This is a genomic window from Pseudomonas sp. AD21, from assembly GCF_002878485.1.
GTDB lineage: Bacteria > Pseudomonadota > Gammaproteobacteria > Pseudomonadales > Pseudomonadaceae > Aquipseudomonas.
The window spans coordinates 1-56937 of the sequence record NZ_NQYG01000022.1; the positions used below are offsets into that span (position 1 = coordinate 1).

Here is a 56937-nt window from a genome sequence, read left to right on the forward strand (position 1 = left end):
TCAGCCTGCCGATGGGGCCTGCAGATCAAGAGCTGCAGCCGAGCTTGCGCTCATCCTGTTGAGTGGTTAAGAGCGGACGTTGGGGGCTTGGCTTATGACTGGAAAGCTTTTTGATTGAATAATTTATTGCGAATAGTTCTTTGCAACTGTCAGTTCTGACAGGTGTGGGTGAGTAGTAATGCTGGCAGTCTTTTGTTTCGTAATTTTGCGGAAGTTGATTTTTGATAAAGAGGCTTAATATGGAAAGTAATTTTTTTATATCTTCAGTAAATCAAAAGGCCGTGACAGGTACAGCAAATGTACTTATTGAAGGTCTTCCACCATTCAAAGGAGTGGTTGATTCCTTTATAACGGATGGTAAGTCGGTGAGAGTTAGTGCAAAACAGAGGATTGACTCCAGGCGAACAGGGGTGCTGAGTTTCTGGTTTATGGCTGATATCACTAATGGGGAGCATGATTATAAAGAGGATTTGGGGGTGAGTGTTATGTATATGTTCCTCGAAGAAGTAGAGGATGGAACAATAATCACACCGTATCCGGCCGTTTATGATAGTGGAACTGTAAATGTGACTTTCGACTATGCTAAAGGTACGTTGGCGGTTACGTTTAAGTTGGATGTGCAAAACAATCCAACAGAACCACTGCGAGAAGCGCATGGCGCATTCAATGATGTTTCAGGTCTTGAGCATGTGAAGAAATAACACGGCTCTATTTTTATGCACTCAATATTTTTTCTGATCAAACGTTGTCCAGCGGAACTTTCACGTTGATCAATAGACGTGGAAGTCCCGTGCTGGACTCAGGGTGCTTCTACGGATTAGCTGTGAGAGGCGGGCCTTGTCACTTCCACATTATCCAGCACCCGATTAACCGCCAGTTCAGCGAGCATGATGATCTGCTGAATCGCCAGAATCGTCCTCCGCTGCGGAAGGTCGATGTAGGCGGCGATGTCGCTGGTCATGAGGCTGGCTTGTGCCAGTGATTCGCAGGCATGAACCAGCAGGCTCTCGTTATCCATTTCAGGGACAACCTGAAACATCGTGCTGGGTTTGTGGAATTTGAGGGTAGTGGCGCAGGGTTTGAGGTAGTGATCCAGCGCACGCTCGGCGGCGTCGTGGAGTTTTTTCGAGTCGAGGGATTCGTAGGGGGAGATGCAGTCCGCTTCGGGCGGATTGGGTGAAGGCTTAATCATGGCAAAGATCCTTTTGACGAAATGGAACTGCCACTTTTCGTTTTCCAGGCGAAGGGGGTGGCAGCTGTACGCGGGCTGGAAAAACCGGCAAAGGATCAAACCCGGCAGACCCGAGGGTCTCCCACGTACAGCCGCCATAACTGAAACACCGACGCTGAAAAAGCGCGGCATTATGTCATGTGCATTGATCCTTCGGGTTTTCCAGACCCGGTCGCTGATGTGTCAGCGACCGAACCAGCCTATCCACCCCACTTCCGACCCACAACCGTCAAAACCTGTCGGAAAACTCCCGTCAAATCCCGCTTCTGTAGGAGCTGCCGTAGGCTGCGATTTTTGATTTTTAAACAGCCTGAGCAAAAGACCACAGCCTCGCCGCACTCCACAGCCCTTGCAGGGGCGCGGTCAGTGTTTAAGGTCAGTTGGCGACTCGCACCCCAGCCAGACTCCCACTCAACTCATACGCCGCCAGTTCCGCCTGATGCGCCGCCAATATCTCCGGCAGCGAGCCACGCAAGTACTCAACCCAGGTTTTGATTTTTGCATCCAGGTATTGCCGCGACGGGTAGATCGCGTACAGGTTGAGTTCCTGCGAGCGGTAGTTCGGCATCATCCGCACCAGCGTGCCGTTGCGCAGGCCTTCGATGGCGGCGTAGACCGGCAGTACGCCGACGCCCATGCCGCTGATGATCGCGGCTTTCATCGCGTCGGCGGAGTTCACCAGGAACGGCGAGCTGTTGATGGTGACCATTTCCTGGCCGTCCGGGCCGTTGAAGGCCCATTTCTCCAGGGGGATCACCGGGCTGACGAGGCGCAGGCAGGCGTGGTTCAGCAGGTCGCTGGGCTTTTGCGCGCAGCCGTTGGCTTTCACGTAGGCCGGTGAGGCGCAGACGATGCTGTAGGTGATGCCCAGGCGTTGCGAGACGAAGCCCGAGTCCGGCAGTTCGCTGGCCAGCACGATGGACACGTCGTAGCCCTCGTCGAGCAGGTCCGGCACGCGGTTGGCCATGGTCAGGTCGAAGGTCACGTCCGGGTGGGTCTTGCGGTAGCGGGCGATGGCGTCGATCACGAAGTGCTGGCCGATGCCGGTCATGGTGTGCACTTTCAGCTGGCCGGCGGGGCGGGCGTGGGCTTCGCTGGCCTCGGCTTCGGCTTCTTCGACATAGGCCAGGATCTGTTCGCAGCGCAGCAGGTAGCGCTTGCCGGCCTCGGTCAGGGCGATGCGCCGGGTCGTGCGATTGAGCAGGCGGGTTTGCAGGTGGGCTTCCAGGTTGGAGACCGCGCGCGAGACGTTGGCCGTGGTGGTGTCGAGTTGCACGGCGGCGGCGGTGAAGCTGCCGGCTTCGGCCACACAACTGAAGGCGCGCATGTTTTGCAATGTGTCCATGGGGTGCTCTCAAGGGAGATGGCAAATTGTGACACGAAGTTTCAGGGGCTGAGACCCCCGACCAAGGGATTATCTCGTTAACGGTAACAAAGATTCACAGGAATCCCAGCTTATCGCCGTTCAGGGCGCCCCATAGAATTGCGCCGTTGTGGGAGCGGGCTTGCTCGCGAAAGCGATTTCATCTTCAACGCGGCGTCTTCTGACAGAGCGCTTTCGCGAGCAAGCCCGCTCCCACAGGGCCTCGGTTCTTCCCCTTTTTCAGGAATTCGCAGCTGTGCCGCGTCGCATCAACAGAGCGCTTTTGCCGCTCAGTGTTCTGGCTTTCACCCTGGGTCTCAGCGGCTGCATCGGTACCGGAGGCATTGCCCCGCAGGGCAAGGCATTGGAGGCCAATACCCTGGCTACCGACGACGCCATTGCCCACGCCGCCAAAGACGCCAATTGGCCCACCGCGCAATGGTGGCAAGCCTACGGTGACCCGCAACTCAATCGCTGGATCGACCTCGCCGTAAAAGGCAGCCCGAGCATGGCCATGGCCGCTGCGCGGGTGCGTCAGGCCAAAGCCATGGCCGGTGTTGCCGAAGCCGCCGAGTCGTTGCAGATCAATGGCGAGTCGACGCTCAAACGCCACAACTGGCCGACCGACCAGTTCTACGGCCCCGGTGAGTTGGCCAACACCACCACCTGGGACAACAACGCCGCGCTGGGTTTCAGCTATGCCCTCGACCTCTGGGGCCGCGAAAGCAATGCCAGCGAGCGGGCGGTGGATCTGGCGCACATGAGCGCCGCCGAGGCGCGGCTGGCGCAGCTGCAATTGCAGAACAACATTGTGCGTGCCTACATCGAGCTGTCGCTGCATTACGCCCAGCGCGACATCGTTGCAGCGACGCTCAAGCAGCAACAGCAGATTCTCGATCTGGCGCAGAAGCGTCTGGACGGCGGCATCGGTACGCATTTCGAAGTCAGCCAGGCAGAAACGCCGTTGCCGGAAACCCATCGGCAACTGGACGCGCTGGACGAAGAAATCGCCCTCAGCCGTAACCAGATCGCTGCCCTGGCGGGCAAAGGCCCGGGCGCGGGTGCGCAGTTGCAGCGGCCGACCCTGGCGCTGGGGGCTGCGTTGAAACTGCCGTCGGCATTGCCCGCCGAGTTGCTCGGTCAGCGGCCGGACGTGGTTGCCAGTCGCTGGCAGGTGGCGGCGCAGGCGCGCGGCATCGATGTCGCGCACGCCGGGTTTTATCCCAACGTCGATCTGGTTGGCAGCCTCGGCTACATGGCCACCGGCGGCGGAGCGCTGGAGTTTTTGACTGGCAAGAAGCTCAACTACAACGTTGGCCCGGCGATCTCCTTGCCGATCTTCGACGGTGGGCGTTTGCGCAGCGAGTTGGGTGAAGCGTCCGCCGGGTATGACATCGCTGTGGCGCATTACAACCAGACGCTGATCAATGCGCTGAAGAACATCTCCGACCAGTTGATTCGCCGCGAGTCGATGGACAAGCAGCAAGCCTTCGCCGCCGAGTCGGTGGCCACCGCGCAGAAGACCTACGACATCGCGATGATCGCTTATCAGCGTGGCCTCACCGATTACCTCAACGTGCTCAATGCGCAGACCTTGCTGTTCAAGCAGCAGCAGGTGCAACAGCAGGTTCAGGCCGCGCGCCTGAGTGCGCATGCCGAATTGGTGACCGCGCTGGGTGGCGGCCTCGGTGCCGGCAATGACGTGCCCTCTGTCGAGCAAACCCAAGCCCCGAAAACCCCGGCTCTCCTGCGTTGAACACACAACCCCTGGCAATTGAATACCGGTGGCGAGGGGATTTATCCCCGATGGGCTGCGAAGCTGCCCCAAAACCATCAACCGCATTTTTTCAGGCTTACCGCATTCACCTGTTTTACGGCGGCTGCGCCGCCGGTCGGGGATAAATCTCCTCACCACAGAGTTTGTGTTCGCCACAGAAATTATTAAGTCCTCAATCATTGAGCAAGACCAAATGACTCCCTTGCCCGCACCTTTACGCTGGCTCTACTCCCTGGAATGGCGTCGGGGCTTCTTTGACTGGGCGCGCAGCGATGGCGTGACCTGGGTTTATATTTTCAAGGTATTGCTCGCCGCGTTCCTCACGCTGTGGCTGGCGATGCGCCTGGAACTGCCGCAGCCGCGCACGGCGATGATCACCGTGTTCATCGTCATGCAGCCGCAGAGCGGTCATGTATTCGCCAAGAGTTTCTATCGCTTCCTCGGCACCCTGGCCGGGTCGGCAATGATGGTCACGCTGATCGCATTGTTCGCGCAGAACACCGAACTGTTCCTTGGCTCGCTGGCGATCTGGGTCGGCATCTGCTCGGCCGGTGCGGCGCGTTGCCGTAACTTTCGCGCCTACGGTTTTGTCCTCGCCGGCTACACCGCGGCGATGGTCGGGCTGCCGGCGCTGGCGCATCCTGACGGCGCGTTCATGGCCGCCGTGTGGCGGGGGCTGGAGATCTCGCTGGGGATTCTTTGTTCGACCGTGGTCAGCGCCGCGATCCTGCCGCAAACCGCCAGTGCGGCGATGCGCAACGCCCTGTATCAGCGCTTCGGTGTATTTGCCCTGTTTGTCACCGATGGCCTGCGCGGACGCAGCAAGACCGACGCCTTCGAGACCAACAACGTACGCTTCATCGCCGAAGCGGTGGGCCTGGAAGGGCTGCGCAGCGTGACCGTGTTCGAAGACCCGCACATGCGTCGGCGCAACGGTCGTCTCAGTCGCTTGAACAGCGAATTCATGGGCATCACCACCCGCTTCAACGCCTTGCATCAGTTGCTTGAACGCTTGCGCGGCAACGGCGAAGAACACGTGGTCGCTGCGATCCGGCCGGGGCTGCAGGACCTGGCCGAAGTGCTCGACGGCTTCAGCGGTCGCGCCCTGACCAGCCCGGATGCGGCGCGTCTGGCCACGGCGTTGGCCGCTTACAAGGAAGGCTTGCCGGCGCGGGTGCGCAGCCTGCGCGCGACCTTCCAGGAGACCGGTCCGAGTGAAGCCGAGCAACTGGATTTTCACACCGCGTATGAACTGCTCTATCGCTTCGTCGATGACCTGCACAGTTATGCCCAGACTCACGCGTCGCTGGCCGATCACAGTCACGAACGCGAGCGCTGGGACGAGCCGTTCACCCCGCAAACCAACTGGTGGGCCGCTGCGGCTTCGGGCATTCGCGCCTCGTTCATCCTGATTGTGCTCGGTAGTTACTGGGTTGCCACCGCATGGCCAAGTGGCGCGACGATGACCTTGATTGCCGCCGCCACCGTGGGCCTTTCGGCGGCCACGCCGAACCCGAAACGCATGGCGTTCCAGATGGCCTGCGGTACCTTCCTCGGCGCACTGATCGGCTTCGTCGAAATGTTTTTCATCTTCCCGTGGATCGACGGTTTCCCGCTGCTGTGCGTGATGCTCGCGCCGGTGATCGTGCTCGGCTCGTTCCTCGCTTCGCGGCCGCAATACGCCGGGGTCGGCCTGGGGCTGCTGATTTTCTTCAGCACAGGTTCCGTGCCGGATAACCTGACCATCTACAACCCCTACACCTTCATCAACGACTACATCGCCATGGTCATGGGCATGCTGGTCTGCGCGGCGGCGGGGGCAATCATTCTGCCGCCGAACAGCCGCTGGTTGTGGCAGCGTCTGGAGCAGGATCTGCGCGGCCAGGTGGTGTACGCGATCAGCGGCAAACTCAAAGGCCTGGCCTCGAGTTTCGAGAGCCGCACCCGCGACCTGCTGCATCAGGCTTATGGCCTCGCCGCCGGTCAGCCGACCGTGCAAAAGAACCTGTTGCGCTGGATGTTCGTGGTGCTCGAAGTCGGCCACGCAATCATCGAGTTGCGCAAGGAACAGGCGATTCTCCCGGTGCACCCGGCGTATGCCGAATCACAGCCGTGGCGTCAGGCGATCCGCGTGATGGGCCGGGCGCTGGTGCGGCTGTTCCTGCAACCGAACACCAGCAATCTCGAGCGCGCACTGGTCGCCGTCGATCACGCAATCAGTCGTGTCGCGGCCACCGACGAGCCGTTCGCGCCGCACTTCGATACCTCGGCCCTGCGCCGGGTGAAGAGCTACCTGCACTTCATCCGCACCTCACTGCTTGACCCGCAATCACCGCTCGCTGCCTACGCAATCGCCAAGCCCGAAGGACTTGCCCATGCCTCGTGAAATCGCTTTCCACGGCGTGTACATGCCGACCATGACCCTGATGTTTTTCGTCGCTGCGGCACTGGCCTGGGCGGTGGACCGGTTCTTGTCCGGCTTCGATTTGTACCGTTTTTTCTGGCACCCGGCGCTGCTGCGTCTGAGTCTGTTTACCTGTCTGTTCGGCGCGATGGCGCTGACTGTTTACCGTTGACTCTCTATCTCTGAAGAAGGCCCTGATGAAAAAGTTTTTCAGCCTGCTCGCGACCCTGCTGGTGCTGGCCCTGGCGCTGTGGATCGGCCGCACGTTGTGGGAGCACTACATGAACACCCCATGGACTCGCGATGGCCGCGTGCGCGCCGATATCATCAACGTCGCCGCCGACGTCACCGGCGAAGTCATCGACGTGCCGGTGCGCGACAACCAGTTGGTGAAGAAGGGCGATCTGCTGATGCTGATCGACCCGGAGCACTACCGCATCGCCGTCAAACAGGCGCAGTCGCTGGTCGCTTCGCGCAAGTCGACCTGGGAGATGCGCAGGGTCAACGCGCACCGCCGCGCCGATCTGGACAACCTGGTGATCTCCAAGGAAAACCGCGACGACGCCAGCAACATCGCCGATGCCGCGCTGGCCGATTACCAACACGCGCAAGCGCAACTGGAAGCCGCCGAACTCAACCTCAAACGCACCGAAGTGCGCGCGGCGGTCGATGGCTACGTGACCAACCTCAACGTGCATCGCGGCGACTACGCGCGCATCGGTGAAGCGAAAATGGCCGTGGTCGACATGAATTCGTTCTGGGTTTATGGCTTCTTCGAAGAGACCAAGCTGCCGCACGTGCGCGTGGGCGACAAGGCCGACATGCAGTTGATGAGCGGCGAAGTGTTGAAGGGCCACGTGGAGAGCATTTCGCGCGGCATCTACGACCGCGACAACCCGGAAAGCCGCGAGCTGATCGCCGACGTGAACCCGACGTTCAACTGGGTTCGCCTGGCGCAGCGGGTGCCGGTGCGCATTCACATCGATGAAGTGCCGCAGGGTGTGTTGTTGGCGGCGGGAATTACCTGCACCGTGGTGGTGAAGCAGGACGTTGTGGATAACTGACCGGCCGCGTCGCTGCCATTCGCGAGCAGGCTCACTCCTACAGGAGATCTCTGCCACACCGAAGATCCCCTGTAGGAGTGAGCCTGCTCGCGATAAGGACGACTCGGTATTTCAGGCGAATATCGAGTAATCACTCAGCGCAAAACGTCTCCTGCAAATGCCGCCATAGCACCCGCCCGGACGGGTCTTTTTCAAACACCACCGTCGAGCGCCGATCCGTATGCAACCCGCTCGCATCCGTCTGCTGTTCGCGATAACTCAGCGTCGCGCCGTGCGCATGCAGCGCAATCCCGCGCAGCTCACTGAGCTCGATCCTGAAGCCTTTTTTTTTCCCGCCCGCCGCGTGAAACAGCGCACGTAAGGCTTCGACATCCAGCGCCCGGCCCAGCGGCGTGACCATGGAAAAGTCCGCCGAGAACCGGCTTAGCAGTCGCTCCAGTTCGGCCGAATCCTGCTCCACGGCAAACCAGCGTTCGATGACCAGGTGGGCCTGGATCGCTTCATCAAAATATTCGTTGTAGTCAGTCATATGGATTTTTCCTGAAGGGGAGGTGTGCTCAGCAGGGCGAGCACTTTGGAGGCATCGAAACGCAGCACGGCGACCATTGGCAGCAATGTGAGCAAGGCAGCCGCGAGAAAGCAGCATTTAAATCCGTTACCGCCCAGTGCGCCCAACAGCGAACTGAGCAACGCCGCGCCGAGGCAGAAACCGAGCTGGCGATTGATGTTCCACAGCGCACTGGAGTGGCCCATTTTTTCCGGCGTCATGCCGACAAACGCCAGGGTCTGCGCGGTGACGCTGCACAGGCTGCCGCCCAGCCCCATCAGGGCGTAGGCGATGATCAGCGGCGCGGCGGCGGGGTGTTCGATGCGCATCAGCAGGACAATGCCCAGGCATTGCACAAGCATGCCGACGATCAGCAACGGCTTGGGCCCGATGCGGTTGAAACTGCGTTTGCCGAGCATGATCGCCACACCCGATGCGGCGGCCCAGGCCAGCATCAGCGCACCGGTCTGCGCCGCGCCGACCCCGAGCTCGTGCAGGTACAGCACGGCAATCATGTTGGTGCCGGTAAAGACCCCGGGCACGAACAGGTAGATCAGCATCGCCAGACGCAACGACGGGCTCTTGAGCAGTTGCAGGTCGAGGACTGCGTCGGGTTTTCGCCAGCCATCGCGCAGGTACAGCCATAAGGTCAAGGCGCCGAGCAGCAGGACTCCGCCGGCGAGGTGACGGGTCGCGGAGGCGCTGGCGAGGCTCACGGCAATCAACAGCAGACTCAGGGCTGAGACCGCCAGCAGCAGGCCGCGTACGTCCAGCGTCGGGCGTTGCGTGGTGGGCTGATCCGCTTTCAGCCAGAGCAGGCCCAAGGCGAACGCCAACAGCGCCAATGGCAGGTTCAGGTAGAAAATCCAGCGCCACGACAAGGCCTCGACGATCAAGCCGCCCGCCGCCGGCGACAGGGCCGGCACCATCAGCGCGACCATCAACACCACGCCAGTAAGGTGCGCACGTTGCGCCACCGGGAATTGCCGATACGCCAGGGCCTGACCGATCGGCAGCAACAAACCGCCACCGAGCCCTTGCAGCAGGCGCCAGCCGATCAGGCTTTCGATCGAGCCGGCCTGGGCCACCAGCGCCGAGGCGATCCCGAACAGCAGCAGCGAACCGAGGATCAGCCGGCGCTCGCCCAGCCGTGCGGCCAGCCACACGCTCAGCGGAATAATCAGTGTCAGCCCGAGCATGTAGGCGTTGGTGATCCACGCCAGTTGCGTCACTGATGCCTGTAATTCCCGGGCGATGTCCGGGTAGGCAATGCTCGCGGCGAACATGTTCAGCAGGTCGAGGGCAAACCCGAACAGATACACCAGCGCGACTTTCGAGCGATAGACCATGGCAGCTTCCCTGTGATGAGACGTGCAGGGTAGGGGGCTTCAGGCGTTAGGAAAACGCTGGTTTGCCTGCTAGTTTGTCAAAATTATTTTGACAAGGAGCGCTTGGGACATGGTCAGCCTGGACCGTTTTGACACCTTCAAAGCCGTGGTCGAGGCCGGCTCGTTGACCGCGGCCGCCGATACTCTGGGCCAGACCCGGGCGGTGGTGAGCTTCAATCTCAAGCGATTGGAAGAAGAACTGGGCGTTACCTTGCTCACGCGTAACACGCGGCAACTGGCCCTGACCGATGCCGGCGAGCGTTTTTATCGACGCTGTCTGCGCACTCTTGACGAAGCGCGACTGGCGATCGAGGACGCCCGCTCCGAGCATTCGCAACTCAAGGGCACGTTGCGCATCACCACCACCGTGGAGTTCGCCCTGGCTCAGGTGGTGCCGGCGCTGGAGGTGTTTCGTCAGCAGCAACCGCAATTGAACATTCACCTGTCGACGTCCTCGACCCATGCCGATCTGATCTCCGAACGTTTTGACCTGGCGATCCGCCTGGGGCGCATGCACGATTCCAATCTGCGTGCGGTGCAGTTGTCGACGTTCGAGGTGTTTGCCGTGGCCGCGCCTGCGTTGATCGAGCGTTTTGCGCCGGTTGCCACGCTGGCGACGCTGGAGTCGATGCCGACGCTCGGCCATGGCCGCGTCCCGGAAATGACCGTGACCGACCCGGTCGGCACCGAGCATGTCTACCAGCCAAAACCGGGGACCACCGCCATCGTCGCCGACAACTCGGCAACGCTCAGGGCGTTTGCGTTGACCGGCCAGGGCGTGGCGATTTTGCCGCAATGGCTGATTCAGGACGATCTGGAGGCGGGGCGGTTGGTGCGGTTGCTGGCCGGTTACCGCTTTGCTCAGCAGGGGGTGTATGCGTTGTATCCGGATACGCGGCATTTGCCGCTGAAGGTGCGGGCGTTCATTGATTTCATGAAAGGCTGGGGATGAGTGTTGGCTGGCCGGGCCTCTTCGCGAGCAAGCCCGCTCCCACATTTGGAATGCATTCCCCTGTTGGAGCAGGCTCGGCCCACATCTGGAATGCATTCCCCTGTGGGAGCGAGCCTGCTCGCGAAAGCGTCAACTCGGTCTCAAAGCTGGCCACGCAACCCGAACCGCTTCATCAACGTCGACTCCAGCAACCCCTTGGGCAACAACGTCGCCAGCAACGGCAACGCCCGGCTGCCATTACCAATGCGAACCAAGCGCGGCGGCGTGCTCTGCTGCACCGCTTTGAGCAATTCAGCAGCAAACTCACTGGCCGGCGTCGGCTTGTCCTGCGAAGCCTTGGCCCGCGCCCTGATCCCCTCACGCAACGGAAACCACGGTGACTGCTCGTTGATCAGTTGCTCGGCTTCGTGCCCGGCATTCTTGGCGAAACTCGATTGAATTGCCCCCGGTTGCACTTCCATCACGCGAATGCCGAACGGCGCCAGCTCCATGCGCAACGCGTCGCTCAAGGCATGCACCGCGGCTTTCGAGGCGCAATAGGCGCCAGCGAACGGAGTCACCAGCACGCCCGAAACACTGCCGATGTTCACCACCAGCCCCTTGGTCCGGCGCAGCACTGGAAATAGCGCGCGGGTGACGCCGACAATCGAGAACACGTTGGTTTCGAACTGACGCTGCATCGCAGGCACGCCGCCGTCGAGCAGCGGGCCCATGGCGCCGTAACCGGCGTTATTGATCAGCACGTCGAGGCCGCCGTGTTGCTGGTTGATGCGCTCAGCGAGTTGTTCCAGCGCCACGCTGTCATTGACGTCCAGCGCGATCGCGGTGAACCCTGCAGCGGCGAGGGCCGCGACATCATCAGGCTTGCGCGCACTGGCCCAGACCTCGTAACCGGCGGCTTTGAACGCATCCGCGAGGGCGCGGCCAATACCGCTGGAGCAACCGGTAATCAACGCTACGGGCATGGCGCATTCCTTGTGCAAAAAGTGGGGATGGGGGGATCAGTCGGAGAAACTGCCTTGCAAACGCTCGGCGCGAAATTCCAGGGTTTGCGGACGATAACCGGCACGCAGCGGTGGCATCGGCAGGCAGTCTTCCCAGTCGCCGCCAGCCTGCAACTCACCCGGGCCACGATAGCGTGGGGCGGTGTATTGGTTGTCGGCCAGATTGACCGTATCACCCGGTGCGTAGGCTGCGATGCGCCAGCGCAGTTCGGTCAGCGGCACGTCGTTGCCGTTTTTCATTTTCAGTTGCAGCGGCCGGTCCGCCGGGCACTGTTCAGGCGCATAGACAATGCGCATCTCCAGACGCGCCAGTTGCTTGAGCTCGCGGTTGTCCAGCCACACCACCCAGACCGCGACCAATCCCAGACCAACGGCGGCCGCGACGGACACCGGTACAGCCTTGGCCGGATAGCGCAGCAACAGGATCAGCCAGGTGATGACCAGCAAAACGCCGATGAACATGTTTGAACGCTCCTTGAACTCATGAGCACCATCCTACCGAAGGGGCGCAGGAATGGATATTCGCCGAGCAAAGCGTGACGCCATTGGTCGGGACTGTAATTTCTGACAGTGGTCGGCCGCTTGCGCCGGGTATTGGATAGAGGGCATTCGGCAGACATTGGCCACAACGGATTTGACCCGTCCTGTCACGGAGAGTCGGGAGGTCGTCATGCGTATCTGGTTCAGCTGTGTGATTTGCCTGTTGCTGGTGGCCTGCACGCAGCCCGCCATGGATGGCTTGTCCAGTCATGCGCCGCAGCAGACGCGGTTCGAGCAGGAAGGTCATGCCACAGTGGCTGCTTTGGCCGCCCGCTATGCCGATACGCGGCGCAATTGCGGCAGTGCCTCGACGCCGGCTTTTCCTTGTTCAGGGATTCTGTTCCGTGGGACCATCCACTCGCCGCTTTATCACTTCTGGAACCCCAGCCCGATTGCCGTGCAAAAGGGCGGCGTGTCATTTTCCTTCCTGAGGCGGGATTCGCAGTTTCGCCAGATCGACTCGACTTACGATCATGGGTTTGTTTTTTATCCGATCCTGAGCATGCCGTCGGACAAGCGACGTATCGAAATCCTCTGCGTGTTCCCCATCGATGGCGCCACGTTCGACCGCGACAATCCCGGTTGCGGCGCCCACCAGGCTTATCCACAGCAGAGCCGGCGTTGTCAGTCACAAGGCATTACCACGGCTGAGCAATGGCTGGCACATGTCGTCCGCCCGGGCGTCGCGCAGAGTTATTACCAGTGCAGTTTCGATGTCCGTGACCAGATGAACGAGGCGGCGGCAGACGCGTTTTATCAGGTCATCCGGGTCATGACGTTACATCGTGACGTCGCCTTCCACAGCCGCAATGAAATGATGCTCGCAACATGGCCGCAGGATATTCCCGCGCAGTTGCCCATCCAGGCCCTGTACTACGTGGGCAATGGTTTAGCGGCTGCTCAATATGACCAACAGGACTTTTATGACCGGAGTGGGGTGATGCTGCCGATCATTCGCATCAGGCTGCCGGCGACTCCGGCAGCTACGTAACGGCAACGATCACTCTGGGGTCTGCGTATTATCGGCCGGCAGGATGGAAGCTCTGCTCGGTCGCCGTATTGCGTCAATAAAAAAGCCCCCGCCCAACCCACTGCGGATAGGGGACGCAGCGGGCTGGACGGGGGCTTCTTGCTCTGCAGATCGTTACTGCGCGATGGTTTTCACCGACACGCCGCGTTCGATCGGGGTGGAGCGGCCGTAGATATCTTCGAAACGCTCGATATCGTCTTCGCCCAGGTAGCTGCCCGATTGCACTTCGATGATTTCCAGCGGGATCTTGCCCGGGTTGCGCAAGCGGTGCACCGAGGCGATCGGGATGTAGGTCGACTGGTTTTCGCAGAGCAGGAACACGTTTTCATCGCAGGTCACTTCGGCAGTGCCGCTGACCACGATCCAGTGTTCGGCGCGGTGATGGTGCATCTGCAGCGACAGGCACGCGCCCGGTTTGACCGAGATGTGCTTGACCTGGAAACGCCCGCCCATGTCCACCGAGTCATAGGAGCCCCACGGACGGTAGACCTCGCAGTGGTTCTGGGTTTCGCTGCGACCCTGTTCGTTGAGCGTGTTGACCATCTGTTTGACGCCCTGAACCTTGTCCTTGTGGGCGATCATCATCGCGTCCTTGGTTTCGACCACGACGATGTTTTCCAGGCCGATCACCGACACCAGTTTGCCGTTGCCGTGGATCATGCAGTTCTTGCTGTCCTGAATCACCACGTCGCCTTTGCTGACGTTGCCGTTGGCGTCTTTCTCGTTGACTTCCCACAGCGATGACCAGCAACCGACATCGCTCCAGCCGGCGCTCAGCGGCACCACGCAGGCACGCTGGGTTTTTTCCATCACCGAGTAGTCGATGGAGTTGTCCGGGCAGCAGGCGAAGGTGGCTTCGTCCAGTGTGACGGTGTCGGCGTCCTGCTGGCTGCGCTCCAGAGTCAGCAGACAGGTGTCGTAGATGTCCGGATCATGCTTTTTCAGCTCTTCGAGGAAGCGGCTGGCGCGGAACAGGAACATGCCGCTGTTCCAGTAGTAGCCGCCGGATTCGACGTACTCGGTAGCACGTTTGACGTCGGGTTTTTCGACGAAGTGCGAAACGCGGCTGACGCCTTCCGGCAGCAGCGAATCAGCGGTGGACTTGATGTAGCCGTAACCGGTTTCCGGTTTGGTCGCCGGTACGCCGAACAGCACCATTTCGCCGTTTTCGGCGGCCACGGTGGCCAGGGCGAGGGCGCGTTGCAGGGCTTTCTGGTCTTCCAGCACGTGGTCGGCCGGCAGCACCAGCATCAGTTCGTCACGACCTTCGTTGACCAGCATCATCGCAGTCAGCGCCACCGCCGGCGCGGTGTTGCGGCCGAACGGTTCCATCAGGATGCGCTGGCATTCGAGGTTACGGTTGGCCAACTGCTCGTTGACGATGAAGCGGTGATCCTTGTTGCAGACCACGATCGGCGTGTCCATGCCTTCGAACACCAGGCGCTCCAGGGTCTGCTGGAACAGTGTGTGTTCACCGGTCAGGGCGAGGAATTGTTTAGGGAATTGCTTACGCGAAAGCGGCCAAAGACGTGAACCGCTACCACCTGACAAGATCACCGGAATCATATTGTTTACTCCATAAAATCGATTGGTTAGAGGCACGAACGCTGTGTCGTTTCACTCTTGTTTTTGTCTCGTATCCCGATGGCGCCGCGATCCCTTGTAGGAGTGAGCCTGCTCGCGATGAGTGAGAGTCAGTCGACATCAGTGTTGAATGTCAGACCGCAATCGCGAGCAGGCTCACTCCTACAGGGGGAGCCGCGTCAGTCAGGAAAAATGATTAGCGAGTCGACACCGGGCGTTTCACCCAGACTGGCGACAGGCTGCTGCCGGAACCCGTGACGTACAGCACTGCGGCCTCACCGCGCTCCAGGGCGACCGGTTTCACGTCGCCGACTTTCTTGTCGCCTTCGTACAGCGCGAGGCTGACTTTCACCGGGTTGATTTCACGTTCGCCACGGCCCTTGGCGGCCACGTTCGGCACCACGTCGGTCTTGCCGTCGGCGGTCTTCAGGGTCAGCGGCTTGTCGCTGAGGTTCTGCACGCGCACCAGGGATTTCTGCTTGTTCTTGAACGGCGGCTCTTCGATCAGTTGCGGCGCGCCGGAAGCGTTGTTGACCAGGGTGTAGTAGTGGTCACCGGCGAGTTTCACCGGCAAGGTCTGGCTGCCGATCCTGGCGCTGTAATCACCGCCCGGCATGAAGCTGAAGTCGCTGCTGGCCAGTGGCGCAACGTCGCTCAGATTAGTGCTGCCGACGGTGGCGCTGACTTCGGCGTTGCTGGCGTTGTAGACCCGCACGAAGGTCGAACCTTTCGGTGCGGTCGGGCTGTACAGTGCGGCGTCACCACCGGCGAAAGCCTGGACCGACAGCACGCTGAGGCCAGCAACCAGTGCGAAGCTTTTAGCGAGACGACGAGGAGTAGTCGTGAAAGTCATGGTGTACCTCTCTTTCAGTTTTGCGCCCGATCGGGCGTCTCGGATTTAGTGTTGATTGCTACGTTTTGTTGGCGCGCGCCGGCTTGTTTAAGCTCTGCGACCCACTGCGGGTCGGCGTCGCCGATTTCGTTGTTCACTGGCAGATAACGTTCAGGAAACTCCCAGATCAGCACCTGTGGCGGGCTGTTCTTGAAGTCATCGCTTTTCAGGTAGCTGAGCATCGGCAGGATCGGGCCGTGGCCGTCTTCGGCGTAGTTCACGACGTCGCTGTGCAGCGCTTGTTTCAGCGCACCGACGAAGTTCCAGTTGGGGTTGGCGCTGTAGCTGGTGCCGATCAGTGCGACCGGTACTTCGCTGTTGGCGAACAGTGCGTCGTCACCGGCAGGCTGCTCGGCGGCGGCCACGGTGTTGCGCTTTTGCAGCGGCTCTTGCGCCGGCATCAGGTTTTCGAACAGCGGATCGAGCGGCAGGAACAGACGCAGGTCGCCCTTGTGCGTGACCTTCTCCGCCGGCGTGGTGACGAAGCGCTGCGGCTCGCCGCTGAGCGGGAACTTGTCAGCGATGGTTCTGGCCAGGGTGTTGGCGGCGATTTCCGCGCCTTCCGGGGTCCAGTGAGTGTCGGTGCGCAAGAACACTTGCTGACCGTTCTGCTTGGCTTTTTGCAGCGGGCCGAGCAGATCCGGGGCGAGGATCTTGTCGGCCGCGACACGGGCGTGGAAGTCCTGATAGAGGTTGGCGTGGATGCTCGCCGGTTTCACTTCACCCAGGTGTTCCGGGTACAGGCGAACCTTGGCCGGAACGATCGCCATCACCAGTTTCACGCCTTTGGCCTTGAGGGTCTGGCGCACGCCTTCGACCAGCGCGTAGTTGCCTTGCAGGTTCAGCTCTTCGTTGACGATCGGGTTGAATTCCTCGTCGCTGTACAGCCACTGATCGCGACCGAGCACCACGCCCGGACGACCTTCGTTGAACAGTTTGAAATCCAGCGCAGCCCAGAGGTTGGTGCCCAGGCGCTTGATCGGAAACTGGTCGTCGTAGTGGGTTTCCACGGCTTTGGTCCAGCGACCGTTGAGCACCGTCGCGTCGGCGTTGGTGCTGAAGCCGAAGAAGCTGCGCACCGACCACAGACCGAGCACCAGCAAGGTCACCAGAAACAGCGCGATGTAGAAGATACGTAATGAGCGGGTCATGTCAGATCCCTCAGAACTGGAAGTAAAGGAACGGCGAGAAGCTTTGCGCCGAGAGCTTGAGAATCGAGGCGATGAACAGCAGCAGGATCAGCCCGCGCATCACGTAGCGTGACCAGTCCGCCGTCCAGTACGCCGGTTGCACCTGGGCGTCGACGCCGACGGTGTAGCCGGGTTCGTGGATGCTGGCCGGGTTTTCGCCGGGGGCAGCTTTGATCATCCCCGGGGTCGCCGTGGCAGGGCCGTTGGCCTCGACATTGACTTCAGGTTTGCTCTTGGCCGGCGGCTGGTTGGTGTACAGATCTCGCAGACCGAAGAACGCCAACGTCATGTACGCAACGACAAGGGTCGCCACTTGCAGACCGGTGAGGCTGGCGCGATTGAGTTCCGACAGCGACCAGTCGCCGAAGCTGAACATTGCGCCGTACATGCGTCCGGCAACGTGCAGGTTCTCGGCACGGAAGATCACCCAGCCCATGACCACGAGCAGGAAGGTCAGCGCCCAGCGGATCGGGTTGAGACTGCGCGGCGAGGTGTTCAGGCCCAGCGCTTTTTCAATCGCCAGCCACATACCGTGCCAGGCGCCCCAGACGATGTAGGTGATGTTCGCGCCGTGCCACAGACCACCCAGGAGCATGGTCAGGAACAGGTTGCGATAGGTCATCAGCGTGCCTTTGCGGTTACCGCCGAGGGTGATGTACAGGTAGTCACGCAGCCAGGTCGACAGGCTGATGTGCCAGCGGCGCCAGAACTCGGTGATCGACTGGCTGATGTATGGCTGCTTGAAGTTTTCCATGAAACGGAAACCCATCATCAAGCCCAGACCGATGGCCATGTCGCTGTAACCGGAGAAGTCGAAATACAGCTGCGCGGTGTAGGCCAGCGCGCCGAGCCAGGCATCACCGGTGGTTGGGTTTTGCAGGGCGAAGCAATGGTCGGCCACCACCGCGAGGGTGTCAGCAATGAACACCTTCTTGATGAAGCCCTGCATGAACCGCGTGCAGCCCTCGGAGAACTTGTCGAGGGTGTGCGTGCGGTTGTTGAACTGGTCGGCGAGGTCGCGGAAACGCAGGACCGGGCCGGCAATCAGGTGTGGGAAGATCGCCACGAACGCCGCGAAGTCGATCAGGTTGCGCGTGGCCGGGGTGTCGCCGCGATACACGTCGATGATGTAGCTGATCGACTCGAAGATGTAGAACGAAATACCGATCGGCAACAGCACGTGGGTCAGGATGAACGGCTCCAGACCGAACGAGGTCATGATCGCGTTGATGCTGTCGACACCGAAGTTGGCGTACTTGAAGTAGCCGAGGATGCACAGGTCGACCGCTACGCCGAGCAGCAGCCAACGCTGTGCCGGTTTGGTTCTGACGCCGGCGGCACCGACTTTGAGGCCGATCCAGTAGTTCCACAATGTGACGGCGGCGAACAGTGCGAGGAAGTCCACCCGCCACCACGCGTAAAACACGTAGCTGGCGATCAGCAGCAGCAGGTTGCGATAGCGTTGCCCGCTCAAGTAGTACAAGCCGAGAAAGATCGGCAAGAACAGAAACAGGAACACGTTGGATGAAAATACCATCCCGATCTCTCCATGTTTGAACCAACAGTCAAGGGCCAAAGCCCCCCCCAACCCCCCCGTGAAAAACCGGAGGGATGTGATCGTTCCCACGCTCTGCGTGGGAATGCCTCTTGTGACGCTCTGCGTCACGCTTTGGGACGCAGAGCATCCCGTGCTGCATTCCCACGCAGAGCGTGGGAACGATCAGCGACTAACTGCCCTTGTTGCCCTTTTCATGGGACGGGTCGTAGACCTTGGTCAGGTCGCCGCCCAGGCGGAAGGTCTTGAACGGTTGCATGCCGTGTTTCTTCTCGATCACATCCGGCGCACAGGTGTAGAGGCTGCAGAACGGTTCGAGCCAGGCGAATTTCATGTCCTCTTTCAGGTCGGTCATGTCCTGCTCTTTGCCGTTCTTCTTCTCGAACGCATCCGGGTCTTTCACCCCGGCCAGTACCCGGTCACCCAGACGCTTCAGCGCGCTGTTGTTTTCCTGACGCAGATCGACACCGTTGACCTGGGCGAAACTGGCGATCATCGCCAGCGGCGGCAGGGCGTAGTTGTGATAGGCGAGGGCGCGTTGCTGGCGCTTGAGTTCGTTCGGCAGGTAGCCGTCGGCGTCGACTTGATTGACCCCGACCTTGTATTCCTTCACCGCCCAGTCGAACAGGTCGCGGCGGTTGGTCGCAACCGAGGTCGCCATCACCGACCATGCGGCCCAGTACGAGTGGTTGTTGGTTTTATCCAGCGGCAGGTTGTCCCAGTCGCTGACCACCTGGTCGGCCATTTTGCTGAACCACGCCTCGATCAACTGCGCCTCTTGCTGATGCTCGGCCAGTGGATGCGAGTCGGAGAACTTCAGGCGAATGTAGGACGAGGCCATGCTGCCCAGCGCCCATTTGCGCATCGACTTGCCGGTGTGGTTGAAGTCCTTGGACATCAACGCATCCGCCTTGGCCCACGCGGTCAACCAGTTCAGCGTGCAATCGAGCTGCTCCGGGCGACCGTCGCGCATGAACTGCATCACCCGTTTGGCGGTGCCGCGTTCCAGCGTGGTGATGTCTTTGGTGGTGTCGCGGAAGGCTTTTTCCGACTGCACGTTCAGCGTCGCGCGGGCCTTGTCCGAGCCTTCGTATTTGCTGCGAAATTGCAGCGGTCCGGTGTACGGCGCCGGCATCGCGTCGCAGCCTTCGCTTTTGTCGCCGGTCTTGAATTTATCCACCGGTGCGAAGTAGCCCTGCGGTGGGCGCAGTGGCGCAGCGGCCTGTGTGGCGCCGGCGAACATCGCCAGGCTCAGCAGGGTGGGGGCCAATAAAGATTTCAATTTCGGATTTCGCATAGCAGACCTCATTGCCCGACCTGAGCGGTTTGTTGCCCAGCGCCCGGGAATACGTTGCGTTTGCAGATTTTCGCTTCGACTTTTTGTGGCGCAGTGCCCGCTTCCGGACCCTGGACTTCGACCGCCAGCAGGTTTTGCGAGGCCCAGTCTTCGTCGGTGCGCAACTCAAAGGCGAAACGACCGTCGGTGTCGGAGGTTTCCGGTTTCTCGATCTTGATGTCCTCGTGGCGACCGTTCATGTACCAGAGGGTGGCGTGCAGGGTTTTCACCGAGGTGTCGGCGAAGCGGATGTCGACCTGGTGGCTGCTGTTCTGCAGGTTCAGGTTTTTGCTGTTGACCAGCAGTTCTTGCCTGGTGCCCGGTTTCAGCGTGGTGCTGCCGGTCATCTGGGCGTCTTTGCCTTCGCAGCCGTTGTCGAGAAGGGACATCATCTGGCGATAGATGGTTTCCTGGTCGAGGCGGTACAGCGGCGAGAATTCCCAGATGAGAATCTTCGGCGGAGTCTTCTGGAATTCGTCGCTGCCCAGGTACTGCAGCATCGAACCTTCCAGGCCACCGCCAGGAAACGCGACGTTGAGAATATCGGCGCCGATGGCCTCTTCGAGGAAGCCGGCGAAGTTGTAGTTCTTGCCACTGTGCGAAGTACCGACGAGGGTGATTTGCGGGTTGCCGGAATCACCGAACAGGTCGCCGTCACCGGCCTCGCCTTTTGGCTCGGTGGTGAATTGATCCATGTACTGGATCGCGTAACTGGTGCCGCACAGTTGCCCGGCCATGTTGTGCAGGGTGCCGGTCTTGCCCATGCGCCCGGAGCGCTTGGTTTCGAATTCACGCTTGGGAATGTCGGCAAAGGCCGGGATCTGCTTGACCTTTTCGGCGACGATTTTCGCCGTGCGCTGGGCGCCGTAAGGGGTCCAGTGCTGGTCGCCACGGAAGTAGAAATCGTGAGCGGGCAGAGTGTCCGGCAGCGATTCGTTGGTCAGCGGCGACAGGTCCGGCACCACGTAACCCATCTTGGCGAAACGGCCGAGCATGGTCTTGTAATTGCCCAGCGCTTTCTCGTAATCGAACGCGGCTTTTTCCTGCGGGTTGAGCTTGTTGCGGTTCACCAGGCCACGGGTCGGCTGGTAGACGATCACCAGTTCGACGCCTTTGCTCTTGAACGCATCATGCAGCTGTTGCAGGCGTTTGTAGCCGGCCGGGGTGGTGTTGAACTCGGTGCGCAAATCTTCCTGCGTGCGGAACAGCCAGTCGCCCTGCGCCTGCACCAGGGTGGTGAAGTTCTGCTGATAACGCGTGGTGTAGTTCTTCGCGTCGTGGGCGGCCGGGCACAGGTTGCAGCACGGTTCGGCGCTGAACTTCGGCGGTGTGGCGCCCGCCGCTTCATCGGCGCGAGCAGCATTGCTGGCCGCCAGAATGCCCACGGTCAGGGCCGACAGGCTGAGTAATTTGATCAAGTGTGAGTGCATAAAATTATCCTCAGTCCCGCATTTCGGTCTGGCGTTCGACAGGGTCGATCAGCACGGCTTTCTGCTGGCGCACCAGCAGGTCGAGAATTTCATCCTGGCGCTCGCCGAGGATGCCGTTGAAACTGATGCCGCTGGATTTGGTCGGCGCCAGCATCGATACGCGGTACAGCTCGACGCTCAAGGGCGAATCGATCGACAGCGGGCCGCTGCCGTTGGCCGCCAGTTCACCGCCAACCACGATCAGCGACACCTGGGCGTCGAACGGGTCGAGCTTGATGTCACGGTCGGTGTCGGTCAGGTCCTTGATGTGGCCGTAGACGCCGGTCAGGCCGTTGGCCATGGCGACGTTTTCGTAGAGGCGGATGTTCACGCTGTTACGAATGCGGATGCCGTGGCGCTTGTTGCTGATGACCTTGTTGCCCCACAGCAGGTTGTCGGCGGACTCGTAGAGGGTGATGCCGTCGGTGTGGTTCTTGTAGATCTCGTTGTAGGCAATGATGTTGTTGACGCTGTTACGGTCGATCACCAGGCCCGAGAGATGGTTGTCGAAGCTCTTGTTGTTGAAGATGAAGCTATCGTTGACCTCACGGGAAATAATGATCCCGTGCTTCTTCTTCGTACCGTGGACGGTGTTCTCGGCAATGATCAGCCCGTGGGAGCGGTCGTGCGGGTCGATGCCGTAGACGATGTTGTCCTTGTAGGTGTTGCCCTTGACCACGAAGTCGCGAGTCTCGTAGCAGTAGAAGCCGTACCACATGTCGGAGAACTCGGAACCGACGATCCAGCCAGTCGGCTCGGGACGCTTGAGCACCTTGGCCATGTTCGGCGTGTACTGGGAAATACTCACCCCGTACGACTTACTGTTGGCGTAGCCGAAGCTGGCCATCTTGCTGTTGACGATGTAGGTCTCGGTGCCGCCCCAGGCCAGCAGGAACGGACGGAACTCCTTCGGTGAACGGAAGGTGGCCGGGCCGTTGTCCTTCTCGCGCCAGCCGGTGACCTTGGTGTCACGCACGAACAACTGACCGTCGTTGACCAGGAACGAACCGCCCTCTTGCGACAGGCGCAATTCCTGGGTCTGGCCATCGATTTCGAGGATGCCTTTACGGCCGACGACGATCGGCAACTTCGCCAGGTACACGCCCGGCGAGGTTTCGCTGAAGTACTGCTTGGGCAGTTTCTTCGCCAGGTCCTTGAGGTTCAGGTAGCCGTCGTCGACGAAGATCGCCTGCGGGATGCCGTGCTGACGCACCACCCATTCAGCCATCTTGTTGTCGCCGCCGATAAAGTCCTTCAGGGCGTCTTCCTGCATCATCCGGCGCACGCTGATCTTGCCCGGTTTGCTGCGCACGATTTTCGCGGCGGCAGCCTCGGCGGTGAAGCCGGACAAGTCGGGCAGTTTCGGCTTGGCCAGTTCCAGCGCCTCGGTCGGTGCACTGCTGACGGTGTAGGTCTTGGCTTGTTGCAGCTCTTTGGCGGTGGTCACAGGCTTGGCCGGTTCCACCGTGGCGAAGGCGCCAGCGGAGGCCAGCAGCATGGCGCCGGCCAACAGGCTGAGCGAGCCTTTCCTTGCATGGTGCATGTCGGGCACTCCCTTGGCGGTTTGCATCAGAAGCGCCAGATCACGTCGATGAACGCGCGGTGCATGTACGAATCAACCTGCTTGCCATAGGCATCGCCCGGTTTGAACACGCCGCCACGCAAGCGCACCAGCGCCGACGGTTCATCGATCGACTGGCTCAGCGCCGCCGGCAGCAGGCCTTGCTTGAAGTACTTGGTGACCACCAGGTCCATCTCCTGACCCAGGTCCTTGTTGCCATCCTGCAGCGGCAGCGAGGTGCTGGAGAGGATCGCGCCGGTGACGTCGTCGGTGTTGTTTTCCACGGCGTTGATGCCGTTGCTGCCCACCGGCTTGTTGCCGTCCACGCGCCAGAACTTGTGGTAGATCAGGCTGGCGTCGTACTGGTCGTTGAGCATCCACGAACCGAACAGGGTGGCGGTCTGCATGTTGCTCATTTCGCCACGGAACGCTTCGCCGAAGCGGTGAACGCGTGAGCGCGTACCGGTGTAGTTGGAGCGGTTGCTCTCCAGACCGTTCTGTTGGTAGTCGGCGCTGGCACGGGCATACGCCGCGCCGACCTGCCACTGCGGATCGAGGCGCAGACGCACGCCGAGGTCGGTGGCCCAGCCGTTGATGTCGTCGCTGCGCTTGGCTTGTGCCGGGCGCGTACCGTCGGCGTTCAGCGCGTTGACCGTGTCGCGGTCGCCGCTCATGCCGGTGATGCTGCCCCAGTAGTTGACGGTGTTGGTGTTGCGCCAGTTGTAGGCGTCGCTGTCGGCGGTCAGGCCGAGCCAGCTGATGTCGCCGTTCTGGGTTTTATCGAGGGTGTCGCGGGGCACACCCGGTTCGGCGTAATCGAGTTTGCCGTCATCGTGGGTGTGGTGGCCGCGAATGCCGACCCAGTTACCCGGTGTCCACTGGTAGGCGGCATCGGCGTAGGCGTGCAGGCGATCCTTGTCTTTGGGGGCCAGTTCTTTCAGGTCGGTGCGGTATTCGCTGAAGCGTTCGGCGACGCCGACGTTGGCGCGCAGCAGGGTGGTGTCGAACGTCCAGTTCAGCGCTTCGATGTTGGTGTCGCGCCATTGGCCGTCGTCATTGCGCAGGCGCTGGCGACCGAACTTGAGCATTTCGCCCGGGTACGGCGTGAAGCCGCTGTAGCCGACCCAGAACTCGCGCATCGCCAAGTAGTTTTTCTTGGTCTGGCGGTCACCGCTGTCGGTGGTTGCGGCGCCATCGGATTGCTGCAGGGTGTCGGTCTCGATGATGTCGGTGGAGGTCACGGCCTGGCCCATGGCGTAGGCGCTCCACGCGCCGCTTTCGCCGTAGATCCACGGACGCAGGTCCAGGCCCACACCGTTGACGTCGCCACCGGGTGCGGTACCGAGGTCGCGGTCGTCTTCGGACTGGCCGGTGATTTTCACTTCCAGGCCGAAGTTCTTGGTTTCGGTCATCGCGGCCAGAGTCGGGCAAGACCAGATCAGCGCGAACGTGAGGCCAATACCGGCCTTCACAAAGGGATTCAACTTCATAGGGATTCCTCGCCGTCTTCTTGCAGGGCGTGCAGTTGCAGCGTGTTCTGGTTCAGGGCGCCACGGCTGGCCTGTTCCTGTTGCAGCAGGCGCTGGGCTTCGGCCAGACGCTCGGGCGGCAATTGCGCTGCGAGGGTGGTCGCCAGTTCATCGGCTTGCGGTGTGTTCTGTGCCTTGGCCAACTGGCTGAACACGTAGGCGTTGAGCGGGTCGGGCTTGGTGCCCTTGCCTTGGGAAAACAGTTGGGCGATGGCGAAATCGGCGCTGTTCTGGCCGTTGCGCGCAGCGGTCAGCAGATGGTCGAGAGCCTTCTGCGGATAGACCTTGCCCAGATATCCACGGCGATAGATCTGGCCGAGGTAGTAGTCGGCGGCGACTTCACGGCCGACGGCTTTCTGGAAGTGTGCTTCGGCGACTTTCGCATCGGCCGGAACCATTTTGCCTTCGTAGTAGAGCTTGCCCAGCAACAGCTCGGCGCGCGGCTGGTCGGCGGCGCGGCCGTTGTCGAGGTACTTCATCATCTGATCCACGTCGCCCAGTTCCGGGAAATCGTAAAGCAGTTGCGCGAGGGTCACCCACGACGCCGGGTAGCCCGGGGCGATCGGTTCGAGCAGCGCTTGCGCGGTCTTTTCGTCGGTCTTGCCCAGGGTCGAATCAGCCAGTACACGAGCCACGGAATCGACCCGCTGCGCGGTGACGCTGCCACGGCTGTAACCAGCCTGCAGCTGCTTGATCAGCTCGGCCTGTTGCTCCGGCTGGGCACGTTTCTGATAGACCGTGGCCAGTTCGACGTAGCAGATGTCGGTGGTGTTGAGTGCGGCTTTGCAGATCTTTTCCACGTCATCCAGATGCTGGTCGTAAGTGCCCTGGGTGCGATACAGCAGCACCTGGGCCAGACCCGCTTCCGGATAGCCGGATTTGCGCCACTGATCGATCTGCTGCTGAGCGTTGATGTTGGGGAAGCTGTGCGGGTATTGCAGGTACAGCATCGCCAGTGGGATCAACGTGTTGCCTTCGCCATGGGCGGCGGCTTTTTTCAGCAGGCTTTCGGCCTCGTGGTGCTCGGCTTCGGTGGAACCTGGTTTGGCCACCAGCAGGCGACCGAGACGGGCCTGGGCCCGTGGCGACACGTCGGCGGCGGCGCGGTAGGTCGCTTCGGCCTGTTTGATCTGCTCGGGATCACGGCTGTCGACCTGAATATCGGCGAGGCCGACTTGCGCCTCGCTGTAACCCAGGTCCGCCAGCGCACGGTAGTTCTGCGCGGCGGTGGCGGTGTCACCACGCTTGAGTGCTTCGTTGGCCAGACGTTGGTCAGGCAGGCCGGCGCAACCGGCCAGAGAGACTGCTAATGCAACTGCACACAGAGGACCCATGTGGGAGCGGGCTTGCTCGCGAAAGCGGTGTGTCAGCCCACACTGATTCTGAATGTTCAATCGCATTCGCGAGCAAGCCCGCTCCCACAAGGGCTGCGGCGTATTCAAGAGAGTTGGAGTAGTCACAGGCATGTCCTCGACTTAAAGACCGGCAGCCATGGCTTTGTCGATCAGCCAGTTCAGGTTCGGACCACGGTCGCTGTTCACTTCCACCGGGCGACCGGCGAAGGTGCTGTCCAGCGGCTCGTCCGGCTGGATCTGCACGCGGATGTCGGAGGACAGGTCGGCGCTCTTCAGGCTGGTGCTGCTGATGATCTTGCCGGTGCGGGTCTGGTCTTCGCCGGCGATCTGGAAGCTCACCCGGGTGCCCGGACGCACGTCGCCGAACTGGCGATAAGAGAAGCGCGCATCGACGGTGGCCTGGGTGTTGCGCGGTACCAGGGTGAAGATCACGTCGCCCTTGCTCGCGTACTGCCCGTCAGCCACCAGTTGCTGGGCGACGGTGCAATCGCAAGGGGAGGTCAGGGTGCCGGTCATCTGCTTGCCGAACAGTTCTTCAACCTTGGCCGGTTGCAGTTGGTCTTCGTCCAGATGGCCCTTGAGCACGTCGAGCATGCTGGTGCTGAACGTCGCCAGCGGTGCGCCTTTGGCCGCAACACCGTCGGACTTGACCAGGCTCTGCACGGTGCCGTCGCGCGGCATGGTGATGTTCATCCCCGGCACGCTGACCAGGCCCGCCTGCGCATGGCTGACGAAGTACATGCCGTACACCGACTTGAAGACGAAACCGAACGCGACCAGACCGATGGCGAACACCCCGGCGCTGAAGGTCACCGCTTTCAGACGGCCGAACGGGGTCATGCCGTGGCCGCCGTCCTTGACCTTGCGCGCCTTGGTGAAGTTGTCGCGCTGCAGGGTCGCCAACACTTCACCCATGCTGACGATATCGCCGGCCAGGTGCGAAGTGATCAGGTGACGCAGGGTCGAGATGTCCTGTGGCTCCAGGTTCTGGAACTGGCAACCGGCGCGGCCGGTCTGGCGGTCGTAGGAACGCACTTGCAGTTCGACGTCCATGGCCAGGCCGAGGTTGTCGATCACGAACTGCAGACGCGCCTTGTACACGTCGCCGGCCTTGAGCGGCAGTTGCCCGGCGTTGAACGCCAGACCTCCGGCGGACAGATCGAGGACCCGCGCTTCGACTGGCGTCCGGTCTGGGCCGAAGAACCGCAGTTTGGCCGGGATTTTTACCCGGGCGTGCTGGCGCTGAGCTTCAGATTCATGCACTACGTTGGCGTTGACGGCGGTATTCATAGGGGCGATTTCCTTGTTAATTCAATAGGGGCGGGTCAGACCATCATCAGCAGCACGGCGACGAAAATGCTGCCGGCGGAGAAGGTCATGGTCCGAGACGACCAGGTGTTGAACCAACGTTGAAAGCTGGCGAGATCACGGGTCAGGGAAGTGGGTTGGCGAGTCCAGGATTGTTGGTCGAGGCGGAAGAACACGTAGATCTTCACCAGCGCACCGACGATCTGGTTGTAATAGAGAATCGCCGGGTAGGCCGGGCCGATCCGGTGACCGGAGCACGACAGCAGCAGGGTCAGAATCAGGCGGGTGATGCCGATCCACAGCAGGTAGGCGAGGATGAACGCGCCGCCGTACTTGAAGCTGGCGATGATTGCCACGGTCAGCCCCAGCAGCGAGGTCCACATCGACACGCGCTGATCGAACAGCACCACCGAGGTGAACGCGCCGAGGCGTTTCACACCCAGGCCCAGGGCGCGTGAGTTCTGGCGCAGGTTGTTGCCGTACCAGCGGAACATCAGTTTGCGGCTGGCCTTGATGAAGCTCTTTTCCGGCGGGTGTTCAACGGTGTTGATCGCCGCATCCGGCACATAAAAGGTGTCGTAACCCAGGCGCATCAGGCTGAACCAGCTCGACTTGTCGTCGCCGGTGAGAAACTTGAAACGGCCCAGGCGCCAGTGTTGCAGCGAGTCGCTTTCGACGTCGGCGATGAATTCCGGGTTGGTCACCACCGTGGCGCGGAATACCGACATACGCCCGGTCATGGTCAGTACGCGCTTGGACAGGGCCATCGAGCACATGTTGATGTGGCGCTGGGCGAAACGCAGCTTGTGCCATTCGCTCATGATGTAGCCGCCGCGCACTTCGCAGAACTCATTGGTGGTCAGGCCGCCGACGTTGCCGAACAGCTGGAACCACGGCACGGTCTTGCGCACAGAGCCTTCGCCGAGCACGGTGTCGCCGTCGATCACGGCGACCACGGCGCGGTCGTCCGGCAGGTGACGGGAGATCGCGCGGAAACCATAGGCCAGGCCATCGCGCTTGCCGGTGCCGGGAATGCGCACGAAGTCGAGTTTGACTCGTGCCGGCGGATTCATCCGCGCCCAGAGTGCCTTGACCAGCAACTCATCGGACATTTCCACGATCGAGCAGACCACGGTGGTCGGCAGTTCGCAGTCGATGGCTTCGCGGATCACCGAGCTGTAGACCTGCGCCGTGGTCAGCGCGTCGATACGGAAACTGGTGACCATCAGAAACACATGCGACGGGTCCGCCGCTTTACCCAGCTTGCGTACTTTGCGACGCAGGTGCGGGTAAACGATGTAGAGAAAAATCATGCCGCGCACAAAGTGCGTTGCACCCATCGAGTAGCGCCAGATACCCACGGCGCCAATCAGGAAAATGAAGTCCTTCGACTCGGAGTCGAACGTGGACGTGGGCAGCATCAAGGCCAGGCCCATCAGCAGACTGAGATAAAAAAACCAGCCGGCTGATTGCAGAAAAAAATGTTTGAGCTTGCTCATCAGCGTCATCCGAAGGTAAGGGAGGCTTCAAGTTGCAAGCGTCAAGCTGCAAGCAAATCGCTTTGACTTGCAGCTCGAAGCTTGTCGCTTGGCGCTGAGTTACCAGCAAATGCCTTCGGTGCGCGTACCGGCGTCAGTGGCTTTGGCCATGAAGCCGACCAGGTCGATGACCTGTTTGCCGTGCGGTGCTTGCTGGGCCAGCGAGCGGAACTTCTCGTCGCGGTTGCCGAGGATGATCACGTCGGAGTTGTCGATCACCGAATCGAAGTCCGCGTTGAGCAGGGACGACACGTGGGGGATCTTCGACTCGATGTAGTCCTTGTTCGCGCCGTGAACACGGGCGTACTCGACGTTGCTGTCGTAGATGCTCAGGTCGTAACCCTTGCCGATCAGCATTTCGGCCAGTTCCACCAGCGGACTTTCGCGCAGGTCATCGGTACCGGCCTTGAAGCTCAGGCCGAGCAGGGCGACTTTGCGTTTGTCGTGGCTTTCAACGATGTCGAAGGCGTTCTGCACTTGCGATTCGTTGCTGCGCATCAGCGAGTTGAGCAGCGGCGCTTCGACGTCCAGCGAACCTGCACGGTAGGTCAGGGCGCGCACGTCTTTGGGCAGGCACGAACCGCCGAAGGCGAAGCCCGGGCGCATGTAGTACTGGGACAGGTTGAGGGTCTTGTCCTGGCAGACCACTTCCATCACTTCACGGCCATCGACGCCAACCGCTTTGGCGATGTTGCCGATCTCGTTGGCGAAGGTCACTTTGGTCGCGTGCCAGACGTTGCAGGTGTACTTGATCATCTCGGCAACGGCGATGTCCTTGCGGATGATCGGTGCATCGAGTTCTTCGTACAGCGATTGCAGAACGTCGCCGGATGCTTTGTCGAATTCGCCGATGACGGTCATCGGTGGCAGGTCGTAGTCGGCGATGGCGGTGGATTCACGCAGAAATTCCGGGTTGACCGCGACGCCGAAGTCGACGCCGGCCTTCTTGCCCGAGCAGTCCTCGAGAATCGGGATCACCACGTTGGCGACGGTGCCCGGCAGCACGGTGCTGCGGACCACGATGGTGTGGCGAGTGGATTTTTCACGCAGCACGAAACCGATCTCGCGGCACACGGCCTCGATGTAGTTCAGTTCCAGATCGCCGTTCTTCTTGCTCGGTGTACCGACGCAGATCATCGACAGGTCGGTGTCACGAATCGCCTCGGCGAAGTTGGTTGTACCGCGCAGACGACCGGTCTCGATACCCTGAGCCAGAAGTTCGCCCAGACCTGGTTCAACAATCGGCGACTTGCCGGCGTTGATCATGTCGATCTTGTCTTTGGCAACATCGACGCCAACCACGTCATGGCCCCGTGCAGACAGGCAACCGGCACACACTGCGCCAACGTAACCCAAACCAAATATGCTGATGCGCATCGCAATTACCTCTGTGTTTTATCAAGCCATTAGATGGCCGGAGTTAATGGTGTTCAGCGGTCATAGTGCACTCGGAAGTGCGGCATGCAGGCGCCACAATGCCGTGTGCAGGCATACTAAGTTCCGAGTGTCTAAATAAATGCACTCAAGATGTGCGCAACTAGGCCTGGTTGTTATGACTTGCCCTGTTATGCAGCCGATCTTCTTGCTGGAAGACTCTTGTGCATGTGTTCCGCCCACCTGATGTCGGACGTAACGCCCTTAAATCAAGCGGTTGGGTGCTCAGGCGAGCACGTCTACAGGGGCGCAGCCTTGGCCTTGTAGAGGATGTTTATGGTGCGTATCACCTATCCATCGTTAGTTGATCAGATGAGTGAGCCATCTAGGCAAGTTGCTGTGACAACTTGGTTACATGGTTCTCCGCTCTGCGTAAGTTATCTCGTACAAACTCGGCGAGAATCGTTACCGGTGGTATGAGCTATGCATTTGGACATAGTTCCTACCCGTTCATCGTCGAATCTGAAATTTTTTGAAATATTGCCAAAGATGGCACTGGTCTCAATTTGATAGCACTTTCGATTTCGCCCTTTATTAATAGGCGGATAATCGCGTTAGATGTTTTTGTGCCACTACCGTGAAAAAATTTAGGTGCCACTACTGAAAAAAATCGCGGCTGTCGAGTGAAACTAAAATTAGAATTGGGGAGGACGATTTTATGGCGCCAATAAAACGGCGAAATATGGCGAGGGATTTTTGACGTCGTGCGAGCTGCACGACTCTTTATAGAAAGAGTCGTGCAATGGGCATGCTTTATTCCGGGGCGTGGTCGCGCAAAAACACCAGGTTGTCCGGTTTCGATTGCTCGGCGCTGAAGCGATAGCCCTGCACATCGAACTGTTTGAGGGCAGCCGGATCGTTGATCCGTTCCTGAATCACGAAACGGCTCATCAGGCCACGGGCCTTCTTCGCGTAGAAACTGATGATCTTGTACTGGCCGTTTTTGAAGTCCTTGAACTCGGTGTTGATGATCCGCGCATTCAGCGCGCTGCGCTTGACCGCCGAGAAGTATTCGTTGGAGGCCAGGTTCAGCAGCACGTCATCGCCTTGTTCGGCGAGCGCTTCGTTGAGCCATTCGCTGATGCGCGTGCCCCAGAATGCGTAAAGATCCTTGCCACGGGCGTTGGCCAGTTTGGTGCCCATTTCCAGACGATACGGTTGCATCAGGTCCAGCGGACGCAGCAGGCCATAGAGGCCGGAGAGCATCCGCAGGTGCTTTTGCGCGTAGTCGAACTGGTCTTCGCTGAACGATTGCGCATCGAGACCGGTGTACACGTCACCCTTGAACGCGAGCAGGGCCTGCTTGGCGTTTGCCGGGGTGAAGGCGGGCGTCCAGCTGCCGAAACGCGCGGCATTCAGGCCGCCGATCTTGTCGGACACGTGCATCAGTTCGCTGATTTGCGCCGGGCTCAGTTCGCGCAGTTGCTGGATCAGCTCCTGGGAATGGTCGAGGTATTGCGGCTGAGTGAAGCGCTGGGTCGCCGGCGGTGTTTCATAATCGAGGGTCTTGGCGGGGGAAATCACCATCAGCATGAAGTCGTCTCCTTTAATCGTGGGGGCGATTCTAGGGGGTTGGCGGTGCTGACTCCAGCTATCAAGCCCATAGGTGATCGACGGCTCACCTCAATTCCCTTGTGGGAGGGGGCTTGCTCCCGAAGAGGCCGTGTCAGTCGCTATAGGTGTTGAATGACCCACCGCATTCGCGAGCAAGCCCGCTCCCACAGGGACTAGGTGTTGCTGCAAAGAATCGTGTGAGATCAGCTATAGTGCCGCGCGGGTTTGGTTATGGAGACACCCCTTTGCGCATTGTTCTTTTATTCACCGCGTGGCTGTTGAGCTGCGGTGCCATGGCGGCACCGGGTGACGTGGCGACGCTGGATCGCAGCACCTGGCCGGAGCAGCTCAGCAACCCGACCCTGTTCGACGTCGCGTCCCGCGCGGAAATCCTCATGTTCGCCCGTGGCCTGCTCGGCACCGAAGCGCTGGACGAGGCCGCGCTGGCCCAGCGTCTAGGGCTGCGTACGGTCAATCTCGGCGCGATCAACAGCCTGCGTCAGCGGTTGTGGGAACGACTGTTGGCCGGCTACAACTTCGCCCAGCAGAGCTGCGATCAGGACGCCTCCTTCTGCTTCCTCGTCGAAGATTTGCCGTCGTTGCGCGAGCAGGCGGCCAAGTTCGTGGTCAGCGACGACAGTTATTACACCAAGTGGGCGGAGCCGAGCCGGCTGTTTCATTTGCAGTACCTGGACGAGCTGATGCGCAAGGCCGCGCTGTCGCCGCAAACCAGCAGCGAAGTCGATCGTTTTGGCGACTACGAGCGCAATGGCGACGAGATGCACGATCGGCTGTTTCTGCTGAGTTTCGACAGCGCCGCCAATCTGCTGCCGGACAACACCGACTGGATCGCCGACTACCTGCGCAAATCCAATCTGAGCGGCACCTTCTTCCTCCTGGGCAAGGACGTGCAGGCGCGGCTGGCGGATCGCTCGGTGAGCAACCTGCAATCGGAGTTCTCGAAACAGTGCGTTGGCGTGCAGGGCTGGGAGTTCCGTTCCCACAGCCACTGGCAGGACTGGCAGGACTCGGTGCGCCGCAGCAGCGATCTGGTGAAGAGCAAGCTTCCGGAAAACTACGTACCGCTGTTCCGTCCGCCGGAGGGGCAGCGCCGCAGTGATGCCGGCAGTTTCTTCCGCAATCAGGGTCTGCAAGTGGCGCTGTGGGACATCGATGCCCAGGACGGCGCGGGCAAACTCAAGGGCGCGCCGAGTGCGCAGCGGGTGTTGACCCAGATGCTGTTGTGGCGCCACGGGGTGATCAATTTCAACATGAAACAGGATGCGGTGAAGACCGCGCTGCCGTGGCTGATTACGCAAACTGCGCAAAGCGGGATCGGCTGGGAGGATTGTCAGGACGGGTTTCGCTGATAAACGGCAAAAGCCCGGGAACATTGGGCTTGGGGCGATTTTTATAGAGAATTCGATGCAGGCGGACTTCCGACTTTAGCGGTGTCTGGACGGTCCGCCAAGGGCTTTTCGTCACTCTGCAAAATAAACTTAAAAAAACCGTCAAAGTACTTTTTTATGTCATGGGTTTTGGAGTATTACGAAGACAGACCGCCGAAACCTGCAACACAGGTGGCGTCTTCCAAGACCCGTTTGTTTGCAGTCACTTGAATCTCCGCAGGTGAGGTTTCGGCAGTCACTTCGAGGCGCAGCACCGCTCAGGTATTGCGTCGAATGGCTCCCACAAAGGTGACCGAGTATGGATGATCACGGACGTAGCCCTTCTTCCAACCAGCCAATCCTTTATGTACTCGATACCAACGTATTGATTCACGATCCAAATGCCCTGCTGAATTTCGAAGAACACCACGTCGCGATCCCGATGACCGTGCTTGAGGAACTGGACAAGCTCAAGAGCGGCCATCACAGCGTTGCTGCCGAATGCCGTCAGGCTATCCGGCTGATTGACAAGACCCTGGGCGATGCCTCCCCCGAGGATGTCGAACTGGGCGTGCCGATCCAGCGCGGCAAGGGCGGGCCGAAGGGCTTGCTGTCAATTCTGATGAGCAAACAGGCCGAGTCGAGCCTGATTCTGCCCGAGCATCTGAACGACAACAAAATCATCAACCAGTTGATCGACCTGCACACCCGCGATCCAAAAAAGCCTGTGGTGCTGGTCACCAAAGACATCAACATGCGCCTCAAGGCGCGCGCCTGCGGCATTGATGCCGAGGATTACAGCACCGACCAACTGGTCGATGACGTGTCCCTGCTGCCCAATGGCTACCACAACATGACTGGCTCTTTCTGGGACCGCGTGAGCAAGGTCGATACCCGTCAGGATCACGGCCGCACCTGGCATCAGGTGCAACTGATCGACAACCTGCCGGCGGTGCATATCAACGAGTTCATCATCGATGAACAGGGCTTTGTCGGCTGGATCAAGGAAATTCAGGAAGATCGGCTGCTGATTCTCGACCTGCACCAGGAACCGCTGCTGCACCAGGAAGCCTGGGGCCTCAAACCACGCGACATTTATCAGAGTCTGGCGCTATACGCGCTGCTGGATCCGGACATCCATCTGGTCAATCTGTCGGGTGCGGCAGGTTCGGGTAAAACCATTCTGGCGCTGGCCGCTGCGATCGAGCAGACCATGGTCAGCAAGCGTTATCGCCGAATCATCGCGACCCGCAGCGTGCAGGGCCTGGACCAGGAAATCGGCTTCCTGCCCGGCACCGAAGCGGAAAAAATGGAGCCTTGGCTGGGCGCCATTACCGACAACCTCGAAGCTTTGCACATGGATGACGAAAACACCCATGGCAGCGTCGATTACATCCTCAGCAAAGTGCCGTTGCAGTTCAAATCGCTCAACTACATTCGCGGTCGCAGCTTCCAGCAGAGCCTGATCCTGATCGACGAATGCCAGAACCTCACGCCGCACCAGATGAAAACCATCATCACCCGGGCGGGCGCTGGTTCCAAAGTTGTGTGCCTGGGCAACCTGGCACAGATCGATACCCCTTACCTGTCCGCGACCAGCTCCGGGCTGACCTACCTGACCGAACGCTTCAAGGATTTCCCGAACGGGGTGCACATCACCCTGCAGGGCGTGCCACGTTCGATTCTGGCCGAATACGCCGAAACCCATCTGTAACTGCATCACAACCAAAACCGGGCGGCCGCAAAGCCGCCCGGTTTTTTATGGATAAATGCATATCCCCTGTGGGAGCGAGCCTGCTCGCGAATGCGGTGTATCAGTCGACATCTACAGTGAATCTGAATCCGCTTTCGCGAGCAGGCTCGCTCCCACAAGGTTCTTCTGTGTTCGGATAATCGTGCGTGCGGAAATTTGACTCGCAGGTTTACAATCCACGCTCCTGATCAGGAGTAATCCCGTGCTGACTCATCTCGATTCCCAAGGTCGCGCCAACATGGTCGACGTCACCGAAAAAGCCGTGACGTTCCGTGAAGCGACGGCCCAGGCGCTGGTGCGCATGCTCCCCGAAACCCTGCAGATGATCGTCAGTGGCGGCCATCCCAAGGGTGATGTGTTTGCCGTGGCGCGTATCGCCGGCATTCAGGCAGCGAAGAAAACCAGTGATCTGATTCCCCTGTGCCACCCGCTGATGCTCACCGGCGTCAAAGTCGAGCTCAGTGCTGAAGGCGATGACAGTGTGCGCATCGTCGCGCGCTGCAAACTGTCCGGACAGACCGGTGTGGAGATGGAAGCGCTGACCGCTGCCAGCGTCGCCGCACTGACCCTCTACGACATGTGCAAGGCCGTGGACCGCGGCATGACCATCGAAAGCGTGCGTCTGCTGGAGAAGGTCGGCGGCAAGAGCGGGCATTTCCAGGCGGAGCAGCCATGAACCTGACGGTGAAGTTTTTCGCCCGTTACCGGGAAGCGCTGGGCGTGGATTCGGTGGCGGTCGAAGGTGATTTCGCCACCGTCGATGACGTGCGCGCACTGCTCGTGCAACGTGGCGGTGCCGAGGTGTTGAGCGAACAGAACCTGATGTGCGCCCGCAACGAAGACCTGTGCCAGCTCGACGAGCCGGTGAGTGACGGCGACGAAGTGGCGTTTTTTCCCACCGTGACCGGAGGCTGAGCCATGGCGATTCGTGTGCAGTGCGCGGCGTTCGATCCCGGTGCTGAAGTCAACGCGATGCACGCGGCCAACGTCGGCGTCGGCGCGGTAGTGAGTTTTGTCGGCTACGTGCGCGACTTCAATGACGGGCTGGACGTGGCCGGGATGTTTCTCGAGCACTACCCGGGCATGACCGAAAAAGCCCTGGGCAAGATCACCGTTGAGGCCGAACAGCGTTGGCCACTGTTGAAGCTGGAAGTGTTGCACCGCATCGGCGCGCTGGAGCCGGGTGAGCCGATCGTGTTTGTCGGTGCAGCCAGTGCCCATCGTCAGGCCGCTTTCGATGCCTGCGCCTTTGTCATGGACTACCTGAAAACCCGCGCGCCGTTCTGGAAGAAAGAAAACACCAGCGACGGCCCGCGCTGGGTTGAAGGGCGGGACAGTGATCACGCCGCAGCCGATCGCTGGAAGAAATAAAACCCGCGTCGTCCTCAAGTCAGTCATCGCGATCAGGCTCACTCCTGCAGTTGGAATGCGTTCCCCTGTAGGAGTGAGCCTGCTCGCGATGGCGTCATTCGCCACACAACAATATCCTGACTCTCTGCCCAATTGACGGTTTGTACGTAAAAGTCCAGTATGGATTTACAAGTATAAAAAAGCCGTTCCAGCTCTTTTCTTCTGTCTTGCCAAACCAACAACAACCCGCGAGAGAACGAACATGAAGAAACTCCCCCTCATCACCGGTCTGGCCCTGAGCCTGTTGGCGTGCACCAGCGTGTTTGCCGCCGAGAAAACCCTGCGCATCGGCATCGAGGCCGCCTATCCGCCATTCGCCTCGAAAACCGACAAGGGTGAAATCGTCGGTTTCGACTACGACATCGGCAATGCCCTGTGCGTGCAGATGAAGGCCAAGTGTGTGTGGGTCGAGGGTGAGTTCGATGGCCTGATTCCTTCGCTGAAAGTGAAGAAAATCGACATGGCCCTGTCGTCGATGACCATCAACGAGGATCGCAAGAAGTCGGTGGATTTCACCCACAAGTACTACTTCACCTCATCGCGACTGGTGATGAAGGACGGCGCCACGGTGGATGACCAGTACGCCAGCCTCAAGGGCAAGAACGTCGGCGTGCAGCGCGCCACCACTACCGATCGTTATGCCACCGAGGTGTTTGAGCCGAAGGGCATTAACGTCAAGCGCTACAGCAATAACGAAGAGATCTACATGGACCTGGCGGCCGGGCGCCTCGATGCGATTTTCGCCGACACCATTCCGCTGACGGACTTCCTGTCGATGCCGCGTGGCAAGGGCTATGCGTTTGTCGGGCCTGAGTTGAAGGATCCAAAGTACGTGGGCGAGGGCGCGGGGATTGCGGTGCGCAAGGGCAATACTGAACTGGTCAGCGAGTTGAACACGGCCATCGACGGGATCCGTGCGAGTGGCGAGTATCAGAAGATCTCCCAGAAGTATTTCAAGTCCGACATCTACGGCGACTGATAGCCCGCCTTCGGGAGCAAGCCCCCTCCCACAGGGGAACGCATTCCAATGTGGGAGACTTCCGAGAAGTATTTCAAGTCTGACATCTACGGCGACTGATGGCCCGCTATCGTCGGAACGCCGCCCGGAGCCGGCTCACTCCTGCATGGGATCGCATTTCAAATGTAGGAGCGAGCCTGCTCGCGATGGGGCCAGATCAGGTAATACACCTGCTGGATCCTAGCCCTTCAATTCCTTCAAATGCTTGTACACCGTCGCCCGCCCCATGTTCAGCACGTTGGCCACATAGTTCGAGGCGCTCTTGCCCTTGAATGCGCCTTCGGCGTGCAGTGCCAGTACCAGCTCACGCTTGTGGTCGCGGGTCAGTAGATTCAGGCTCAGTTGGCGCTCGCGCAGCCAGGCGTGGAGGAAGGTGTTGATGCGTTCCTGCCAGTCATCGCGAAACAGTGAGTCCGGTTGCGGGATCAGCTTGCTCGGTGACAGGAACAGGTCCAGCGCAGCCTTGGCATTCTCGAACAGCGAAATATTCAGGTTGATGCACAGTACCGCCAGCGGCCGCTGTTCGCCGTCGCGCAGTACCGTGCTCAGGCTGCGAATCTTCTGGCCGTCCCAATTGAGCTTTTCATACGGGCCGATATTGCGGTCGCTGACATCCTCGCTGAGCATGTCTTCAAGTGATGAATCGTCGCCGATCTCGCGTTTGGACAGGTTGTTGGCGATGTAGTCGACTTTCTGCGTGCGCAAGTCGTGCAGCACCACTTCGGCGTGCGGAAAGAACAGCGTGGCGATGGCGTCGGCGACGGCACGGAAGTTATCCAGTGCCGGATCGAATTCGGGGGCGGTCATGATTGTGGAGCTCCAGGCGGCGTCAACGCCCCCGTGAACAGGGGGCGCTGCGAGTGTGCCGCAATCCGTTGGGCGCGTCATCCGCGAGGGTGCTCAGCCAAGCCGTGCAGGCGAGAGCATGGCGCTGCTCAGACCGAACTGCTGCAGCGGCTCAGGCAGCGGCTGACCCCGCAGCAATGCCGCGCTGGCCTGGCCCATGGCCGGTGAGGTCTGAATGCCGTAACCACCCTGAGCGGCGACCCAGAACAGCCCTGGCACTTGTGGATCGAAGCCGCTGAGCAGATCACCGTCCGCGACAAAGCTGCGCAAACCGGCCCAGGTGCGGGTCGGGCGGCGGATGGTCAGGGTCGTGGCTTCTTCGATCTGGTAGATGCCCATGGCGATGTCCAGCTCTTCCGGTTGTACGTCGTGAGGTTCGACCGGGTCGGCATTGGCCGGCGAGCCGAGGAACATCCCGGCGTCGGGTTTCATGTAGAACGATTCGTCGAGGCTGACCAACATCGGCCAGTGGTGAATGTCGACCCCCTCGGGGCCTGCGAAGATGAACGCGGCACGGCGCTTGGGTTGCACGCCCAGCGATTGCGCGCCGGCCAATGCACCGACCTTGTCGGCCCAGGCGCCGGCGGCGTTGATAATGATCGGGGCGGTAAAGCTCTGGCCGTTGGTTTGCACTTGCCACTGGCCGTCGGCATCGCGACTCAGGCCCAGCACCTCGCAATCGGTGTGCACTTCGCCGTTGTTGCGGCGAATGCCGCGCAGGTAACCCTGATGCAGGGCATCGGTGTCGATGTCGCTGGCGGTCGGGTCGTAGATCGCACCGTGAACCTTTTCCCGACGCAGAATCGGCAGCCGTGCGCAGGCTTCGTCAGCACTGAGCAATTGCATCTGCGGCACCGTGGCTTTGGCGCTGAGGTACTGGTTGTTCAGTTCGGCGGCATCGCCGGTGAAATCAACGGTCATTTCGCCGCGCGGCGTGAGCAATGGGTGCTCGCAGAAGCCGCTTGGCGGGTGATCGAAAAACTCACGGCTGGCCAGCGTCAGCGCCCGTACCTGAGGCGTTCCATAAGCGGCGGTGTACAGCGCTGCCGAGCGACCGGTGGAGTGGTAGCCCGGGTGGGATTCACGTTCCAGCACGATCACTTTGGCGTGCGGCGACAGCCAGAAACCGGTGGAAGCGCCGGCGATCCCGCCGCCGATGATGATGAAATCTGCCTGGCTCATGAAAGTCTCCGGTGTGGACGCAATATCAAGGAGTTCGCTATCCCTGTAGGAGTGAGCCTGCTCGCGATAGCGGTGTATCAGGCAACAATAATGCTGAATGTAAGACCGCTATCGCGAGCAGGCTCACTCCTACAGGGATATGTGGTGTTAGTGGGTTAAGTGATAAACCGCATTGGCCAGCGCAATGTCTTCCAGGCCCAGGCCTATTGAACGGAAAAACACGTGACGATCGTAACCGGGGCGCGGCACTTTCTCGCTGAGCAGATCGGCAAGGTCACCGACAATCGCAGCCTTGTCCCAGCCATGCTGTTCAGTGGCGATCAACATCTCACCCGCCGAGCCTGGCGTGGTCAGACGGTAGTCGCAGAACACCTGCATGTCGTTCAGACGCTGCGGCGGCACTTCATGGGCGCGCGGGGCGTTGGTGCTGATCGAGGTGATCAGCGCCGGTTTGCTCAAGGTGGCCGGGTCGATCACCGGGCCTGCGGACGACGTGCAGAGCATGATCACGTCGGCCCCGGCGAGGGCGGTTTCGCGGCTGTCGGCAATCTTCAGCCCGGGGAAGATCTGTTTCAACAGCGCTTGGGTTTCAGCGTCTTCAGGCAGGTTCGGCGAATACATGCTGATGCTCTGCCAGTCACGCAGACCTTTCACATAATGCAGATGCGCCTGAGCGACCTTGCCGCTGCCGATGATCGCCAGTCGTGAAGCCTTCAGCGGAGCGAGGGCATCCACCGCCACCGCCGTGGTCGCGGCGGTACGCGCGGTAGTCAACTGACCGGCATCGCACAGCAGCAACGGCTGACCGGTTTGCATTGACATCAACAGGGTCCACGCCGTCACCAGCGGCCCCTGTTCGCGGACGATGTACGGCGACGTCTTGACCCCGTACACGCCGTCTTCGGCCAGCACGCCCAGGTAATTGATGAAGTCGCCGGCACCCTGCGGGAATTCCACCAGTTGTTGCGCCGGTTGCACGGCGTGGCCGGCCGCGAGGTCACGAAACAGTTTGCGCAGGATCTGCGGCACATCGATGCGCGTCAGCAGCTCGCGAGCCTGATGTTGGTCAATCACGTAGGGCGTACTGGGCATGTCAGGCTCCGGGGTCTAAAAGCAAACTAATTTGTCTATTATGGACTTTTAGTTGTCTCTCGCAAGCACCTGATGAAATGCCGGGCGAAAAAAAAGCGCAGTCGTTGCCGGCTGCGCTTTTCTTTTAAACGTCGCTTACTGCGGACGCTTGCGCTCAACCGCACGCAACAGGTGCGTCGGTGGCGTTTCGCAGCTGATCTTGCGACCGAGCTTCTCTTCGATGGACGGCAGCTGGTAGGAGTCGTCCTCGCCGGCGAAGCTGATCGACACGCCGTCAGCGCCTGCACGACCGGTGCGGCCGATGCGGTGCACGTAGTCGTCCGGTACTTCCGGCAGGGTGAAGTTGATCACGTGGCTGATGCCGTCGATGTGAATACCGCGACCGGCCACGTCGGTGGCGACCAGTACGCGGATCTTGCCTTCGCGGAAGCCTTCAAGGGTCTTGATGCGTTTGTGTTGCGGCACGTCGCCGGACAGTTGCGCGGCGTTGATGCCGTCACGCACCAGGCGCTCTTCGATACGGCGTACTTCGTCCTTGCGGTTGGCAAACACGATCACCCGCTCCCAACCGTTGTCGTTGACCAGGTTGAACAGCAGTTTGTATTTGTCGGCAGCGGCCACTGCATAGATGTGCTGCTCGACGTTTTCGTTGGCCACGTTGGTGACTTCGATTTCGACGATCGCAGGGTCGGTGGTCCACTGCTTGGCCAGGTTCATCACGTCTTCGGTGAAGGTCGCGGAGAACAGCAGAGTCTGGCGTTCGCTTTTCGGCGGGGTCTGGCGAATGATCTGCCGCACTTGCGGGATGAAGCCCATGTCGAGCATGCGGTCGGCTTCGTCCAGCACCATCACTTCGACCATGTCCAGGTGCACGTCGCCACGCTGGTTGAAGTCGAGCAGACGGCCCGGGGTGGCGACAAGAATGTCGCAGTGACGCGCTTCGAGGTGCTTGAGCTGCTTGTCGAAGTCCATGCCGCCAACGAACGTCATCACGTTGAGGCCGGTGTATTTGGTCAGGTCAGCGGCGTCCTTGGCGATCTGCACCACCAGCTCGCGGGTCGGCGCGATGATCAGCGCACGGGGTTCGCCCATGTAGCGTTCTTTCGGCGGCGGGGTCTGCAGCAACTGGGTGATGATCGAGATCAGGAACGCGGCCGTCTTGCCGGTACCGGTCTGCGCGCGGCCGATGGCGTCTTTGCCGGCGAGGGTGAAACCCAGCACCTGCGCCTGGATCGGCGTGCAGTACGGAAAGCCCAGGTCCTGAATGGCGTGCATCAGTTCCGGAGCGAGTTTGAAATCGTGGAAGCGGGTCTTGCCTTCCTGGGGGTCGACGACGAAATCTTCGAGTTTCCAGGGAATGACCGGTGCCTTGGGCTTCGGTTCGCGACGCGGGCGGGCCGGTTTCGGCGCTTCGGCGCTGACAGGTTCGGCGGCGGTAGCGGGTTGCGGCTCAGGCTTGGGTGTCGCTACCGGAGCCGGATGTTCAGCCTTGGGAGCCTCGCTGCGAGGGCCGGGGGCGTGCGACGGCGCACTGGGGACTGGCGCGAGCTGCTCAGCCTCGCTTTTACCGAACATTTTCTTGAGTGCTTTGAGCACGGTCATCTCATCAATTGGTTAAGGAATGTACGCCGGCCAGTGTAATGCAAGAAACGGGCGCGGCGTAGTGGGATGATCAAAGGGGTCCGCTGAGCGGCCGAATCAGCGTAGACGCTCGCTCAGCCAGACGCCGATGTCGCGAATTTCTTCGGGTAACACTTCGTGCTCCATTGGGTATTCCTGCCATGTCACGGTGACACCATGCTTCACCAAATGCTCATAGGCACTGCGGCCCATCGAGTTCTTCACCACACCATCGAACTGGCCGTGCAGGCACAAAGCCGGAATGCGCTGCTGACTGGCGCAAAGCTCCATTTCGTCGGTGAAAGTCGGGGCATAGGTGGAGAGGGCAAGTACGCCACCCAACGGGCCTTGCCACTTCAGATAGGCGGTGTGCAGGACGACGGCGCCACCCTGGGAAAACCCCGCAAGAAAAATCCGCGAAGCGTCTATTCCGCTGGCGCGCTCCTTTTCGATCAATTCAATGATGCGATCCGCCGACGCTTCCAACTGCTCACGGTCAATCGACCGCGCCGGGCTCATGGCCTTTATGTCGTACCAGCTCGGCATCTCGTAACCACCATTGATGGTGACGGGCTGGGTTGGCGCTTGCGGCAATACAAAGCGGGTAGTCAGCAGGCTTTCCTGCAGCGCTTCGGCGACCGGCAGAAAGTCATAGCGGTCAGCGCCGAGGCCGTGGAGCCATATCACGCAGGCGTCTGCGGGCTTTACGGGTTGAAGAATCAGGGGCTCGGTCATGGCTGCTCCAAAAATGGGCGGGCGCTCTCAATAAGTGCGTGATTGAGGTGCGCGCCCGGTCGATCCGTTAAGAAGATGTCGCAAGGCTACAAGTTTTGCTATTGACCTGTCGCGCAATCGCTTCAGCAAGCGGTGTGGTACGGGCTTTGCTATGGAGGATTCTGTACGAAGCATCCTACGTCTGGCGGTAACACTATCAGTGTACGTCTTGCGACGGGATTGCAACGAATCCGGTGATGGATGTTCGCCAATGGCCGCTACGGGCAAAGCGAACGTGAAAGGGCTACAGCCCGTTCGGCCGATTGGTGAGAAGTGAGTTATCCATGATGTGGATTTTCTCCTACTAGACTCATAGCGAAGGTCTTACGTCGGTTGACCCCAAAAAAAGCCAACACGGGTCGACAACGCCTCAAAAGGGTGCGACTGGACTCAAGCTCCGACACAACAAGAGCAAAACTGGAGGTTTGAATGAAGATGTTGAAATCCACTCTGGCGGTCGTGACTGCAGCAGCAGTACTCGGCGTCAGCGGGTTCGCTCAGGCGGGTGCAACCCTGGATGCCGTGCAGAAGAAAGGTTTCGTGCAGTGTGGCGTGAGCGACGGTCTGCCGGGCTTCTCGGTACCGGACGCCTCGGGCAAGATCCTCGGGATCGACGCTGACGTCTGCCGCGCTGTAGCCGCTGCCGTATTCGGCGACGCCAACAAGGTCAAGTTCAGCCAGTTGAACGCCAAGGAGCGCTTCACCGCGCTGCAGTCCGGCGAAATCGACCTGCTTTCGCGCAACACCACCATGACCAGCTCGCGTGACGCCGGCATGGGGCTGAAATTCCCGGGCTTCATTACTTACTACGACGGCGTGGGCTTCCTGGCCAACAACAAGCTGGGCGTGAAAAGTGCCAAGGAACTGGACGGTGCAACCATCTGCATCCAGGCCGGTACCACCACCGAGCTGAACGTCTCCGACTACTTCCGCGCCAACGGCCTGAAGTACACCCCGATCACCTTCGACACCTCCGATGAAAGCGCCAAGTCGCTGGAATCCGGTCGTTGCGACGTGCTGACCTCCGACAAGTCGCAGTTGTATGCACAGCGCAGCAAACTGGCCTCGCCGAAAGACTACGTGGTGCTGCCGGAAACCATTTCCAAGGAACCGCTGGGCCCGGTCGTGCGTAACGGCGACGACGAGTGGCTGGCGATCGTTCGCTGGGTTGGCTACGCGCTGCTGAACACTGAAGAAGCCGGCGTGACGTCGAAAAACGTGCTGGAAGAAGCCAAGTCCACCAAGAACCCGGACGTCGCTCGTCTGCTGGGTGCTGACGGTGAATATGGCAAGGACCTGAAACTGCCGAAGGACTGGGTTGTGAAAATCGTTTCGCAGGTCGGTAACTACGGTGAAATCTTCGAGAAAAACCTCGGCAAGGGCACTCCGCTGGAAATCGACCGTGGCCTGAACGCGCTGTGGACCAACGGCGGCATTCAGTACGCACCACCAGTGCGCTAATGGATCTATCGCCCGGCGGGCCAACCGCCGGGTGATGTTCTGTTCCATTTCTTGCGGGGCACTTCATGCAAAATTCAATCGGCGCACCAAAGCAGAGGCTCAGCCTCAGCGATCCGCGAGTGCGTGCGTGGCTGTTTCAGATCATCACCGTCGTGGCAGTGGTCGCCATGGGCTGGTATCTGTTCGATAACACCCAGACCAACCTGCAGCATCGGGGCATCACCTCCGGTTTCAGCTTTCTGGAGCGCAGTGCCGGATTCGGCATCGCTCAGCACCTGATCTCCTACACCGAAGCGGACAGTTACTCGCGGGTGTTTGTGATCGGTTTGCTCAACACGTTGTTGGTCACCTTCATCGGCGTGATCCTGGCGACCCTGCTCGGCTTCATCGTCGGTGTGGCGCGGCTGTCGCCGAACTGGATCATCAGCAAACTGGCGACCGTGTATGTGGAAGTATTCCGCAACATTCCGCCGCTGCTGCAGATCCTGTTCTGGTACTTCGCGGTGTTCCTGACCATGCCGGGACCGCGCAACAGTCACAACTTCGGCGACACCTTCTTCGTCAGCAGCCGTGGCCTGAACATGCCGGCCGCGCAAATGGCTGACGGCTTCTGGGCGTTCTTCATCAGCGTGGTGCTGGCCATCGTCGCCATCGTGCTGATGTGCCGCTGGGCCAACAAGCGTTTCGAAGAAACCGGCGTACCGTTCCACAAGTTCTGGACTGGCCTGGCGATTCTGCTGGTGATCCCGACCTTGTGCGCGCTGATCTTCGGCGCACCGCTGCACTGGGAGATGCCGCAACTCAAGGGCTTCAACTTTGTCGGTGGCTGGGTACTGATTCCGGAACTGCTGGCGCTGACCCTGGCGTTGACCGTGTACACCGCAGCGTTCATCGCTGAAATCGTGCGCTCGGGGATCAAGTCGGTCAGCCATGGCCAGACCGAAGCGGCCCGTTCGCTCGGCCTGCGCAACGGCCCGACTCTGCGTAAGGTGATCATTCCACAAGCGCTGCGGGTGATCATTCCGCCGCTGACCAGCCAATACCTGAACCTGGCGAAAAACTCCTCGCTGGCCGCCGGTATCGGCTACCCGGAAATGGTTTCGCTGTTCGCCGGCACCGTGCTCAACCAGACCGGCCAGGCCATCGAAGTCATTGCCATCACCATGAGCGTGTACCTGGCGATCAGTATCAGCATTTCCCTGCTGATGAACTGGTACAACAAGCGCATTGCGCTGATCGAGCGGTGAGGAAACGCGCATGACAACCCATACTTTCAAACCCGACATGCCCCCACCGAGCAGCAGCATCGGCGTGGTGGCGTGGATGCGCGCGAACATGTTCTCCAGCTGGCTCAACACCCTGCTGACCCTGTTTGCGTTTTACCTGATCTACCTGGTGGTACCACCGATCCTCAGCTGGGCGATCTTCGACGCCAACTGGGTCGGCACTACCCGCGCCGACTGCACCAAGGACGGCGCCTGCTGGGTGTTCATTCAGCAGCGTTTTGGCCAGTTCATGTACGGCTACTACCCGACCGAACTGCGCTGGCGCGTAGACCTCACCGTGTGGCTGGCAGTGCTTGGCGTGGCACCGCTGTTCATCTCGCGCTTTGCGCGTAAAGCGGTGTACGGCCTGAGCTTCCTGGTGATCTACCCGATCGTGGCGTACTTCCTGTTGCACGGCGGCGTCTTCGGTCTGACCACCGTGGCGACCAGCCAGTGGGGCGGGCTGATGCTGACCCTGGTGATCGCCACTGTTGGTATCGCTGGCGCCCTGCCGCTGGGGATCATCCTTGCGCTGGGCCGTCGCTCGAACATGCCGGCGATTCGTGTGGTCTGCGTGACCTTCATCGAATTCTGGCGCGGCGTGCCGTTGATCACCGTGCTGTTCATGTCGTCGGTGATGCTGCCGCTGTTCCTGCCTGAAGGCATGAACTTCGACAAGTTGCTGCGGGCACTGATCGGCGTGATCCTGTTCCAGTCGGCCTACGTTGCCGAAGTGGTACGCGGCGGTCTGCAAGCGATCCCCAAAGGTCAGTACGAAGCGGCTGCAGCGATGGGCCTCGGTTACTGGCGTTCGATGGGTCTGGTGATCCTGCCGCAAGCCCTGAAACTGGTGATCCCCGGCATCGTCAACACCTTCATTGCGCTGTTCAAGGACACCAGTCTGGTGATCATCATCGGCCTGTTTGACCTGCTCAACAGCGTCAAGCAAGCCGCTGCCGACCCGAAATGGCTGGGCATGGCCACCGAAGGCTACGTGTTCGCCGCCCTGGTGTTCTGGATTTTCTGTTTTGGTATGTCGCGCTATTCCATGCATCTGGAACGCAAGCTCGACACTGGCCACAAGCGTTAGGAGTTCTCTGTAAATGAGCGAAGCAATCAAAAAGCCTGTGGGCCCTGAAGGCATTATCCAGATGCAGGGCGTGAACAAGTGGTACGGCCAGTTCCACGTGCTGAAAGACATCAACCTCAACGTCAAACAGGGCGAGCGTATCGTGCTGTGCGGCCCGTCGGGTTCCGGCAAGTCGACCACTATCCGTTGCCTCAATCGCCTGGAAGAACACCAGCAGGGCCGCATCGTCGTCGACGGCGTGGAACTGACCAACGACCTCAAGCAGATCGAAGCGATCCGTCGCGAAGTCGGCATGGTGTTCCAGCACTTCAACCTGTTCCCGCACCTGACCATCCTGCAGAACTGCACGCTGGCGCCGATGTGGGTGCGCAAGATGCCCAAGCGCAAGGCCGAGGAAATCGCCATGCATTATCTGGAACGCGTACGCATTCCGGAGCAGGCGCATAAATTCCCGGGGCAACTGTCGGGCGGCCAGCAACAGCGTGTGGCGATCGCTCGCGCGCTGTGCATGAAACCGAAAATCATGCTGTTCGACGAACCGACCTCGGCACTCGACCCGGAGATGGTGAAAGAGGTGCTGGACACCATGATCGGCCTCGCCGAAGACGGTATGACCATGCTCTGCGTGACCCACGAAATGGGCTTCGCCCGCACCGTGGCCAATCGCGTGATCTTCATGGACAAGGGCGAGATCGTCGAGCAGGCGGCACCGAATGACTTCTTCGACAATCCGCAGAATGACCGTACCAAGCTGTTCCTGAGCCAGATTTTGCATTGATTGCCTGGAGGCTGGTTTAACAACAAAGCCCCGTCGGATGCCCGGCGGGGCTTTTTTCATGGTCGTGAATCAACCCGCGTTGCCTTTGAGCTCCAGCGCTATGTGCACGGCCCGTAATGCATTGAGGCGCCCGTGTCCGTAGTAGTGACTGTGGCCGTTTGAATCGTATTGACCGAGCGGCCCGTCGTCGGCGTGACCGATCTTGTCGCAGCAGTCGGCGAGTATCTGCCGTACGGTCAGGCGATCGAGGTCGGGGTTGACGCCAAGTACCAGCGCCGCGACGCCCGCAGCGCCCGGGCAGGCGCTGGAGGTGCCGCTGAACGATTCGGTGTAGGCCGGCAACGTTTGGGCGGCGAAACTTGTGCTCAAATCCGTGGTGCGGATACCACGGGTCTGTGGGATCGACGTGGCAGGTTTGAACTTCGGATCAGGGTGTTGCTGATCGCCGCTGGGAAAGCAGCACCAGAGCACCTTGCCAAAATCGCTGTAGGCGCTGCGCCGGTTCTGGTCGTTGCAGGCACCTACGGCAATTACATGGGGGTGGCTGGAGTAGCCATCGTTATCGGCGCATTCGTTACCGTTGCCTGCTCCAAAGAAGATGACGCAGCCTTTGCCGTTGCGGCCTTTGGTGGCGGCGTACTCGATCGCCAGCCGAGTGCTGGCGGCGAGGGGAAATACCTGGGCGTGACGAGGGTCAGCCGGGTCGGCCCAATGACCTTCCGCCGGTCCCCAACTGCAAGAAATGATGTCGGCGCCCTGATCGGCGGCCCAGAAAAAAGCGTCGGCCTCAGCACGTGCTCCCAGGGGTTTGGTTAGTTTCAACGGCATCAGGCTGGCCTTGGGCGCGACACCACTGGCACCGGCCTCGCCATTGGCGAAAGCCACTCCGGCGGCGGCTGTACCATGACGTTCCAGGGTATTTTTCGGCCGTGGACCCTGTTTGGCGTTACGTCGGTCAAAGTTCTGTGCGCCGACGACTTTGCCGTCTCCGGCAAACTCGGGATGGTCGATATCAAACGCATCGTCGATGACGGCGATCACGACGCCCTCGCCCTGTGCGAGTTCATGCGCGGCTTCGACATTGGCGCTGGCATCGATTTCGACCTGATAGGTCACAGTGGTTTTCTTCAGGTGCCATTGATTGGCATGGATCGCCCGTCGTTGCCCCTGTCGCAGCAGTTCCGGATGACAGTACTGAATCTCGTCGCGTTTCAGCCATTCACTGGTGAGGGTAAAAATGTCGGTGCCGCAGGCGTCGGAATGCTCTACGAAAAAAGCATTCGATGCGTAAGGCACCTCTTGTTTTATGGTCAGGCCCAGCTCTTGGAGTATGGCCATGCAATCGGGCGCTTTCAGCGAATCGGTAAACTTCAAAAAGATATTCTCGGTGTAGAGCACGGCCTCCTGAGTAGTCGGGTCCACCAGCACGCTGCCCGCGAAACGCACGTCCGGCAACTCTCGAAGCAAGGCCTTGCGTTGCGATGGGTCCGAGTTTCGAGGCAGTTTGTAGACGTGTACATCCGCGTCCTCGACATGCAGCACTAGCTCGCAGTCTTCCAGTGCAGCGTCGGCGGATTCGCAGCAAAGCGCGTGCGCCAGAGTCGTTCCCGCGTGGCTGCGTACGGCCAGCAGTTGACGGTTTTTCTCCAAGGCAAAAGGGCGGCTGTGCTGCATACCGAAATTAATTTCTACCATGAGTTTTTCATTCTTCCTTTGAACTAAATGACGGACGAAATCGCCCGCGGATTAATTTCCAAAGTCTGAAGTCCGATGGCTGTGAGTGATGTCGGCAAATATTCCTCTGCAATGTGGGAAATCACTTCGCAGTTGAATGATTTTTCTACTGGGCGAGTAGGACCAACGTCTTCGACACTCCGAAAAAAAGATCGGGAGCAAAGGGTTCCTGAAGCCTCCTCCTGACCGTAGGTGGTTGCCGTCCTGCACACAGCTGACTAACATGTCAGAAAATTCATCCTATGATTGGATGAAAGGGCGAATCCTATGTCAGACATTTCACCTTTGATTAAGCGATCCCTGGTCGACCAGGCTCTGGATCAATTACGTCAACGCATCACCGATGGCGTATGGCAGGTCGGCGAGCGTCTGCCGACTGAGCCTGAGTTGTGTGCCGAACTCGGCATCAGCCGCAACACCGTGCGTGAAGCCATGCGCGTGCTGGCGTTTTCCGGGTTGATCGAAATCCGCCAGGGTGACGGCAGTTATTTGCGGGCAGTGGTCGATCCGATGGACACGCTCAAGGCGTTGTCCCGCTGTTCACTGGAACAGGCGCGCGAGACCCGGCATATCCTCGAAGTCGAGGCGATCGGCCTGGCCGCATTGCGTCGCACCGATGAAGATCTGGCCGCGCTGCGTGAAGCGCTCGGCACCAGCGGCAGCCATTACCACGGCGATCTTGATACCTACATTGCTTGCGATCTGGTGTTCCACCGTCGACTGGTGGATGCCGCGCACAATCCAACCCTCAGCGAGCTGTATCGCTATTTCTCCAGCATCGTCGGCGCGCAATTGCGCCAGACGCTGAACATCGTCCCGCGCCGTCAGGAAGTGTTCGACCTGCACATCGAGTTGCTCGATGCCGTCGAACAACGCGACCCGGAACGGGCCAAAGCCATATCGAGGCAGTTGATCAATGAACCTTGAAGCCGAGAAATCCATGTCCCGCAGTGAGATATCCACAACCCCGAAACGTACGGCGGAACTTGAAGAGCTGCTGATCGACGCCGAGGCTGACGACGAGCAAGTGCAGCAAAGCCATCCGCTGGTGCGCCGGCCGTGGCTGTTGCTGTTGGGGCTGATTCTGGTGGCACTGAACCTGCGTCCGGCGCTGTCGAGCATGGCGCCGCTGCTCAGCGACGTGTCGAAAAGCCTTGGCTTGTCGGCAGCTCAAGCCGGTTTGCTGACCACATTGCCGGTGCTCTGCCTCGGCTTGTTCGCACCGCTGGCGCCTATTCTCGCGCGGCGTTTTGGCGCTGAGCGGGTGGTGCTGGGGATTCTGTTGGCGTTGGCCGGCGGTATCATTTTGCGCAGCAACTTCGGTGAAATCGGCCTGTTCGCCGGCAGTGTGCTGGGCGGTGCGAGCATCGGCATTATCGGCGTGCTGCTGCCGGGCATCGTCAAACGCGACTTTGCCAAACATGCCGGGACCATGACCGGCGTCTACACCATGGCCCTGTGCCTGGGCGCGGCGATGGCGGCGGGTTCAACCGTGCCGTTGAGCGAGCACTTCGATAACAGCTGGGCGCTGGGGCTGGGCTTCTGGGTGATTCCGGCACTGGTGGCTGCGGTGTTCTGGTTGCCGCAAGTCGGACAGAGACACGGCGCGCACAACGTTGCCTATCGGGTGCGCGGGCTGTTGCGTGATCCGCTGGCCTGGCAGGTAACCTTGTACATGGGCCTGCAATCGTCGCTGGCGTACATTGTGTTTGGCTGGTTGCCGTCGATCCTGATCGGTCGCGGACTGACCCCGACCCAGGCCGGTCTGGTGCTCTCCGGTTCGGTGATCATCCAGCTCGCCAGTTCCCTCGCGGCGCCGTGGCTGGCGACCCGTGGCAAGGATCAGCGCCTGGCGATCGTGGTGGTGATGGCGCTGACCCTCGGTGGTTTGTTCGGTTGCCTGTATGCGCCGATCGACGGTCTGTGGGGCTGGGCGATTCTTCTGGGTCTGGGGCAGGGCGGTACGTTCAGTCTGGCGCTGACCCTGATCGTGCTGCGCTCACGGGATTCGCATGTTGCGGCGAACCTGTCGAGCATGTCCCAGGGCTTCGGTTACACCCTGGCCTCGATGGGCCCGTTCGCGGTCGGCGTGGTGCATGACTGGACCGGCGGCTGGAACGCGGTGGGCTGGATCTTCGGCATCATTGGCACCGGCGCGATCATCGCCGGCCTTGGTGCGGGCCGGGCTTTGTACGTGCAAGTACAAAGCGAAAAAATCTGAATGCACTGATTTTCAGATGTGTGCGGGCTTGCTCGCGAATGCGGTGTATCAGCCAACATTGATGGTGACTGATACACCGCATTCGCGAGCAAGCCCGCTCCCACAGAGGGATTTGTGTTTTTCTGTGGCCTGTTGCTGGTATTCGGCATGCGAATGCCGATAGTGTTTCTTCGATTTGCAGCTTATCGTGCTGGCAATCTGTCCATTCCCTGGAGTTTGCCCATGAGCGAAGCCCACGCCGCCCTGATCAACCGCTTCTATCAGGCCTTCCAGCGTCTCGACGCCGAAGCCATGGCCGCCTGCTACACCGATGACGTGGTGTTCAGCGATCCGGCGTTCGGCGAGTTGCGCGGGAGCGATGCCGGCGACATGTGGCGCATGCTGATCACCCGGGCCAAGGATTTCTCCCTGACCTTCGACAATGTCCGCGCCGACGAGCGCAGTGGCGGAGCGCACTGGGTGGCGACGTATCTGTTCAGCCAGACCGGCAACGTGGTGATCAACGATATCCAGGCGCGTTTCGTCTTCCGTGACGGCAAGATCTGCGAGCACCACGACCACTTCGACCTGTGGCGCTGGTCGCGTCAGGCCCTGGGTTTCAAGGGCTTGCTGTTGGGCTGGACGCCGCTGGTGCGCAACGCCGTGCGTGCGCAGGCGCTGAAGGGACTGAAGGCATTTCAGGCGAGTCGCTGATAAGATCGCGACCTGTTTCCTGCACACCTTGATCCCGAAATGACCAGCCTTAGCGAAAAATCTGTCGATGTTGCCGAGCCAGTGAGCAAATCCTGGTTCGTCTATCTCGTGCGCGCGGCCAACGGCTCGTTGTATTGCGGGATCAGCGACGACCCGGTGCGCCGTTTCGCCAAGCATCAGAGCGGCAAGGGCGCACGCTTCTTTCTGTCCAGCCCGGCGATGGCGCTGGTCTACACCGAGCGCTGCCGTGACAAGAGCGATGCCTTGCGTCAGGAACGCTTGATCAAGAAGCTGCGCAAAAGTGCCAAGGAATGCCTGGTCGCGTCTTATCAATCTGATTGATCGGCTCCCATCAGGCAGATCTGTAGGCTGCCAAGCCAATGCACGCTAAGCTGCCGGCTCACTAACTGTGCGGCGGAGCCGAGCATGTCCGAGTTGATTCTGCATCATTACCCGACCTCTCCATTTGCCGAAAAGGCCCGCCTGCTCCTGGGTTTCAAAGGTTTGTCCTGGCGCTCGGTGCACATCTCGCCGGTGATGCCCAAGCCGGACCTGACTGCGCTGACTGGCGGTTATCGTAAAACGCCGGTGCTGCAAATCGGTGCCGATATCTACTGCGACACCTCGTTGATCGCCCGTCGTCTGGAGCAGGAAAAGGCCTTGCCGGCGTTTTTCCCCGAAGGTCAGGAAATGACCAGTGCCAGCTTCGCCGCGTGGGCCGATTCGGTGGTGTTCCAGCATGCGGTCAGTCTGGTGTTCCAGCCGGAATCGGTCGCGGTGCGTTTTGGCAAGTTGCCGCCGGAAGCGATCAAGGCGTTCCTCGCCGACCGTGCCGGTTTGTTCAGTGGCGGCAGCGCCACCCGGCTGTCGGCCGAGCAGGCCAGGCATCAATGGCCAACGATCATGGCGCGCCTGGAGCAGCAGTTGCAGCGCGAGCAGGGCGACTTCCTGTTCGGTGAGCCGTCGATTGCCGACTTCGCCCTGGCGCATCCGCTGTGGTTCCTCAAGGCGACGCACGTCACTGCGCCGCTGGTCGATGAGTATCCGGCTGTCACGGCGTGGCTGGGGCGTGTGCTGGGCTTTGGTCATGGCGCGGCGAGCGCGATGACTGCCGAGGAAGCCCTCGAGGTGGCGCGCAACGCGACCCCGGCGGATTTGCCGAATGAGCAGTTTGTTGACCCGAACGGCTTCAAGGCGGGTCAGCAGGTATCAATTGCCGCGACGGACTACGGAGTTGATCCGGTGGTGGGTGAGTTGCTGTTTGCCGGTAGCGAGGAGCTGATCATTCGCCGCGAGGACGAACGGGGCGGCGTGGTGCATGTGCACTTCCCGCGCTTTGGTTTTCGTATCGAAGCTCGCTGATCAGCAAGTAGCCTCTGCTTGATGGGGAGAGGGGCATTTGTGGTGAGGGGATTTATCCCCGATCGGCGGCGAAGCCGTCGCAACATCTGGCAGTTGGATATTGCAGGTTTCAGGTGCGCTTCGCGCCCCATCGGGGATAAATCCCCTCACCACAGAGGAGCAGGGTTACTTCAGGGCAGCGAGGATCTCGTCCGGGCTGAATCCGCGAATCAATGTGCCATTCACATCAATCAACGGAATCCCGCGCCCGCCCAGTGCCTCATACGCCTTGCGCGCCTCGGCATCCTTCTCGATGTCGAATTCCTTGAACGCAATCCCCTTGCTGTCGAGAAAGCGTTTGGTCTGCTTGCAGTAGCCGCACCAGTCGGTGGCATAGAGCACAACATGGGCCTGCGCCCGCGTCTGCTCCGAGACCATTTGCGACGGGTTGAACACCCGCTCGATCTTGCCCCAGTTCTGATAGACCACGACCACCAGCAGAACCAGCGCAACCTTCTTCAGCACATTGCCGAGCATCAGTTGCGGCGCTTGAGCTGATCGGTGAGCGAGGTCGGCAGGCCCTTGATGACCAGGGTGCCGGCTTCTTCGTCGTACTCGATCTTGGAGCCCAGCAAGTGTGCCTCAAAGCTGATGGACAGGCCTTCGGCGCGGCCGGTGAAGCGACGGAACTGGTTGAGGGTGCGTTTGTCCGCCGGTATCTCCGGCGACAGGCCGTAATCCTTGTTGCGGATGTGGTCGTAGAAGGCTTTCGGGCGCTCCTCGTCGATCAGCTCCGACAGTTCTTCCAGGCCCATCGGCTCGCCAAGCTTGGCCTGGCTGCTGGCGTAATCGACCAAGGTCTTGGTCTTCTCGCGGGCAGACTCTTCCGGCAGGTCTTCGCTTTCAACGAAATCACTGAACGCCTTGAGCAGGGTACGTGTCTCGCCCGGGCCGTCGACGCCTTCCTGGCAGCCGATGAAGTCGCGGAAGTATTCCGAGACCTTCTTGCCGTTCTTGCCCTTGATGAACGAGATGTACTGCTTGGACTGCTTGTTGTTCTGCCACTCGGACACGTTGATCCGCGCAGCCAGATGCAGTTGGCCGAGGTCGAGGTGGCGCGACGGGGTCACGTCCAGCTCATCGGTCACCGCCACGCCTTCGCTGTGGTGCAGCAGGGCGATCGCCAGATAATCGGTCATGCCTTGCTGGTAGTGGGCGAACAGCACGTGGCCGCCGACCGACAGGTTCGATTCTTCCATCAGCTTCTGCAGATGCTCGACCGCGACTTTGCTGAACGCGGTGAAGTCCTTGCCGCCCTCCATGTATTCCTTCAGCCAGCCGCTGAACGGGAATGCGCCGGATTCCGGATGGAACAGACCCCAGGCTTTGCCCTGTTTGGCGTTATAGCTCTCGTTGAGGTCGGCGAGCATGTTCTCGATGGCCGCGGATTCAGCGAGTTCTGTGTCACGGGCGTGCAGAACTGCGGGCGTGCCGTCGGGTTTTTTGTCGATCAGGTGGACGATGCAATGACGGATCGGCATGGGCTTCTCGGCTGTTGGAAGGGAGGAGGGCAGGCTCCCCCGAAAAAGCGCCCAGTGTACCGCAACCACTGGTTTTGGCGCGGGGTGAAGGGCAAATCCGGGGCGGGTGGCGGCCCTTATGCAGTTTTTTACCGATTTAGAGCAATAAAGCTGACCAAATGGGTAGCTAGAGGCGGATATTTCCCCGTCTCTGTGCTAGTTTTGCCCGGTCTTACGCGAAGTCACTGCGTTAAGCGTGCAATCAGCATTTGTCAGGTCGAACCAAACCCTGATTTCGGTATCTATAACCCGACTCGTCGTGGTTATCGCCGAGGGTGCCAGATCCAGAAGATCGGGCTCGATGGCTGACACTGCACTCTGCAATCCATATGAATTTGATAGGGAAGGAACACTACATGGCTCTTACTAAAGACCAACTGATCGCCGACATCGCTGAAGCTATCGACGCGCCGAAAACCACCGCGCGTAACGCTCTGGACCAACTGGGCCAAATCGTTGCCGATCAGCTGGAAAACGGCGGCGAAATCACCTTGCCAGGTATCGGCAAGCTGAAAGTGACCGAGCGTCCTGCCCGCACTGGCCGTAACCCTTCGACTGGCGCTGCCATCGAAATCCCTGCCAAGAAAGTGATCAAGCTGGTTGTGGCCAAAGGCCTGACCGACGCTGTGAACAAGTAAGACGCAGCGATAAAAAAACCGTGCACCGGAGCGATCCGGGCACGGTTTTTTTGTGTCTGCGATTTGCTGACTGAATCACTGGGCCAATATGGGAGCGGGCTTGCTCGCGAAAGCGGTGTGTCAGTCAACTAAAATGTTGGCTGATCTACCGCATTCGCGAGCAAGCCCGCTCCCACAATTTGAACCTGCGCCGGTCAATAACTTCGGGTTAGCGCGTCCAGCGCTCGCGACGCCAGATCTGCTGCTCGGACTTGGTCTGGAAGGTCCAGGCGACGAAACGGCTCTGTTTCTGTCCTTGCGACATCTCCACCACCTGGCTTTCCAGCACGCCGGCTTTCTTCAGCGCGGTTTCGATGGCTGGCAGGTTCGAGGCTTTCGACACCAGTGTGCTGAACCACAGCACCTTGTGCTGGAAGTTCGCGCTCTCGGCGATCAGTTGCGTCACGAAACGTGCTTCGCCACCTTCACACCACAGCTCGGCTGATTGGCCGCCGAAGTTCAGTACCGGCAGCTTGCGCTTCGGGTCGGCCTTGCCCAATGCGCGCCATTTACGCTCGCTGCCCTTGGTCGCTTCATCCATCGAGGCATGGAACGGCGGATTGCACATGGTCAGGTCAAAGCGCTCACCCGGTTCCAGCAATCCGATCAGGATGTGCTTGCGGTTTTCCTGCTGGCGCAGCTGGATAACCTTGTTCAGATCGTTGGACTGGACGATGGCTCTGGCAGCAGCCACGGCCGTCGGATCGATCTCCGAGCCGAGGAAGTGCCAGCGGTATTCGCTGTTGCCGATCAGCGGATACACGCAGTTGGCGCCCATGCCGATGTCCAGCACGTTGACGATCGCGCCGCGTGGGACCTTGCCGTCGTTCATGCTCGCCAGCAAATCCGCGAGGAAGTGCACGTAATCGGCACGGCCCGGGACCGGTGGGCAGAGGTAATCCGCCGGGATGTCCCAATGCTGGATGCCATAAAACGATTTGAGCAGCGCCCGGTTGAACACGCGCACTGCATCGGGACTGGCGAAGTCGATGCTTTCCTTGCCATACGGGTTGGTGATCACGAATTTCGCCAGTTCCGGCGTGGTCTTGATCAGTGCCGGGAAGTCGTAACGACCCTGGTGGCGATTGCGCGGGTGCAGGCTGGCCTTTTCACGCGGCTCGACGGCTTTGGCCGGGGTCGCGGAGTCGGGCTTCTTGCGCGCAGGTTTGGGTGTGCGGGGGGCGTTCATGGGTGTGATCGATTCGGGTATGGCTGAAAGTGGCGGGTATTGTCCCACATCTCAAGGCAACACCGACCAATTGTAGGAGTGAGCCTGCTCGCGATAGCGGTGTATCAGTCACTATCGGAGTTATCTGGACTACCGCTATCGCGAGCAGGCTCACTCCTACATGGGGTTTGTGGTGGCTGAAGGAATAAAAAAGGGAGGCCACCAGGGCCTCCCTTTTTTA

General features: G+C 60.1%; 51 protein-coding genes. 23 read left to right on the forward strand and 28 right to left on the reverse strand.

The window, feature by feature from the left end; all coding sequences use genetic code 11:
• Positions 1–239 precede the first annotated feature (239 nt).
• Positions 240–701: a hypothetical protein gene (locus tag PseAD21_RS15180; RefSeq protein ID WP_102356385.1), complete on the forward strand. Its 462-nt coding sequence runs from the start codon at positions 240–242 to the stop codon at positions 699–701.
• 116 nt (positions 702–817) lie between these two features.
• On the opposite strand, the gene PseAD21_RS15185 is transcribed toward PseAD21_RS15180, so the two are convergent.
• Both PseAD21_RS15185 and PseAD21_RS15190 read right to left on the reverse strand, forming a co-directional pair.
• Complete coding sequence (locus PseAD21_RS15185; protein ID WP_102356445.1) at positions 818–1192, reverse strand: DUF6124 family protein; 375 nt, start codon at positions 1190–1192, stop codon at positions 818–820.
• 415 nt (positions 1193–1607) lie between these two features.
• Positions 1608–2576, reverse strand: coding sequence for a LysR family transcriptional regulator (locus PseAD21_RS15190; RefSeq protein WP_102356386.1), 969 nt, complete (start codon positions 2574–2576; stop codon positions 1608–1610).
• Positions 2577–2850: 274 nt separating this feature from the next.
• Here PseAD21_RS15190 and PseAD21_RS15195 point away from each other — a divergent pair, with 274 nt between their 5' ends.
• From PseAD21_RS15195 to PseAD21_RS15210, 4 genes are all read left to right on the forward strand, one after another.
• On the forward strand, positions 2851–4350 hold the full coding sequence (locus PseAD21_RS15195; RefSeq protein ID WP_102356387.1) for an efflux transporter outer membrane subunit: 1500 nt from the start codon (positions 2851–2853) through the stop codon (positions 4348–4350).
• 214 nt (positions 4351–4564) lie between these two features.
• Positions 4565–6757: an FUSC family protein gene (locus PseAD21_RS15200; RefSeq protein WP_102356388.1), complete on the forward strand. Its 2193-nt coding sequence runs from the start codon at positions 4565–4567 to the stop codon at positions 6755–6757.
• Positions 6747–6947, forward strand: a complete 201-nt coding sequence (locus tag PseAD21_RS15205) for a DUF1656 domain-containing protein (RefSeq protein ID WP_102356389.1) — start codon at positions 6747–6749, stop codon at positions 6945–6947. Before PseAD21_RS15200 ends, PseAD21_RS15205 begins: the two co-directional genes overlap by 11 nt.
• A 25-nt stretch (positions 6948–6972) precedes the next feature.
• The gene (locus tag PseAD21_RS15210; RefSeq protein ID WP_102356390.1) at positions 6973–7839 is read left to right on the forward strand and encodes an HlyD family secretion protein; all 867 of its coding nucleotides are present in this window, start codon (positions 6973–6975) and stop codon (positions 7837–7839) included.
• A 130-nt stretch (positions 7840–7969) separates the two neighbouring features.
• On the opposite strand, the gene PseAD21_RS15215 is transcribed toward PseAD21_RS15210, so the two are convergent.
• Positions 7970–8368, reverse strand: coding sequence for a DUF4440 domain-containing protein (locus tag PseAD21_RS15215; protein WP_102356391.1), 399 nt, complete (start codon positions 8366–8368; stop codon positions 7970–7972).
• Positions 8365–9735 carry an MFS transporter gene (locus tag PseAD21_RS15220; RefSeq protein WP_102356392.1) on the reverse strand — a complete coding sequence of 457 codons (1371 nt, stop codon included), beginning with the start codon at positions 9733–9735 and terminating at the stop codon, positions 8365–8367. The genes PseAD21_RS15215 and PseAD21_RS15220 overlap by 4 nt, the downstream gene beginning before the upstream one ends.
• Positions 9736–9844: 109 nt before the next feature.
• Between PseAD21_RS15220 and PseAD21_RS15225 the strand changes: the two genes are divergently transcribed.
• Positions 9845–10726 carry a LysR family transcriptional regulator gene (locus tag PseAD21_RS15225; protein ID WP_102356393.1) on the forward strand — a complete coding sequence of 294 codons (882 nt, stop codon included), beginning with the start codon at positions 9845–9847 and terminating at the stop codon, positions 10724–10726.
• Positions 10727–10866: 140 nt separating this feature from the next.
• Here PseAD21_RS15225 and PseAD21_RS15230 read toward each other — a convergent pair whose 3' ends face one another.
• Together PseAD21_RS15230 and PseAD21_RS15235 are read right to left on the reverse strand one after the other, a co-directional pair.
• On the reverse strand, positions 10867–11691 hold the full coding sequence (locus PseAD21_RS15230) for an SDR family oxidoreductase (RefSeq protein ID WP_102356394.1): 825 nt from the start codon (positions 11689–11691) through the stop codon (positions 10867–10869).
• A gap of 36 nt (positions 11692–11727) precedes the next feature.
• On the reverse strand, positions 11728–12192 hold the full coding sequence (locus PseAD21_RS15235) for a multidrug transporter (RefSeq protein WP_102356395.1): 465 nt from the start codon (positions 12190–12192) through the stop codon (positions 11728–11730).
• 208 nt (positions 12193–12400) lie between these two features.
• On the opposite strand from PseAD21_RS15235, the gene PseAD21_RS15240 reads away from it, so the two are divergent.
• Positions 12401–13261, forward strand: a complete 861-nt coding sequence (locus PseAD21_RS15240) for a halovibrin HvnA (protein ID WP_102356396.1) — start codon at positions 12401–12403, stop codon at positions 13259–13261.
• A 153-nt stretch (positions 13262–13414) separates the two neighbouring features.
• Here the strand turns inward: PseAD21_RS15240 and PseAD21_RS15245 are convergent, their stop codons facing one another.
• From PseAD21_RS15245 to yaaA, 13 genes are all read right to left on the reverse strand, one after another.
• Entirely contained in the window at positions 13415–14866 is a 1452-nt protein-coding gene (locus tag PseAD21_RS15245; RefSeq protein ID WP_102356397.1) for a mannose-1-phosphate guanylyltransferase/mannose-6-phosphate isomerase, read from the reverse strand.
• 214 nt (positions 14867–15080) lie between these two features.
• Complete coding sequence (locus tag PseAD21_RS15255) at positions 15081–15737, reverse strand: alginate O-acetyltransferase AlgF (RefSeq protein WP_102356399.1); 657 nt, start codon at positions 15735–15737, stop codon at positions 15081–15083.
• Between the two features lie 14 nt (positions 15738–15751).
• Positions 15752–16927 (reverse strand): alginate O-acetyltransferase, encoded by a 1176-nt coding sequence (locus PseAD21_RS15260; RefSeq protein WP_102356400.1) that lies wholly within the window; start codon positions 16925–16927, stop codon positions 15752–15754.
• A 10-nt stretch (positions 16928–16937) separates the two neighbouring features.
• Positions 16938–18503 carry an MBOAT family protein gene (locus PseAD21_RS15265; RefSeq protein ID WP_102356401.1) on the reverse strand — a complete coding sequence of 522 codons (1566 nt, stop codon included), beginning with the start codon at positions 18501–18503 and terminating at the stop codon, positions 16938–16940.
• 190 nt (positions 18504–18693) lie between these two features.
• Entirely contained in the window at positions 18694–19818 is a 1125-nt protein-coding gene (locus PseAD21_RS15270; protein WP_102356402.1) for a mannuronate-specific alginate lyase, read from the reverse strand.
• 8 nt (positions 19819–19826) lie between these two features.
• Positions 19827–21287, reverse strand: a complete 1461-nt coding sequence (locus tag PseAD21_RS15275; protein WP_102356403.1) for an alginate O-acetyltransferase — start codon at positions 21285–21287, stop codon at positions 19827–19829.
• A 10-nt stretch (positions 21288–21297) separates the two neighbouring features.
• The gene (algG, locus tag PseAD21_RS15280) at positions 21298–22869 is read right to left on the reverse strand and encodes a mannuronan 5-epimerase AlgG (RefSeq protein ID WP_102356446.1); all 1572 of its coding nucleotides are present in this window, start codon (positions 22867–22869) and stop codon (positions 21298–21300) included.
• A gap of 26 nt (positions 22870–22895) precedes the next feature.
• Positions 22896–24377 carry an alginate export family protein gene (locus PseAD21_RS15285; protein ID WP_102356404.1) on the reverse strand — a complete coding sequence of 494 codons (1482 nt, stop codon included), beginning with the start codon at positions 24375–24377 and terminating at the stop codon, positions 22896–22898.
• A complete protein-coding gene (gene algK, locus PseAD21_RS15290; protein WP_178082130.1) occupies positions 24374–25876 on the reverse strand; it encodes an alginate biosynthesis TPR repeat lipoprotein AlgK in 1503 nt (500 codons plus the stop codon). Before algK ends, PseAD21_RS15285 begins: the two co-directional genes overlap by 4 nt.
• A gap of 15 nt (positions 25877–25891) precedes the next feature.
• Positions 25892–27061: an alginate biosynthesis protein Alg44 gene (locus tag PseAD21_RS15300; RefSeq protein ID WP_102356406.1), complete on the reverse strand. Its 1170-nt coding sequence runs from the start codon at positions 27059–27061 to the stop codon at positions 25892–25894.
• Positions 27062–27096: 35 nt separating this feature from the next.
• Positions 27097–28578 (reverse strand): mannuronan synthase, encoded by a 1482-nt coding sequence (gene alg8, locus PseAD21_RS15305; RefSeq protein WP_178082131.1) that lies wholly within the window; start codon positions 28576–28578, stop codon positions 27097–27099.
• A 99-nt stretch (positions 28579–28677) separates the two neighbouring features.
• Complete coding sequence (locus PseAD21_RS15310) at positions 28678–29994, reverse strand: nucleotide sugar dehydrogenase (RefSeq protein WP_102356408.1); 1317 nt, start codon at positions 29992–29994, stop codon at positions 28678–28680.
• Between the two features lie 810 nt (positions 29995–30804).
• On the reverse strand, positions 30805–31584 hold the full coding sequence (gene yaaA, locus PseAD21_RS15315) for a peroxide stress protein YaaA (protein ID WP_102356409.1): 780 nt from the start codon (positions 31582–31584) through the stop codon (positions 30805–30807).
• Positions 31585–31898: 314 nt separating this feature from the next.
• Here yaaA and PseAD21_RS15320 point away from each other — a divergent pair, with 314 nt between their 5' ends.
• From PseAD21_RS15320 to PseAD21_RS15345, 6 genes are all read left to right on the forward strand, one after another.
• Entirely contained in the window at positions 31899–32975 is a 1077-nt protein-coding gene (locus PseAD21_RS15320; protein ID WP_371859064.1) for a polysaccharide deacetylase family protein, read from the forward strand.
• Between the two features lie 337 nt (positions 32976–33312).
• Positions 33313–34707, forward strand: coding sequence for a PhoH family protein (locus PseAD21_RS15325; protein ID WP_102356411.1), 1395 nt, complete (start codon positions 33313–33315; stop codon positions 34705–34707).
• A gap of 241 nt (positions 34708–34948) precedes the next feature.
• On the forward strand, positions 34949–35422 hold the full coding sequence (moaC, locus tag PseAD21_RS15330; protein ID WP_102356412.1) for a cyclic pyranopterin monophosphate synthase MoaC: 474 nt from the start codon (positions 34949–34951) through the stop codon (positions 35420–35422).
• Positions 35419–35661, forward strand: coding sequence for a MoaD/ThiS family protein (locus PseAD21_RS15335; protein WP_102356413.1), 243 nt, complete (start codon positions 35419–35421; stop codon positions 35659–35661). Before moaC ends, PseAD21_RS15335 begins: the two co-directional genes overlap by 4 nt.
• A 3-nt stretch (positions 35662–35664) precedes the next feature.
• Positions 35665–36117 carry a molybdopterin synthase catalytic subunit MoaE gene (gene moaE, locus PseAD21_RS15340; RefSeq protein ID WP_102356414.1) on the forward strand — a complete coding sequence of 151 codons (453 nt, stop codon included), beginning with the start codon at positions 35665–35667 and terminating at the stop codon, positions 36115–36117.
• 241 nt (positions 36118–36358) lie between these two features.
• Positions 36359–37135 (forward strand): ABC transporter substrate-binding protein, encoded by a 777-nt coding sequence (locus PseAD21_RS15345; RefSeq protein WP_102356415.1) that lies wholly within the window; start codon positions 36359–36361, stop codon positions 37133–37135.
• 219 nt (positions 37136–37354) lie between these two features.
• Here PseAD21_RS15345 and PseAD21_RS15350 read toward each other — a convergent pair whose 3' ends face one another.
• The 5 genes from PseAD21_RS15350 to PseAD21_RS15375 form a co-directional block, all read right to left on the reverse strand.
• Complete coding sequence (locus PseAD21_RS15350) at positions 37355–37981, reverse strand: transcriptional regulator (RefSeq protein ID WP_102356416.1); 627 nt, start codon at positions 37979–37981, stop codon at positions 37355–37357.
• A 93-nt stretch (positions 37982–38074) separates the two neighbouring features.
• Positions 38075–39202, reverse strand: a complete 1128-nt coding sequence (locus tag PseAD21_RS15355) for an FAD-binding oxidoreductase (RefSeq protein ID WP_102356417.1) — start codon at positions 39200–39202, stop codon at positions 38075–38077.
• Positions 39203–39349: 147 nt separating this feature from the next.
• Complete coding sequence (locus tag PseAD21_RS15365) at positions 39350–40294, reverse strand: ornithine cyclodeaminase family protein (RefSeq protein WP_102356419.1); 945 nt, start codon at positions 40292–40294, stop codon at positions 39350–39352.
• A 135-nt stretch (positions 40295–40429) separates the two neighbouring features.
• Positions 40430–41896, reverse strand: a complete 1467-nt coding sequence (rhlB, locus tag PseAD21_RS15370; RefSeq protein ID WP_102356420.1) for an ATP-dependent RNA helicase RhlB — start codon at positions 41894–41896, stop codon at positions 40430–40432.
• A 96-nt stretch (positions 41897–41992) separates the two neighbouring features.
• Positions 41993–42649, reverse strand: coding sequence for an alpha/beta hydrolase (locus PseAD21_RS15375; protein ID WP_102356421.1), 657 nt, complete (start codon positions 42647–42649; stop codon positions 41993–41995).
• Between the two features lie 468 nt (positions 42650–43117).
• Here PseAD21_RS15375 and PseAD21_RS15380 point away from each other — a divergent pair, with 468 nt between their 5' ends.
• The 4 genes from PseAD21_RS15380 to PseAD21_RS15395 all read left to right on the forward strand — a co-directional run bounded on the left by PseAD21_RS15380 (position 43118) and on the right by PseAD21_RS15395 (position 47282).
• The gene (locus PseAD21_RS15380; protein ID WP_102356422.1) at positions 43118–44149 is read left to right on the forward strand and encodes an amino acid ABC transporter substrate-binding protein; all 1032 of its coding nucleotides are present in this window, start codon (positions 43118–43120) and stop codon (positions 44147–44149) included.
• 65 nt (positions 44150–44214) lie between these two features.
• On the forward strand, positions 44215–45396 hold the full coding sequence (locus tag PseAD21_RS15385) for an amino acid ABC transporter permease (protein ID WP_102356423.1): 1182 nt from the start codon (positions 44215–44217) through the stop codon (positions 45394–45396).
• Between the two features lie 10 nt (positions 45397–45406).
• A complete protein-coding gene (locus PseAD21_RS15390) occupies positions 45407–46504 on the forward strand; it encodes an amino acid ABC transporter permease (protein WP_102356424.1) in 1098 nt (365 codons plus the stop codon).
• A 13-nt stretch (positions 46505–46517) separates the two neighbouring features.
• Complete coding sequence (locus tag PseAD21_RS15395; RefSeq protein ID WP_003221897.1) at positions 46518–47282, forward strand: amino acid ABC transporter ATP-binding protein; 765 nt, start codon at positions 46518–46520, stop codon at positions 47280–47282.
• Between the two features lie 69 nt (positions 47283–47351).
• On the opposite strand, the gene PseAD21_RS15400 is transcribed toward PseAD21_RS15395, so the two are convergent.
• Positions 47352–48977: a S8 family serine peptidase gene (locus PseAD21_RS15400; protein ID WP_102356425.1), complete on the reverse strand. Its 1626-nt coding sequence runs from the start codon at positions 48975–48977 to the stop codon at positions 47352–47354.
• Positions 48978–49283: 306 nt separating this feature from the next.
• On the opposite strand from PseAD21_RS15400, the gene PseAD21_RS15405 reads away from it, so the two are divergent.
• The 5 genes from PseAD21_RS15405 (at position 49284) to PseAD21_RS15425 (ending at position 53292) form a co-directional block, all read left to right on the forward strand.
• On the forward strand, positions 49284–49943 hold the full coding sequence (locus tag PseAD21_RS15405; RefSeq protein ID WP_102356426.1) for a FadR/GntR family transcriptional regulator: 660 nt from the start codon (positions 49284–49286) through the stop codon (positions 49941–49943).
• On the forward strand, positions 49933–51237 hold the full coding sequence (locus PseAD21_RS15410; RefSeq protein WP_102356427.1) for a CynX/NimT family MFS transporter: 1305 nt from the start codon (positions 49933–49935) through the stop codon (positions 51235–51237). Before PseAD21_RS15405 ends, PseAD21_RS15410 begins: the two co-directional genes overlap by 11 nt.
• Before the next feature lie 222 nt (positions 51238–51459).
• Positions 51460–51930 (forward strand): nuclear transport factor 2 family protein, encoded by a 471-nt coding sequence (locus PseAD21_RS15415; protein WP_102356428.1) that lies wholly within the window; start codon positions 51460–51462, stop codon positions 51928–51930.
• A gap of 39 nt (positions 51931–51969) precedes the next feature.
• Positions 51970–52272 (forward strand): GIY-YIG nuclease family protein, encoded by a 303-nt coding sequence (locus tag PseAD21_RS15420; protein WP_102356429.1) that lies wholly within the window; start codon positions 51970–51972, stop codon positions 52270–52272.
• An 84-nt stretch (positions 52273–52356) separates the two neighbouring features.
• Positions 52357–53292: a glutathione S-transferase family protein gene (locus tag PseAD21_RS15425; protein ID WP_102356430.1), complete on the forward strand. Its 936-nt coding sequence runs from the start codon at positions 52357–52359 to the stop codon at positions 53290–53292.
• Between the two features lie 165 nt (positions 53293–53457).
• Here the strand turns inward: PseAD21_RS15425 and PseAD21_RS15430 are convergent, their stop codons facing one another.
• Both PseAD21_RS15430 and yejK read right to left on the reverse strand, forming a co-directional pair.
• A complete protein-coding gene (locus PseAD21_RS15430; RefSeq protein WP_102356431.1) occupies positions 53458–53808 on the reverse strand; it encodes a glutaredoxin family protein in 351 nt (116 codons plus the stop codon).
• Positions 53808–54812: a nucleoid-associated protein YejK gene (yejK, locus tag PseAD21_RS15435; RefSeq protein WP_007909053.1), complete on the reverse strand. Its 1005-nt coding sequence runs from the start codon at positions 54810–54812 to the stop codon at positions 53808–53810. Before yejK ends, PseAD21_RS15430 begins: the two co-directional genes overlap by 1 nt.
• Positions 54813–55207: 395 nt before the next feature.
• On the opposite strand from yejK, the gene PseAD21_RS15440 reads away from it, so the two are divergent.
• Positions 55208–55489 carry an HU family DNA-binding protein gene (locus PseAD21_RS15440; protein WP_003221909.1) on the forward strand — a complete coding sequence of 94 codons (282 nt, stop codon included), beginning with the start codon at positions 55208–55210 and terminating at the stop codon, positions 55487–55489.
• Positions 55490–55697: 208 nt separating this feature from the next.
• On the opposite strand, the gene rlmF is transcribed toward PseAD21_RS15440, so the two are convergent.
• Entirely contained in the window at positions 55698–56717 is a 1020-nt protein-coding gene (gene rlmF, locus PseAD21_RS15450) for a 23S rRNA (adenine(1618)-N(6))-methyltransferase RlmF (protein ID WP_102356432.1), read from the reverse strand.
• Positions 56718–56937: the final 220 nt, after the last annotated feature.

Coding starts and splice junctions, on each gene's coding strand:
- PseAD21_RS15385 (WP_102356423.1), top strand. CDS start 44,215: ATGCAAAATTCAATCGGCGCACCAAAGCAGAGGCTCAGCCTCAGCGAT.
- PseAD21_RS15355 (WP_102356417.1), bottom strand. CDS start 39,202: ATGAGCCAGGCAGATTTCATCATCATCGGCGGCGGGATCGCCGGCGCT.
- PseAD21_RS15320 (WP_371859064.1), top strand. CDS start 31,899: ATGGCGGCACCGGGTGACGTGGCGACGCTGGATCGCAGCACCTGGCCG.
- PseAD21_RS15420 (WP_102356429.1), top strand. CDS start 51,970: ATGACCAGCCTTAGCGAAAAATCTGTCGATGTTGCCGAGCCAGTGAGC.
- PseAD21_RS15345 (WP_102356415.1), top strand. CDS start 36,359: ATGAAGAAACTCCCCCTCATCACCGGTCTGGCCCTGAGCCTGTTGGCG.
- PseAD21_RS15245 (WP_102356397.1), bottom strand. CDS start 14,866: ATGATTCCGGTGATCTTGTCAGGTGGTAGCGGTTCACGTCTTTGGCCG.
- algG (WP_102356446.1), bottom strand. CDS start 22,869: ATGCACCATGCAAGGAAAGGCTCGCTCAGCCTGTTGGCCGGCGCCATG.
- PseAD21_RS15410 (WP_102356427.1), top strand. CDS start 49,933: ATGAACCTTGAAGCCGAGAAATCCATGTCCCGCAGTGAGATATCCACA.
- PseAD21_RS15425 (WP_102356430.1), top strand. CDS start 52,357: ATGTCCGAGTTGATTCTGCATCATTACCCGACCTCTCCATTTGCCGAA.
- PseAD21_RS15430 (WP_102356431.1), bottom strand. CDS start 53,808: ATGCTCGGCAATGTGCTGAAGAAGGTTGCGCTGGTTCTGCTGGTGGTC.
- PseAD21_RS15400 (WP_102356425.1), bottom strand. CDS start 48,977: ATGGTAGAAATTAATTTCGGTATGCAGCACAGCCGCCCTTTTGCCTTG.
- PseAD21_RS15390 (WP_102356424.1), top strand. CDS start 45,407: ATGACAACCCATACTTTCAAACCCGACATGCCCCCACCGAGCAGCAGC.
- rhlB (WP_102356420.1), bottom strand. CDS start 41,896: ATGACCGTGCTCAAAGCACTCAAGAAAATGTTCGGTAAAAGCGAGGCT.
- PseAD21_RS15350 (WP_102356416.1), bottom strand. CDS start 37,981: ATGACCGCCCCCGAATTCGATCCGGCACTGGATAACTTCCGTGCCGTC.
- PseAD21_RS15225 (WP_102356393.1), top strand. CDS start 9,845: ATGGTCAGCCTGGACCGTTTTGACACCTTCAAAGCCGTGGTCGAGGCC.
- moaE (WP_102356414.1), top strand. CDS start 35,665: ATGGCGATTCGTGTGCAGTGCGCGGCGTTCGATCCCGGTGCTGAAGTC.
- PseAD21_RS15230 (WP_102356394.1), bottom strand. CDS start 11,691: ATGCCCGTAGCGTTGATTACCGGTTGCTCCAGCGGTATTGGCCGCGCC.
- PseAD21_RS15220 (WP_102356392.1), bottom strand. CDS start 9,735: ATGGTCTATCGCTCGAAAGTCGCGCTGGTGTATCTGTTCGGGTTTGCC.
- PseAD21_RS15275 (WP_102356403.1), bottom strand. CDS start 21,287: ATGCACTCACACTTGATCAAATTACTCAGCCTGTCGGCCCTGACCGTG.
- PseAD21_RS15310 (WP_102356408.1), bottom strand. CDS start 29,994: ATGCGCATCAGCATATTTGGTTTGGGTTACGTTGGCGCAGTGTGTGCC.
- PseAD21_RS15270 (WP_102356402.1), bottom strand. CDS start 19,818: ATGCGAAATCCGAAATTGAAATCTTTATTGGCCCCCACCCTGCTGAGC.
- PseAD21_RS15260 (WP_102356400.1), bottom strand. CDS start 16,927: ATGACCCGCTCATTACGTATCTTCTACATCGCGCTGTTTCTGGTGACC.
- PseAD21_RS15335 (WP_102356413.1), top strand. CDS start 35,419: ATGAACCTGACGGTGAAGTTTTTCGCCCGTTACCGGGAAGCGCTGGGC.
- PseAD21_RS15440 (WP_003221909.1), top strand. CDS start 55,208: ATGGCTCTTACTAAAGACCAACTGATCGCCGACATCGCTGAAGCTATC.
- rlmF (WP_102356432.1), bottom strand. CDS start 56,717: ATGAACGCCCCCCGCACACCCAAACCTGCGCGCAAGAAGCCCGACTCC.
- PseAD21_RS15365 (WP_102356419.1), bottom strand. CDS start 40,294: ATGCCCAGTACGCCCTACGTGATTGACCAACATCAGGCTCGCGAGCTG.
- PseAD21_RS15205 (WP_102356389.1), top strand. CDS start 6,747: ATGCCTCGTGAAATCGCTTTCCACGGCGTGTACATGCCGACCATGACC.
- PseAD21_RS15415 (WP_102356428.1), top strand. CDS start 51,460: ATGAGCGAAGCCCACGCCGCCCTGATCAACCGCTTCTATCAGGCCTTC.
- PseAD21_RS15210 (WP_102356390.1), top strand. CDS start 6,973: ATGAAAAAGTTTTTCAGCCTGCTCGCGACCCTGCTGGTGCTGGCCCTG.
- PseAD21_RS15240 (WP_102356396.1), top strand. CDS start 12,401: ATGCGTATCTGGTTCAGCTGTGTGATTTGCCTGTTGCTGGTGGCCTGC.
- PseAD21_RS15380 (WP_102356422.1), top strand. CDS start 43,118: ATGAAGATGTTGAAATCCACTCTGGCGGTCGTGACTGCAGCAGCAGTA.
- PseAD21_RS15265 (WP_102356401.1), bottom strand. CDS start 18,503: ATGGTATTTTCATCCAACGTGTTCCTGTTTCTGTTCTTGCCGATCTTT.
- PseAD21_RS15190 (WP_102356386.1), bottom strand. CDS start 2,576: ATGGACACATTGCAAAACATGCGCGCCTTCAGTTGTGTGGCCGAAGCC.
- alg8 (WP_178082131.1), bottom strand. CDS start 28,578: ATGAGCAAGCTCAAACATTTTTTTCTGCAATCAGCCGGCTGGTTTTTT.
- PseAD21_RS15185 (WP_102356445.1), bottom strand. CDS start 1,192: ATGATTAAGCCTTCACCCAATCCGCCCGAAGCGGACTGCATCTCCCCC.
- PseAD21_RS15300 (WP_102356406.1), bottom strand. CDS start 27,061: ATGAATACCGCCGTCAACGCCAACGTAGTGCATGAATCTGAAGCTCAG.
- PseAD21_RS15395 (WP_003221897.1), top strand. CDS start 46,518: ATGAGCGAAGCAATCAAAAAGCCTGTGGGCCCTGAAGGCATTATCCAG.
- PseAD21_RS15325 (WP_102356411.1), top strand. CDS start 33,313: ATGGATGATCACGGACGTAGCCCTTCTTCCAACCAGCCAATCCTTTAT.
- yaaA (WP_102356409.1), bottom strand. CDS start 31,584: ATGCTGATGGTGATTTCCCCCGCCAAGACCCTCGATTATGAAACACCG.
- PseAD21_RS15235 (WP_102356395.1), bottom strand. CDS start 12,192: ATGTTCATCGGCGTTTTGCTGGTCATCACCTGGCTGATCCTGTTGCTG.
- PseAD21_RS15255 (WP_102356399.1), bottom strand. CDS start 15,737: ATGACTTTCACGACTACTCCTCGTCGTCTCGCTAAAAGCTTCGCACTG.
- PseAD21_RS15180 (WP_102356385.1), top strand. CDS start 240: ATGGAAAGTAATTTTTTTATATCTTCAGTAAATCAAAAGGCCGTGACA.
- PseAD21_RS15405 (WP_102356426.1), top strand. CDS start 49,284: ATGTCAGACATTTCACCTTTGATTAAGCGATCCCTGGTCGACCAGGCT.
- PseAD21_RS15200 (WP_102356388.1), top strand. CDS start 4,565: ATGACTCCCTTGCCCGCACCTTTACGCTGGCTCTACTCCCTGGAATGG.
- PseAD21_RS15375 (WP_102356421.1), bottom strand. CDS start 42,649: ATGACCGAGCCCCTGATTCTTCAACCCGTAAAGCCCGCAGACGCCTGC.
- PseAD21_RS15215 (WP_102356391.1), bottom strand. CDS start 8,368: ATGACTGACTACAACGAATATTTTGATGAAGCGATCCAGGCCCACCTG.
- PseAD21_RS15285 (WP_102356404.1), bottom strand. CDS start 24,377: ATGAAGTTGAATCCCTTTGTGAAGGCCGGTATTGGCCTCACGTTCGCG.
- yejK (WP_007909053.1), bottom strand. CDS start 54,812: ATGCCGATCCGTCATTGCATCGTCCACCTGATCGACAAAAAACCCGAC.